Here is a 50962-nt window from a genome sequence, read left to right on the forward strand (position 1 = left end):
TTTAAACTTTTAAACCTTTAAACTTTTAAACAACAATCACACTAAAATGTCCACAAAAACAGACATATATGTTTATGCTCACTGGAAAGGCATGCAAGAACCTAAAATAATTGGTATTTTGTCTGCACAACAAGCCAAAGGCAAGAAAGCATTTAGCTTTGAGTACGACAAGGACTGGCTCAAATCAGATCAAAAATTTTTGCTCGACCCCGACATACAATTGTATGGTGGACCACAATATCCAAATCAAAAAGAAAACTTCGGAATTTTTCTCGACAGCATGCCCGATACTTGGGGACGCACACTAATGAAACGAAGAGAAGCACAACTGGCAAGAGAAAAGAATGTAAAGCCCAAAACGCTTTACGATATAGACTTTCTATTAGGTGTTTTTGATGAAAGCCGTATGGGGGCACTGCGTTTTAAAATAGACCCAGTAGGTGAATTTTTAGACAATAACAAAACAGCCTCCACACCTCCATGGACTTCAATTAGAGAGCTTCAAAATGCTGCCTTCATTTTTGAAAATGATATAGATAGTGAAGATGTCAACAGATACCTTTCAGTACTAATAACACCCGGTTCGTCATTAGGTGGAGCACGACCTAAAGCCAATATTCTAGACGCAGATAAAAGTCTTTGGATTGCCAAATTTCCATCCAAAACAGATACCATTGACAAAGCAGCTTGGGAATTTTTAGCCTATCAATTGGCAACTAAAGCTGGAATTGAAATGGCACCTTGTCGTATGGAAAGAATTTTAGGCAAACACCATACCTTTTTCACAAAACGTTTCGACCGTGAAAACGGAGAACGAATCCACTTTGCATCCGCAATGACAATAACCGGAAATAATGAAGATACCATTCGAGACAACCAAGCAAGCTACCTTGACATCGCAGAATTCATAAGTAATAACGGAGCAAACATAAAAGCCAACCTACACCAATTATGGCGAAGAATCATCTTCAACATAGCGATTTCCAACACCGATGATCATTTAAGAAATCATGGCTTTATACTAACCAAAGAAGGTTGGATTTTATCACCGGCTTATGACCTCAACCCCTCAATAGACAAAGACGGCTTAGCCTTAAACATTGACACCGATAACAATGCTTTGGATTTCGATTTAGCAAAAAGTGTAGGTGAATATTTCCGTTTAAACAAGAATCAAATGGAGGTAATTATACAAGAAGTCTTGGAAGTTACAACCAAATGGAAAACAATTGCAAATGAAATCGGAATTTCCCGAAGCGAACAAGAATTGATGGAAAAAGCATTTTATGCATAGAAATTAAAATGAAGTTTTATGAAGAATAATATTTTTTCAATAACAATATCTGTTTTCCCTGCCTTAAATGGAGATAGTTTATTAATCAGTTATGGTACAAATGAGAAAAAACATTTATTAATTGACTGTGGCTATGTTATAACTTACAATACTTACATAAAGAAAGAATTGATTGAAATAGCAGATAATGGAGAATGTTTAGAAAAATTAATAATAACTCATATTGATTCAGACCACATCTGGGGAGCAATGCCTTTTTTAAAAGACAATCAGGAAAAGTTTATTGAAATTAAAGAAGTTTGGCACAATACTTTCCGACACTTATTAAACGATACTGAAAAAGAAGAAAATAGTTCAAATAAGGAGGAAAAAATAATAAAGAATATTTTAAATAGAGGGTATTTCAATAACGAATTAAAAAATGGTGAAAACCAAATCAGTGCTGAACAAGGAACAACTTTAGGAGCCTTGATTTTAAAAGGAGATTATAGATGGAATAGTGATTTCAATCAAAAGGCCGTTTGTATAGAAAATAAACAGACGGTAAACGTTGATCTGGAATCTCAAATAATCCTCTTATCACCTGATAAAGAAAAGTTAGATAATCTAAAGACATTGTGGGAAAGTGAATTAACAAAATATGATTTGAAATATTCCAAAGAAGAAGAGAAATTATATGATGATGCATTTCAAATGCTTTTAACTTGGATAAAAGAAAGTCCAGTAAAAGGCTCTCAACCTATTTCTTCAAATAAAATACAAATGGAAGAATTATTATCGTTAGCTCCAGTTGAAGACAAAACACCCACTAATGGAAGTTCAATTGCTTTCATTTTAAAAATAAAAGAAAAAAAATTACTTTTTTTAGCTGACTCTCATCCCGGACTTATTTTAAAATCTCTTTTAGAATATCAACCTGAAGATGTAATAAATTTTTTATCGTGCCTATTTATTTGATAATTCAGGTAAAGAACAAATTTTAATTGCTGAGGTTTATAAAGGAAATATGGAGCTAAAAACAGATAAATTACCTAACTGGTTTATAAAATTTGTCTTGCCATATTACACTAACTAATCCCCCACTCTAGTCCGAATCCTTTCGGGTTGTTTCATATCATTCCAACCCCACCTTTATCATGCGGTGCAGTCTTTTGTCATACCGAGCCTGCCGAGGTATCTCCTACGAAATAGGCAGCAGCAACCAACCTCCACCACCACCTTAGTTTGTATTGCTTCCAAATTTGTTCAGAAAACAACCCCTTTTCAAGAAGCCGGTTCGAACAAATCCCGAACATATATCGAACAAAACCCTTCTAAATTTCAAAAAAATCATCAATCTTGTTCAAATACAACCAAAACCATCAAAGCTCGTCAAACAAAATTTCAAATTAAAGCAATCAAACAATTAACAATCCTTAAGGTATCAAAATGAAATTGCTAACTCATAAATTACATCTTAGCTTGAAACATGGATCGATATACCTAAATTATTCCCAAGACGTATTGTCCTTCCCTCAATTTTAGTAATTTTGACAAAAAAAAATTTACGCTTGAGAATCTTTTTATTTGTTCTTTTTATCACCTTCCCGTTTTTGCAGGCAAACGCCCAAAAGAACAAGGAAATCTTTGTGGAATACTCTGAATTTTTTGATGTAGATGAAAACCTCTATCCAGATGCTATTTTGCTGACCGGCAATGTGAGGGTTAGCCATGAAGGAGCCATTTTATATTGCAACAAGGCCTATTTATTTAAAAAAGAAAATTACCTCAAAGCATTTGGTGACGTTCGCATGGTTCAAGGCGATACGATAACGATGACAAGCACTTATGCTGAATATAATGGTGAAAACAAACAAGCCTATGCGTCCGGTAACGTTGTAATGACTTCACCCAGTTCTACTTTAAAATCGGAAATTTTAAATTTTGACAGGAATACACAGCAGGCTTTTTATAAAACCGGTGGCACAATTAATGACAAAGAAAACGTTTTGACGAGCCAAGCGGGCACGTATATGGTTCAGAAAAAAATGTATCAGTTCAGAAATGCGGTTACGATAACCAATCCAAAGTCGGTTATTAAGACCAATCATTTGGATTATTATGAAAATGTGGGGCATGCCTATCTTTTTGGAGCATCGACCATCACCAGTAAAGAGAATTTTATTTATACTGAGAAAGGTTTTTATGATACTAAAAAGAATTTAGCTCATTTTGTCAAAAACTCTTATATTAAATATAATAATCGATTAATTGAAGGAGATAGCTTGTATTATGATCGTAATCGTGAATTTGCCTCCGCTACCAGAAATGTAAAAGTAACCGATTCTATCAATAACAGTATTGTGAAAGGCCATTATGGTGAGGTTTATAAAGCAAAAGATTCCTTGATGATGACCAAAAGAGCGGTTGCCATGACTTTAGTAGAAAAAGACACGCTCTATATTCATGGAAAAAAATTAGTCGTAACCGGAAAACCGGAGGAACGAGTAATTCGAGGTTATACAAATGTACGCTTTTATAAAACCGATATGAGTGGGAAATGTGATTCACTCCATTCCTCTGAAAAAACCGGTTTGACAAAACTCATTGGCAATCCGGTGATGTGGAATTATGACAATCAAATGACCGGCGATATCATGCATTTGATTTCTAATAAAGAAACAGAAAAATTAGACTCCTTAAAAGTACTCAACAATACTTTTATTGCCTCAAAAGATACCATTGGTTCTGGCTACAATCAGGTAAAGGGACAAAATTTATATGGTAAATTTCGGGACAATAAACTCTATGAAGTAGATGTTGTTAAAAACACTGAAGTTGTTTATTATATGCGGAATGATGAACAGGAACTCATTGGCATTAACAAAAGTGCAAGCAGTAGCATCAACATGACTTTAGACGGTAATCAAATTGATACCATCACCTTTTTTACACAAGTAGATGGTGAAATATATCCTGAAAAAGATTTGCCTGAAAATGCAAGAAAACTACGTGGCTTTATATGGCGTGGCGAGGAGCGAATAAAATCAAAAGAAGACATTTTTCCTCCTGAAGAAAATGAATATGATGAAAAAATGAAACAGAAAACTAAAGTTGAAGCAGAAAAAGAAAATGTTCCAATGGATGTTCGCAAAGAATCATTAGAAGTTGAAGAAAAGAAAAAAGACAGTTAAAAAGTTGCGAGCTACGCGTTAGGGATTAAAGTTGGTTATATTCTTTTTTTCCATAACCCATTCACTTTTATGAAAGAAGATTTTCTAAAATACCAAGCACAAACCTCTCCCTACCCTCTTGCCATGGAAGTTTCCTATGCAAAAGGTTCTTATATTTTTGACACAAATGGAAAAAAATACTTAGATTTTGTAGCCGGCGTTTCAGCATGTAGTTTAGGACATCAACATCCGAGAGTAAATCAAGCCATTAAAGACCAATTGGACAAATATTCGCATGTTATGGTGTATGGCGAATATGCTCATCATCCTGCCGTTGAATTTTGTAAACTGTTGGCAGAAAATATGCCGGAACCGCTGAATAAAACCTATTTAGTAAACTCAGGAACCGAAGCTACAGAAGGAGCCTTGAAATTGGCTAGAAGAGTCACGGGACGCAGTCATTTGGTTTCTTGTCACAATGCTTATCACGGCAACACGATGGGCTCTATGAGTGTGATGGGATTTGAAGAACGAAAACAAGTATTTAGACCATTACTTCCCGATGTGGACTTCATAACGTTTAATAATGAAGAAGACATTCAAAAAATAACAACCAAAACAGCAGGCGTTATTTTGGAGAGCATTCAGGGAGGAGCCGGATTTATTCAACCGGAAAACGGCTTTTTACGAAAAATAAAAGAACGCTGTGATGAAGTGGGAGCACTTTTAATCATAGACGAAATACAACCCGGTTTCGGTAGAACCGGAAAATTATTCGGATTTGAAAACTATGAAGTCGTTCCTGATATCGTAATTATGGGTAAAGGAATGGGCGGCGGAATGCCCGTTGGTGCCTTTACATCAAAAGCAGAATACATGGATTTACTGAGTAATAATCCGAAATTAGGGCATATAACGACCTTTGGCGGACATCCTGTCATTGCGGCAGCTTGTTTAGCTACCTTGCGGGAGGTGACGGAAACCAACCTTATTCCGCAAACCTTAGTAAAAGAAAAACTGTTTCGTGAACTTTTGGTACACCCTTTGATACAAGAAATAAGAGGAAAAGGACTCATGTTAGCGGCAATGGTTGAAACACCCGAAATTACAAATGAAGTAATTTTCAAATGCCAAGACAAGGGATTAATTCTATTCTGGTTACTTTTTGAAGGTCGAGCCATTCGAATTACACCACCCTTAACCATTTCCGAAGAAGAAATAAAAGAAGGTTGTAAAATTATTTTGGAAGCATTGGATGAAGTTATGAAAGATAATAATAAGGACTAATCACTAAGGACTAAGCCCTAAAAGTTGTTAATTAAATTGTTTACAACAATTTGACATTAAAATAGAAAAAAGCTAATCCTTCGCTATTTTTATTGTAGGATAATTTTAAAAAATCGAGTATGCATTTAAGTCACGAAGAAGACGATTATAACATATCCTTATCGAAATTTGAATCGATGCTCAAAACCAATAAAGTTTTGTTTTTTGATTCAGAAGAGTTTGAAGAAATTATTCTTCATTACCTCGATATGGGAAAGGCATCTCTGGCTAAAAAAGCCCTGAAATTAGCTCTTGAACAACATCCGAAATCTACCGGTTTAAAATTGGTACAAATCGAAATGTTGATTTATGACGACAAACTCGAAATTGCCGAAAAAATGCTTAACGAGTTGTATGCAATTGAACCACACAATGAAGAAATATTCATTCAAAAAGCGAATATTTATTCCAAACGTGACCAACACGAAAAAGCCATTGAAGAGTTAGAAAAAGCATTAAACTTTACGGAAGATTTTGCTGATGTTTATAACTTGATGGGGATGGAATATCTCTTCATGGATAATTTAGAGTTAGCGAAATACAATTTTATAAAATGTTTGGAAGTTGACATCGAGGACCAATCAGCCCTGTATAATGTAGTTTATTGTTTTGAATTTTTAGACCAACAAAAGGAAGCTATTGACTATTTAGAAAATTATATTGAGAAAAATCCCTTCAGTGAAATTGCCTGGCATCAACAAGGCCGATTAAGTTACAGCATCAAAAAGTATGAAAATGCTTTGCGTTGTTTTGATTATGCCACCTTGATTGATGACGAATTTATTGGAGCCTTCATGGAAAAGGGTAAATCACTCGAAAAACTTAAACGATTTGAAGAAGCCATAGAAGCTTTTCAACGAACGATTGAATTAGAAGATCCAACCTCCTATGCTTTATTACGCATCGGGAAATGTTATGAAAAATTAGGTAACAAAGCTGAAGCCATCAAATATTACAACAAAACTGTTCATGAAGATCCTTTGTTAGACAAAGGTTGGATAGCAATTACCGATTTTTATATCCGTTTAAAAAATTATCAAAAAGCTTTATTTTATGTCAACAAAGCATTGGCCATTGATAATGAAAATCAGTTGTATTGGAAGCGTTATGCAACCATTAACCGCCAAATGAATTTTTATGAAGAAGCTGAATTTGGGTACCGAAAAGCAGTAGAATTTGGTGATTATCAATTAGACACTTGGTTGTTTTGGGTAGATATTTTGAAATTTTTAGGTGAATTTGACAGTGCTATTCAAACCTTAGTACAAGCAGCAGAATATTTCCCAGAGCAATATGAAGTAGAATATCGTTTAGCCGGAATCTATTATATGTTACAGCAAAACGAAAAAGGTAAAATTCATTTGAATAACGGATTGCGGCTAAATGCTAAAAACAGAACCGTTTTACAAGAATTATTTCCGGTAGTTTGGGATAGAAAAATTGTTCAAAATGTAATTACCAAACATTTAAAATCTTAGCATAATTTCCAACATACTTATAAAAATTTTCCCTAATTTGCGTTCCGTTTCCAAAAGCGGAACGCTTTTTTTTATGAGAAAAATTTTTCCTGATTACTTTCTAATTACTCTTAAAGGATTAGCCATGGGTGCTGCCGATGTTGTTCCCGGTGTTTCCGGCGGAACAATTGCTTTTATCTCTGGTATATATCAAGAATTGATTGATACAATTAACAAAGTAGATTTTACCTTTTTCCCCTCTTGGAAAAAAAACGGTTTTAAAATTGCTTGGCAACAAATCAATGGAAGTTTTTTATTGGCTTTACTTTCGGGCATTTTTATCAGTATACTTACTTTTTCAAAAATTATTACCCATTTGTTAGTCACACAACCGATTTTGGTGTGGTCATTTTTCTTTGGGTTAGTGATTGCGAGCATCTTTTTTGTAGGCAAACAAATTGATAAATTTTCTATAGGTTCAATTTCCTTTTTTATACTTGGTACTGTGCTTTCTTATTATATCACGATTGCAGAACCGGTGGCCTCACCTGATAGTTATCCGTATTTATTCTTATCGGGATTTATTGCAATTATTGCGATGATATTACCGGGAATCTCGGGAGCTTTTATTTTAGTATTAATGGGCTCCTATAGTGTTGTTATTGGAACCATTAATATTTTTAGAGAAGCCTTACTAACGTTTAATATAGAACTTTTAGTTCAGTCGATTCTAAAATTAGGAACCTTTGCTATCGGTGCAATTCTTGGACTGAAATTGTTTTCAAAAGTATTACATTGGATGTTTGATCATCATAGAAATACCACGATGGCATTGCTAACCGGATTTATGCTAGGCTCTTTAAACAAAGTCTGGCCATGGAAAAAAGTATTATCTAACCGAATCGACTCTCATGGAAACGAAGTGGCTTTTATGGAAAAAAGCATACTACCTCAAAATTTTGAAGGTGACAACCTATTATTGATTGCCATACTTTTGATGATTGCCGGATTTTTAACTATTTTTATCGTAGAAAAAGTAGGAGCAAAATTTTCGAAATAAGAAAAGATTTTGGCTGAAGAATGAACAAAAACAAATTAAATGGATTATCTTGATTTACTGATAAAATTTTTATCGCAGCCGGATCAAATTCTTTCAAAACTAATTGAAAAGTATGATAATTGGATTTATGCTATTTTATTTTTCCTGATCTTCGCCGAAACAGGGTTAATAGTGATGTCATTTTTAATGCCCTTTTTACCTGGTGATGCACTAATTTTTGCCATTGGAATGATTGCAGCACGGGGAGAATTAGACATTGTAATCATTGTTCCACTTTTAATTTTTGCAGCCTTATTGGGCGATAATTTAAATTATTATGTTGGCAAACGGTTTGGGACTTTTATTTTAAATAGTGAAAAGACATTTATTATCAGAAAAAGCCATATTCTTAGAGCCCAGGAATTTTTTGATAAGCATGGAAAAAACTCAATAATTATGGCTCGTTTTATTCCGGTAGTTCGAACTATAGTACCTTTTTTGAGTGGAGCAACAAATGTTCCGTATAATACTTTTTTAAAATTCAGTTTTATCGGAGCGTTTCTTTGGGTTGCCGCCATTAGTTTGTTAGGATATTTTTTAGGTCAAATAGATTATGTGAAGGAACATTTAGAGAAGTTCATTATCCTAATCATTATTGTGGCAAACATTCCATTAATCAAACAGTTTTTACCCCGAAAGAAAGTGAAAAATGAATAAATTATTTGGACTTATCGGAAAAAACATCAGTTATTCTTTTTCAAAAAAATACTTCACTGAAAAATTTGAAAAAGAACAACTGAACGACTGTTCCTATGAGAATTTTGATTTATCAGCGATTTCACAATTTCCAAAATTATTGAGAGAAAATCCAACTTTATTTGGATTAAACATCACCATTCCCTACAAAGAAAAAGTAATACCTTATTTAGACAACCTTTCTGAAAAAGCTCAGAAAATTGGAGCCGTTAATTGTATTAAATTTACTAAAAAAGGGAAACTAAAAGGATACAATACAGATTATTACGGATTTAAAAAATCAATCCTACCTTTGTTACAACCTCATCATCAAAAAGCACTAATCTTAGGTACAGGTGGAGCTTCAAAAGCAGTAGCCTTTGCGCTAGAAGAATTAGGTATTTTATACACCTTTGTTTCCAAAAGTAAAAAAGAAAATGCTTTAGATTACAAATACATCAATGCTACCACCTTTGATAATTATCAACTCATTATAAATTGTACTCCGCTAGGAACTCATCCCAACATAGAAGAATGTCCGCCAATTCCTTATGACTACTTCACCCCGGAACATATTGCTTATGATTTAATTTACAATCCGGAAGAAACACTTTTTTTAAAACAGGCTAAATCAAAAGGTGCTGTTACCAAAAACGGGCATGAAATGCTCGTTTTACAAGCTGAAAGAGGATGGAAAATTTGGAATAAAATATACAATTCCCTGCTTGATAAAACTGATTCCGTTGTTTAAATCGTTTTATGTGATTTAAAAAAAGTGATAAATACCCTGATTACTTTGAATTTTGACTAGTGTTTAGTATCTTTCGCCTCTATATTATGAACCTTACACATTTTTACAATGTTAGAAGAAAAGAATGATAACCTGTCGCCAATTGAAAATGAGACAGACGGAAACCAAGAAAACGTTTCACAAAACGATATTCAAGAAGTAATTGAAATTACCGATAACACTCAACCCGTTGTAGATGAGTCAGTTGAAACTGTTAAAGAAATGAATTCTGAAACTATAGTTAATGAGGTTACGGAAGCAATTGAAGCACCCGAATCAGTAGAACTTAATGAAGTTGTTCTTGAAGGGAATGAAGTCGTAGAAGAAGCGGTTGCAACAATTTCAGCTCAAGAACTTGCAGAAGATTCTCCAATGTCAGAAAATGGACATCAAATAGCTTTGAATGCTATTGATGAATCGAATGCAGAAGAAAGTGAAGATGAAACGTTGAAGGAACGCCACAATATACCGATGTTAGAATATGCCTCCCTATCGATGGAAGCATTAGTTGATGAATTGGAAAAACTGACAGAGGTTGAAAAAGTGATGTCCGTAAAAGAACATGTAGAAGAAATTAAAAAAGAATTTCTAGCAAAATACCATCATTTTATTGAAGAAAAGAGAGATGAATTTAAAGCTGAAAATCCTGATTCAAATGAAGATTTTGAGTATCATTTACCTTTAAAATCAAAATTTGATACCTTATACAAGCAATTAAAAGGGAAGCAAAATGCTCATTTTAAAAGCTTACAAAACAATTTAAGTGCCAATCTAGAACGTCGACTAGCCATTGTAGAGGAAATAAAAAACCTAATAAATCCTCAAGAAAACATTAAAGATACTTTAAAGCACTTTAATGAGTTGCGAGAAGAATGGCGTACAATTGGACCAATTCCAAGAGACAAATACAATCATGTTTGGAATAATTATCATTTCCATGTTGAAAACTTCTACGATTATTTACACCTAGACCGTGAAGCAAGAGACCAAGATTTCAAACACAATTTGGAGCTAAAACAAAAAATTATTGCCCGAGTTGAAGAATTGGTAAATGAAGTTGATATTACCAAAGCTTTTAGAGAACTTCAAGATTTACATCGCATTTGGAAAGAAGAAATAGGTCCGGTTGATCGTGAACACCGCGAAGAGATTTGGAATCAGTTTAGTGCCTTAACAAAACAAATGCACGATAAACGAGAAGGTTTATTTACTAATCAACGTGAAAAAGAAACTGCTAATTTAGAAAATAAAAAAGAAATCATTGCTGAAATTGAAAAGCTGGCTACAGAAGAAGTTACAGCACATTCTCAATGGCAAGGGTTAATTGAAAAGGTAGAAGCTTTACGCAATGCCTTCTTTTCTGCCGGTAAAGTTCCATCAGAAATAAATGAAGCTACTTGGGCTGAATTCAAAACAGCCGTTCGTAACTTTAATTCGCATAAAAATTCCTTTTACAAAGACATTAAAAAAGAACAAAATGACAACTTAAGCAAAAAAATGGCTTTAGTTGAAAAGGCAAAAACACTTAGTGTCAGTGAAGATTTTGCGGCCACAACACCATTAATGAAACAAATTCAGGAAGAGTGGAAACAAATTGGTCATGTGCCCAGAAAATATTCTGATAAGGTTTGGAAAGAATTTAAAGATGCCTGTAATCAATTTTTTGACCGAATGAAAGCTACACGTAATGAAGCTAATTCAGATGAAATTGAAGCATTTGATAAGAAAAAAGAATATTTAGAACAATTGAAGGAATTTCAATTGGTTGGCGATCATAAAACAGATTTAGACGCAATAAAAGCTCATATCGAACAATGGAAATCGTATGGAAAAGTACCTTTTTCAAGAAGACATATTGAAGGTAAATTCAACAAAATTCTCGATGCCTTATTTGAAAAACTTAGTATGAGTAAAAAAGAAAGCGACATGATGCGTTTTTCTAATAAGCTAGGCCAACTAGCCGGAGCAGATGATTCTCGTAAATTGGAAGGAGAAAAAATCTTCATCATGCGTAAAATTGACGAATTACAATCAGAAATCTTCCAATTAGAAAACAATATTCAATTCTTTACACATGCCAAAAAGGACAATCCTATGGTAAAAGAAGTTTTTAAAAATATTGAAAAACACAAGGACGAACTGAAAACATGGCGAGATAAACTAAAGCAATTGCGAAATATCTCTCATGAGTAAGATACTATAAAACAGAAAGCCGACCCATGTGTCGGTTTTTTTTTGTTATGACAATTATCATTTTTTTTTAAGGATTACTCAAATATCTTTGACCTATAATTCTTAGTAGAATTATACAAATCTATAAAGAAATTAGATGTATTGAAGTCAAAACTTTTTTACAGTTTAAAGAAATAATAAATGTCGCTAATTCAAAAATATAATGTCCCTGGTCCGCGATACACAAGTTATCCAACGGTTCCTTATTGGGATGAAAAAAACTTTTCACTCGAAAAATGGAAAGAAACATTGATTCATTCCTTTGCAGATAGCAATAGTTCAGAGGGTATTAGCTTATACATACACCTACCGTTTTGTGAAAGTTTATGCACTTTTTGCGGATGCAATAAACGCATCACAAAACGACACGATGTAGAGCATACCTATATTGAAGCTCTTTTAAAAGAATGGGAATTATACTGCGAGTTGTTACCCAAAAAACCAATCATCAAAGAAATCCATTTGGGTGGTGGAACCCCTACCTTCTTCGATCCTGAAAATCTGAAACGATTAATAAACGGATTATTTGAAACCGCAAAAAAACATGATGCATATGAATTTAGTTTTGAAGGTCATCCAAACAATACAACCCGTAAACATCTTCAAACATTATTTGATTTAGGTTTTCGAAGAGTTAGTTTTGGTGTTCAGGACTACTCAGAAACCGTTCAAAAAGCTATTCATAGAATCCAGTCATTTCACAATGTTGCCAAAGTAACTTTTTGGGCACGTGAAATTGGTTACACCTCTGTTGGTCATGATTTAATATTTGGTCTGCCTTTTCAAAAAATAGCAGAGGTTATCGATACCATTGATAAAACAAATTCCTTACAACCGGATCGATTAGCATTTTACAGTTATGCTCATGTGCCATGGATTAAAGGAAACGGCCAGCGTGGTTTTAATGATGAAGATTTACCGAAAGATGATGAAAAAAGATTGCTTTATGAAGTAGGTAAAAAACACCTTTCTAAAAAAGGTTATCATGAAATTGGAATGGATCACTTTGCTTTGGGTACAGACAGCATGTATCATTCATTTAAAGAAGGGAAAATACACAGAAATTTTATGGGTTATACCTCTTCAAAAACGCAAGTGATGATTGGATTAGGCGTCTCTTCTATTAGTGACAGCTGGTTCAGTTTTGCTCAGAATGTCAAAACGCTGGAAGAATATTATGATTTATTGGCACAAAATGAGTTGCCTGTATTTAGAGGACACATTTTGACTGCAGAAGATTTGATCATTCGGAAACATATTTTGAATTTAATGTGCCAATTTCACACCACTTGGGCCGAACATGCAACTTTCTTTTCAGAACTACCCGAAGTTATCGAACGATTACAGGAAATGAAAAATGATGGTTTGGTTCAAATAACTGAAAATGCCATTACAGTTACCGAAAAAGGAAAAGCATTTGTTCGCAATATTTGTATGGCATTTGATTTACGAATGAAACGCAATATTCCCGACACACAATTGTTTTCGATGACGGTTTAATCACTATTTTTTTAGTTTGATTATAGAAGAAATATAAAAACGCCCAAATTTTCATTTGGGCGTTTTGTTTAAAGAAATATATTCAACTAAAAACTATACTTCCACAGCTTCTTTTGCAAAATCAGCTATTAATTTATTTTGAATTTCATAAGGAACACTTTCATAATGATCAAATTCCATAGTAATTCTGGCACGACCTTGAGATAACGAACGTAAATCGTTTGTAAATTCATGCATTTCAGCAATAGGAATTTGGGCTTTGATAATCGTAAAATGGCCTTCGGCGTCCATTCCCTCCACCATTGAACGATGGGATTGGATGGTGCTCATAATCGCTCCGGTAATCTCCTCAGGAGCTGTGATAGTCACTTTATAAATAGGCTCTAAAAGTTTTGGGCTTGCATTGATGAAGTTTTCTTTAAACGCCATCATTCCTGCAATTTTAAAAGACAAATCATTGCTGTCTACCGGGTGCATTTTTCCGTCAAATACGATGACGCGAACATCTTGAACGTGTGAACCCGTGAGAGGACCTTGTTGCATTTTTTCCATAATTCCCTTCAGGATGGATGGGTGAAAACGAGCATCAATTGCACCTCCTACAATGCAATTATAGTACACAAGTTTGCCTCCCCATGGTAAATCAATTTCTTCTTTTCCACGGATAGAAACTCCGGTTGGTTCTGGCATACCGTCATACCAAGGCTCAATTTTCATGGCTATTTCACCAAATTGACCTGCTCCGCCCGATTGTTTTTTGTGCCGGTAAACGGTTTCGGCTTCGGTTTGAATGGTTTCGCGATAGGCAACTCTTGGCTTTTGGAAACGAACAGATAATTTTTGTGCATTTTCCAATTTCCATTTGATTACAGCTAAATGTAATTCACCTTGGCAATGAATCAACGTTTGGCGTAATTCGGCAGAAACTTCCACTCGGATAGAGGGATCTTCCTCGACCAATTGATGCAAAGCAGCGGATAATTTTTCTTCTTCTCCTTTTTTGGTTCCTTCAACCGCTATTGTATAGGTTGGATTAGGAAATTGAATCGGTACGATTTCTATCGGAAACCCTTTTTGATGTAGTGTGTTATTTGTATGTGTATTTTTTAGCTTTTGTGTAGCACCGATATCACCGGCAACCAGTTCATCCACAGGAATTCGCTTATTTCCCTCCATTTCAAATAACTGGGTTATTTTTTCCACTTGGCCGGTGTTTTCATTGGTCAACTCATCACCTACTTTGATTGTTCCCGAAAGAACTTTAAAGAAACTTAAATCACCAATATGCGGCTCAGTTACTGTTTTATAAACAAAAATAGCTTTGTTGCCCTTGTCGGAGCAAGTAATTTCTTGTCCGTCAATTGTTTTTTGTTTTGGCATTTCAAAGGCAGACGGACAAACATTATCAATAAATCCCATCAATCGTCCGGTACCCATATTTAATTTTGCAGAAAGACAAAAAACAGGAAATAGTTCATGTTTAATAAGTGAATGATGCAGACCTAGTTTCATTTCGTCCTCGTCTAATTTACCTTTATCGAAGTATTTTTCCATCAAATTTTCGTCGTTACCGGCAATGGTTTCAATTAATTCCTGATGCAAACGATTGGCTTTTTCTTTTTCTGAATCCGGTATAGCCATTTTTTCAGGTTTACCTCCATTTTTTGAATACTTATACATCACCATATTCAACACATCAATGACTGCATCAAATTGTACTCCTTGATTTACGGGATATTGAACAATTACCACTTGATTTCCAAAATGTTCTTTTGCTTCAGTAATGGTTCGATCAAAATCCGATTTATCGTTGTCTAAATGGTTGACTGATAAAATTACGGGGAGTTTGAAATCATTGGTATACTGCCAAATGATATCAGTGCCCACTTCAACGCCCATTTTGGAATTGAGCAACATCAAACCACAATCTGCCACTCGCATGGCAGAAATAATTTCGCCCGATAAATCATCATAACCGGGCGTGTCTAAAATATTAATTTTGTATCCTCTCCATTTGGAGTTCATCAACTTGGAGAAAAGTGTTTTTCCTTTTTCATGTTCCATATCAGAATAATCTCCAACCGTATTCTGATCTTCAACGGTACCGCGTCGGTTAATAATTCCAGCTTCAAAAAGCAACGATTCTGCCAAGGTGGTTTTTCCGCTACCCGTGTGTCCAAGCAATACCACATTTTTCACATGATTTATATCAAAATTTGTCATACTACAACTATTTAAAAATTATTATAGCATAAATTTCGAAATTTTTACGAAAAAAAAATATGATATTAATCAGTTTACTACTTTAATTTTAAGACAATAGAAATATAAAAGGCACTAATTTTTAAACCCTAAGGAGAAAATTAGTGCCTTCAAAAAAAAGAAAAAAAAGTAATTAATTATGACAAGCTGGATTTGCCTGAACAATTAAACTTGTGGTGTTTGGTGAAATATAGGGAATATCCAATCCCATACCTCGCATGATGAACAAAGCACCTATAACAATTACAAAAACAGGAATTAATTGTTGAATACGATTGCGAATAGGAACCGTAATAAAGTTTGAAATAAGCACCACAGCACTCATCATGGGAATCGTTCCAAGTCCAAACAAAACCATGTAAGCAACGCCTAAAAGTTCGCTTTGCATGGCAATGGCTCCAAAAAGTGCTGCATAAACCATTCCGCACGGCAAAAAGCCATTTAATAGTCCGATGGTAAATAATGCATCGGGTGATTTCCGTTTGAATTGTGCTCCTAAATGTGCTTTTACTTTTGAAATAAGCTTGTAAACCGGTTTCGAAAAATTATTATAGTTAGCTAAAATCTTTTCAGGTACCACCACAAGTACAATCATTAGAATTCCGACTGCAATTGAAAGCTGTTGCTGCAACCCGGCAAGAAAGAGGCCTTTTCCCAACATTCCAAAAAATAGTCCTAACATTCCGTAGGCTGTTAAGCGTCCCAAATGATACAACATGATTTGCAGTACTTTCTTGGTGGGATTATTATGATCAACAGGCAACATCATAGCAATTGGACCGCACATTCCAATGCAATGAAAACTGCTGATCAAGCCAAAAAGTACTGCAGTGTAAAGCATACGAGTTACGGGTTATTGGTTACTTTTATTATTTACCCTTTACTTTTAAAAATAAATTGTTTTTTTATTTAAAAATTCTTTTCCGTCGTAGGTCCAATCAATAGAAATGTCCCAACGACCGCCAACCAAAGTATTTTCAGGTATGAGCAAATGTGAACCGGATAGGGAAATCGGAACTTCAAAATCCAGCTTTTTGTTTGACGGTCGGTAAAGGGACACTTTTCCTTTAATTAATGAGCTATTTAAATCGGATGGAAATGTTATTTTAATTCCTTCCTCTAAAGTATTAATTTCAATTTTTTCAGACATATTACTTGCATTCTGCTCTTTTTCCATTTGATTTTCAAATTTGAGTTCTTGCTTGTAATATTCTTCTACTACTAGTTCATTGTCATATTTACTATCCGATTGTACTTTAAATACAAAGAATAGAATAAAGGTCATAAAAAGTCCAAATGCAATGACAATTCCTGTTCCCCAGTTTATTTTCATTTTTTATGTTTTTAATACATCGGACTAAAGTCCGATGAAAGTTAGCTAAAGCAACGATTATTAATTAAAGCTTCTTGGTCCCATGAAATTGGTTGTTGTAGTTTCAATTAATACATCACCCTCATACACTTCAATTTTCAATTTGATTTTATCGCCTTCAATATAGGCGGGATTTATTTCAATAAATAGTGTTCCTTTTGCAATAGCATCGGGTTTTACTTTTACTTGAGGATTTCCAACCAATATAATTTCACCTTTGGGATCCACTAATTTAAATGTTACTTCATTGAATTCCTTAGTTGTTTTATTTATGATTTTATACGTATAAACATTACTGATGTTTTCTCCTTTATGTTCAAACAATTGTCCAGGTAGTCTCAAAATAGTAGCTTCAACATCATTTCGCAAGAAAAGCATTCCTACTAACACTCCAATTAAAATGACTAAAACAGCGGTATAGCCTTTCATTCGGGTTGTGAATTGGAATTTTTCTTTTTTTACAATTTCGTCTTCACTTGCATACCGAATCAACCCTTTTGGTAAACCAACACTTTCCATAATCGTATCGCATTCATCCATACACGCGGTGCAATTAATGCATTCTAATTGCGTACCATTACGAATATCAATACCTGTAGGACACACATGCACACATAATTTACAATCAATGCAATCACCTTTTCCGGTAGCTGCTCTGTCTTCCTGTTTATTGAATTTTGCTCTTCCTAGCTCTTTTTCACCACGAACATGGTCGTATGCAACGTTGATTGACTTATTGTCTAATAAAACTCCTTGCATTCTTCCATACGGACAAGCAATGATACATACTTGTTCTCTAAACCATGCAAAAACAAAATAGAACACAGCGGTAAAGATTAATAAGGCTATTAACGTACTTGTATGAAGAGCGGGACCTTCTTTAATCATTAGCAACAATCGGTCGCTACTGACCAAATAGGCTAAAAATACATTTGCAATGATAAAAGAAATGATAAAAAACACCAACCACTTGGTTATTCTTTTACGAATCTTTTCGGCATTCCATTCTTGTTTTTGTAACCGAATTTGAGCTCCTCGATCACCATCAATCCAGAATTCAATTCTGCGAAAAACCATTTCCATAAAAATGGTTTGCGGACAAAACCAACCACAAAATATACGTCCGAAAACAACTGTAAACAAAGCCAAACCAACCACCCCAATGATCATGGAAATCACAAATAAGTGAAAATCCTGCGGCCAAAATGGAAAACTGAAAATATTGAAACGTCTTTCCAATACGTTGAACATCAAAAATTGATGTCCGTTAATTTTGATAAAGGGAGCTGTCAATAAAAAGACCAACAAAAAATAACTGACCAGCTTCCTTTTATCATAAAAAGGACCTTTTGGTTTCTTAGGAAAGATAAAGGCTCTTTTGCCTTCTTTATCAATGGTTCCGATTGTGTCTCTAAAACTGTCGTCGGGTAACTTGCTCATACCATTTTATTGAAAAATTTACAAATCCCACTTGAAACGGGATTTGTATGTATTATTTAATTGCAGTTTCTACTGTTTTTTTAGTAGAATCTGTAGCTGTGGAATCGGTAACAGTTGCTGGTTTGGGTGCATTTTCATCTACCCAAACATCGCCTTCCGGTGCTTTTGCATCTTTAGGATTCGTTCCTTGTAATGAAATTACATAACTAGCAATTTTTTGAATATCTGAAGGTTTAATTTCCTTTTTCCATGGCACCATTCCTTTTCCTTCACGTCCGCCTTCCATAATGGTATTGAATACGTTTTTGATTCCTCCACCTAAGATCCAATGATCATCCGTTAAATTTGGTCCGATAGAACCACCTCCATCCGTTTTGTGACAGGCGATACAAGTAGAAGTCTCATATAGTTTTTTACCTTCAGCTAAAGAACCTGCATCCGATAACAAGGTCACTTTCTCCTTGTTCATTAAATCAGGTGCTGTTAACTTATATTTTTCTATTTCAGCTCTTGCTGTGGCCATTTCAGTTTCAAATTCTTCGGCTTGCGTATAATCACTGAACACATGAAAACGTATTAAATAAATAAAAGCAAAGACAATTGTTATGTAGAACAAATAGACCCACCAAGGAGGTAAAACGTTGTCCAATTCTTTGATACCATCGTAATCATGATCGAGTAAAACATCATGTTCCTCCTCAACTCCTTTAGAACGCGTGAGTTTTTTGGAAATACTTTGATAGAATTTACTTTCAGCAAAAGGAATGGACTGAGCTTCTTCAAGTTGTTTTTTTTGTTCATCTGTCAATAAATGATAGGTAACATTATCAACAGCACTTACCACAATTTCAATGGCAATCAAGAGAAACAAAAAGACTATTAAAAAGAGCCCTACCATAGGAAATTTTATGAATGCAGGCTGTTCCCCTGAATCGATGAAATATTCCATTGCACCCAAAACGATGACAAAAATCAATGGAACTCTTACGTATGATGGAATTAATTTTTTCATTTTTTTATTATAATGAGGTTGTTACTAATTATCTTCTTTCAGTGGAATTTCACTCAATTCATTAATTTTATCTTTACTATAGGTGAAAACCCACACTAAAAGCAAAGCAAAAAAGATAAAGAATATGCTTAGTGAAATAATCGGGTAGATCTCTATCCCAGAGATGCTATCCATATGTCCTTTTACAAACTTTAACATACCTATTTATTTTGAGCAGTTTGTTTCACTTTTATATCGGTACCTAATCGCTGTAAGTAAGCTATTAATGCCACTATTTCTCTGTCTTTCATAGGAACGAATTCTTCTCCTTTAGTTGCAGCATTCTTTTTGCTTTCTTCATATGATTTTACAAAATCAGGATCAGAATACAAGTTTTTTTCTATTGCTGAAGCTTGTGCATCCATATTCTGACGGGCATTCTTGATATCCTCATCTGTATAAGGAACACCCAATGTTGCCATGACTTCCATTTTTTTCTCAATTAATGAGTGATCCATAGCTTCATTCTCATAGAGCCATTTATAACCCGGCATGATTGAACCCGGTGAAGTACTTTGCGGATCCCACATATGATTAAAATGCCAGTTGTCATTATATTTAGCACCCAACCTATGTAAATCCGGACCCGTACGTTTGGATCCCCATAAAAATGGATGATCGTACACATATTCACCTGCTTTGGAATATTCACCATAACGTTCTACTTCTGATCGGAACGGACGAATCATTTGCGAGTGACAACCCACACAACCTTCACGAATGTATAAGTCTCTTCCTTGCAATTCTAGCGGAGAATAAGGCTTAACTGCGGCAATTGTCGGAATATTTGATTTTACTACAATGGTTGGTATAATTTGAATTATTCCACCAATTAATATGGCAACCAATGATAACAACATAAATTGGATAGGTCTGCGTTCCAACCAAGCATGCCATTTTTCACCTTTTTGTCTTTTGTTACTAATATTCGATAAGGCTGGGGCCTCAGCTAATTCATCTTCTACAGCCGATCCCTGAGCTACTGTTCGAATAATGTTATAAACCAAGACTAATAAACCAATTACAAATAAAGTTCCTCCAATGGCTCTCATCCAATACATTGGCATGATTTGCGTCACTGTTTCAAGGAAGTTACCGTACATTAAAGTCCCGTCAGGGTTGAATTGTTTCCACATAGAAGCTTGGGTAAAACCGGCAACATATAATGGTAACGCATATAATACGATTCCTAAAGTTCCAATCCAGAAATGGAAATTGGCTAATTTTTCAGAATATAATTTGGTTTTGGTCATTCGAGGAATCAACCAATAAATCATACCAAAAGTCATGAAACCATTCCATGCTAAAGCACCCACGTGCACGTGTGCAATAATCCAATCGGTAAAGTGAGCGATAGCGTTTACATTTTTTAATGAAAGCATTGGGCCTTCAAAAGTTGCCATACCATAACCGGTAATAGCTACCACAAAAAATTTCAAAACAGCATCGGTACGCACTTTGTCCCAAACACCTCGAAGTGTTAAAAGTCCGTTAATCATACCACCCCAAGAAGGAGCAATCAACATAACAGAAAATACAACTCCTAAATTTTGTGCCCAATCAGGTAAAGCTGTATATAATAAATGGTGCGGACCCGCCCAAATATAAATAAATATTAACGACCAAAAGTGAATAATAGATAATCGGTAGGAATACACTGGACGATTGGCCACTTTTGGAACAAAATAGTACATCAAACCTAAAAAAGGAGTGGTTAAGAAGAATGCCACTGCATTGTGACCGTACCACCATTGTACCAGTGCATCTTGAACACCTGCATAAACAGAATAGCTTTTTAAAGCAGAAACAGGTAATTCTAAACTATTAAAAATATGAAGTACTGCAACGGTAACGAAAGTAGCGATGTAAAACCAAATGGCTACATAAATATGACGTTCTCTTCGTTTTACGATTGTCATAATCATGTTCAAACCGAATACTACCCAGATTAAAGCAATGGCAATATCAATGGGCCATTCTAACTCGGCATACTCTTTGGAAGAAGTATATCCTAAAGGTAAAGTGATTGCCGCTGCAACAATAATAAGCTGCCATCCCCAAAAGTTGATGTTACTCAATAAATCACTGTACATTCTGGTTTTGAGTAATCGCTGCATGGAATAATAAACACCAGCAAAAATGGCGTTTCCAACGAATGCGAAAATTACTGCATTGGTATGTAAAGGTCTTAATCTACCAAAACTCAACCAGGAAATTCCATCGGTCATGTTGGGAAATAAAAACATAAGAGCCAAAATGAGCCCTACTAACATTCCCACCACGCCAAAAAGGATACTGGCATAGAGGAACTTCTTTACAATTTTGTTGTCGTAATAAAATTGTTGCATCTCCATAATTATACTTGTTTTTCTTTAATTGTTTGTATTGGTTTTTTGTTTGGATTTTTCTTGAGTTCGTCATCAAAAAGCATTCTGACAGAGGGAGTATAATCGTCGTCGTACTGGCCACTTTTTACAGCCCGAATAAAGGCATACAAAAAGGAGACAGCCACAATAATACTTATTGAGATTAATATGTAAATAACACTCATACCTTAAAATTATGTTAACAAAATTAGATTTACTGTCTTTTATAAAAAATGATAATTGTCATGCTTTTAAAAATATTGTTGGTTTCAGGTTACGGTTTGCGGGCATAAATATTTGTCATGATTGTTACAAAACTTACAATTGTAATGGTGCTCAAAGGCATAATAATTGCAGCTACTAATGGCGACAAATTTCCCGTTACTGCATAAGTCAATCCAACAACATTGTAGGCTAAGGAAAGTGCGAAACTCATATAAATTGTTTTCATTGCATTTTTGGAATATTGCATAAAAAATGCAATTTTTTGAAATTGAGAAGCATCCAAAATTCCATCGCATGCAGGTGAAAAAACATTCACATTTTCTGAAATGGATATTCCCACATTACTTTGTGCCAATGCACCGGCATCATTTAAACCATCCCCAATCATTAGGACATTTTTACCTTGTTTTTGCAAGTTTTCAATAAAGGCTAATTTTTGTTCTGGCTTTTGGTGAAATACCAAAGTGGTTTTGGACGGCAACATCTTTTCTAATATTTTACGTTCGCCATCATTATCACCTGATAAAACAACCAACTCATATTTTTTTGACAACAGTTCAAACAATGATTCTAAACCCTTTCTATATTGATTATTAAACACAAAACTTCCTTTGTAAATACCATCTATTTCTACATGCACTTTGGTTTTTTTATGGGTGTTCTCAGTCATATGCTGCAAAAATTGGGAAGACCCTAGTTTTATCGTTCCTTCTGCGAATGTTACAGTGATGCCTTTTCCAATTAGTTCTTCAAAGTGTGTGGGAGCCATTTTGGTTTGCTGCGGAATAAAATCATATAATCTTCTACTCAGTGGATGATTGGAACCTCGCAATGCGTTGTATAACAACTTAAAATCTAAATCATTTAATGGAGTACCTTCATATGTGATGGCTGTTTTCTCATTGGTAGTGATGGTTCCGGTTTTGTCAAAAACAATTGTATCAACTTTTGCTAATTGCTCAATTACAATGGCATTTTTTAGATAAAACTTTCGCTTACCCAAAATTCGCAACACATTACCCAAGGTAAATGGAGCAGTTAAAGCCAAAGCACAAGGACAGGCAACTATTAATATTGCGGTAAACACATTAAAAGCAGTAGTGACATCAATAAAAACCCAATAAATAAATGAAATAATTGCCAATCCGAGCAAAGCAGGCGTAAAAAACCGACTGATTTTGTCTGTAATAGTTTTGTGCTTGATGTCCACCTTTTTCTGAAAAACGTCGTTGCTCCACAATTGCGTTAAATAACTTTGAGAGACTGAAAATAGGACTTCCATTTCAATCACTTTTCCTACTTGTTTTCCACCCGCAAATAGTTTATCACCTGATTTTTTTTCAATAGCAACAGCTTCACCCGTTACAAAACTATAATCAATTGAAGCCTTCTCCGAGATTAAAATCCCATCAACCGGAATCAATTCTTGGTTTCTGATTAAGAGTCGGTCGCCTTTTTCAATGTCATACACTTGCACGGAAGTTTCAGAACCATCGGCTACTATTTTAGTGATTGCAATCGGAAAGTATGATTTATAATCGCGTTCAAATGACAAAAAATCATAGGTTTTCTTTTGAAATAATTTTCCCAAAAGCATGAAAAAAATCAGACCGGTCATGCTATCAAAAAAACCTTGTCCGTAATCAAAAACAATGTCAACCGTACTTCGAATAAACATGACCACAATTCCTAAAGCAATCGGGATATCAATGTTGAGCATTCCTGACTTGATACTTTTATAAGCAGAAACATAGTAACCGCTTGCAGAATAAAAGAAAGCAGGTAGAGAAATCGCAAAAATCAACCACCGGAAAAATCCGCGGTATTGGTTGATCCAAAATTCTTCTACCTCAAAATATTCGGGAAAAGAAAGCAGCATAATGTTTCCAAAACAGAAAAAGGCGACTCCGATTTTATAGATCAAACTACGATCGATTACTTTCTTCCCTTCATCAAAATTATCCAAACTGATATAAGGTTCGTAACCAATGGAACAGAGTAGTTCAACAATCCTTTTGAGTGAAGCTTTTTCGGGGTTAAATGTTATCCGTACTTTCTTTTCAGGAAAATTAACTTGTGATGTTGTTATTCCTGCTTGTAGTTTCTGTAAATTTTCCAAAATCCAAATACATGAACTACAATGTATATGAGGAATGTAGAGTGAAACAATATGTGTTGTATCCTCTTTGAATTCGAGAAGTTTTGCAACAATTTCTTCATTGTCTAAAAAATCATATTTACCTTGAATGTCTAGTGGCGTGGCACCCGGAGCTGCCTGAAAATCATAATAACAGGTTAAATCATTTTGACTAAAAATTTCGTAAACCGTTTTACAACCGTTGCAACAAAAACTTTTTTCGTCATAAATAATCTCTTCTTTTTTGTTGATTTCAATACCACAATGGAAGCAATTTCCAATGCTCATAATTTGCTCATTTTACCTGCTACAAATATTATAAAAGGTTGAAATTAAAAATATGATAATTGTCATACATTCGTTATATTTGTTGGACCAATTAAACAAACACCATGAGCAAGTGTGAGCAGTGTATAGTAAGGGAATTTAGTACGCTAAAGGCTCTGAATAAAGATGAATTACTGAAAATGGCCAACTGCAAAACTTCCTACACGATCAAAAAAGGGGAGAATATTTTTGAAGAAGGCGAAGCAGTGAATGGCATTTATTGTATCAAAGATGGCGTGTGCAAACTTTCGAAATTGAGTGCCAACGGAAAAGACCAAATTGTAAAATTGGTTAAACCCGGAGAATTATTAGGACAACGGTCTATGATTAGTGATGAACCTGCCAATTTAAGTGCTGTGGCATTGGAAGATATGGAAGTTTGTTTTATCCCAAAAACAGAGGTACTAGGTTTTTTCAATAACAATAATCAGTTCTCCATGAATATGATGAAAACTATTTGTGGCGACTTGAAAGAGTCCGACGACCATATGGTTTCCATGGCTCAAAAAACGGTAAAAGAACGTTTGGCAGAAACATTACTCTATTTAGAAGATACGTTTGGAAAAAAAGAGGATGGTTCGCTTCATATTCAACTATCTAGAGAAGAATTGGCAGGAATGATTGGAACAGCCACTGAAAGTTGTATCCGATTACTTTCCGAATTCAATAAAAGTGGATTGATTGATTTGAATGGAAAAAAGATATCTATTATTGATCGAAGTAAATTAAAACGCCTGGCTGAATAGTATACAACTAAGCTTTTTTTTGAAAACTATATTCTTTCTCAACTAAAGCAATTCTAACGGTGTAATTCTCATACCAAAGGGATTTCCCTTTTCGTTGAGCATCTAAATGATCTAAGTTTTGTTTCCATTGTTTGATAGCTTCCAATGATTTCCAATAGGAAACGGTAATTCCTATATCACTTCTGGCTGATTCTACTCCCAGAAAACCCTCTTGTTGTTTAGCCAATTCAACCATCTTTATTGCCATTTCGCTATACGATTCATCTACTTCTGTTCGACTGGAAGTAAAAATTACTGCGTAGTAAGGTACATTCATTTGTAAAAAAATTTAGTTCTTATGGCAATTTTTTTGCTTCTTCCCAGAAGACATCCATTTCTGCTAAGGTCATTTCTGATAAGGGTTTGCCTAATTCTCCGGCTTTGCTTTCCAAATACATAAAACGTTTCATGAATTTTTTATTGGTACGTTCCAAAGCATCTTCGGGATTAATTTTCAAAAAGCGAGCGTAATTGATCATTGAAAACAGCACGTCACCAAATTCAGCCACCATTTTGTCATGGTTGCCAGATTTCACCTCTTCCTGCAATTCGGCTAATTCTTCCTCTACTTTGTCCCACACTTGATGCGATTCTTCCCAATCAAAACCTACACCTTTTACTTTATCTTGAATTCGGCTTGCTTTTACTAAAGCTGGTAAACTTTTGGGCACTCCTTCTAAAACTGATTTCTTACCCTCTTTCAATTTGAGTTTTTCCCAATTTTGTTTGACTTCTTCTTCATTTGCCACAACAACATCTCCATAGATATGTGGATGACGGTCAATCAACTTGTCACAAATACTATTAGCCACATCGGCAATATCAAAAGTATTGCTTTCGCTACCTATTTTAGCATAAAAAACAATGTGCAATAGCAAATCGCCCAACTCTTTTTTGATTTCTGGTAAATCGTTGTCTAAAATGGCGTCACCTAATTCGTAGGTCTCTTCTATGGTTAGATGGCGAAGACTTTCCAATGTTTGCTTTTTATCCCACGGACATTTTTCGCGTAAATCGTCCATAATATCCAGCAGTCGACCAAAAGCTTCGAGTTGTTTTGCTCTAGAATTCATTTGAGTTTGATTTGTGTAAAAATAAAAAATCCTACTCGAAAGCAGGATTTTTATATAGATTTTATTTTTTTATTATTCAGGCGTTTCTTCTTTCACTTCTTGCAATAAAGCTTCCATAGTTACTAATCCTTTTGGTTGTAACATATTATACCAATTGATAATTTTTTTAATATCCGAAGCATAAACTCTTTCTTCATCGTATTCCGGCAAAACTTCTCTAAAGTAGGAACTTAAAAAACTGTTATCTTCTTTATGAGATATCGATGGTCCATCGTTTTCCTTTGTAGCAATTGCTTTAAAAACTTCAGCTAATTTTATTTCTTCATTATACGTATAAACTGCAATTTCAGAAAGCAAACTCACATTACTTCGCATTCCGACCGTTATTTTTTTTCCGTCTAAGAAACTTTCAGCAACAAATCCCGTTCGGGTTTGTATTTTCAATTCAAATAAGCCCGGCTTTCCGGAAATGGCTAATATTTTTTGTAAAATCATTGGTTATGAATAAATTAAACTTTGTTTTTATCTTCCTTTTTTATTGAAAAATTTCATTTTATAGTCGGCTCTAATTTTACCTTCCATGATATTTTGCAATCTTTTTTTAATTAACGTCTTTTTCAAAGAAGAGATTTTATCTGTAAATAAAATTCCTTCAATATGATCATATTCATGTTGAATTACCCTTGCTATCAATCCCTCAAACACTTCTGTTTTACGAACAAAATCTTCTTCGCAATATTCAATTGTAATTTTTTCTTTTCGAAAAACATCTTCTCGAACGTCCGGAATACTCAAACAACCTTCGTTAAAAGCCCATTCATTACCTTCTTCTTTGATAATTTTAGCATTAATGAAGGTTTTTTTGAAGGATTTTAATTGGTTTTTTTCATCAGTTTTCAAATCATCATTTTCACTGAAAGGTTCAGTATCGATGATAAACATCCTGATTGATAATCCAATTTGAGGTGCCGCTAATCCAACTCCATAAGCATTGTACATTGTGGCATACATGTTTTCAATTAAAATATCCAAGTTTGGATTATCCGGTGAAATTTCAACGCCGACTTTTCTTAAAACCGGATCACCATATCCAATAATCGGTAATATCATTTTGTAGATTTAAAATTTTTAGATTTCATTTTTTGAAATCATTTTGCAAAAATAAACAAAAAATCAAATCTGTAAAGCGTTTGCCTCTATTTAGGACTTCTGATTTAAACATTTTTAAAAAATCAATTAGAGCATTAATTAATTATTCTATATTTGTTCCAATAGAATTTTAATATAAAACAAACAAATAGCTTATGAAAAATTATGTTTATCTAATTATTTTCATGTTTAGTATTAACACATTTGGGCAAGTTACTGAAGAAAAAGACCAAGTAATCATTGAAAAAGCTCTCTATTCAAAACAAGAAAAAGAGGATATGCTTGCTAAATACAAAACAGATGTAGATTTAATTGGTTTGACTCCGGAAGTAAAAGAAATTTATATGAATCTCATTACTTCTAATTTTCAAAAAATGATTATTTTGAATAAAGACAGAAATAATACTCAAAAAGAATTAAAACAACGTTTAAAAGTAGTCCTTGAAGATCAACGTGTTGAATTAAAAAAAATATTAACTTACGAAGAGATAAAAAGACACCAACAAATTTATAAACCAATTATTGAAAGTATTAGATTTCGAATTGATTCCTATAAATAAAAATTTAAATCATCTTTCTGGTTAAATAATCCTGAAGTAGAATGGTTGCAGCTATTTCATCAACTAAGCCTTTATTTTTACGTTGTTTTTTTGATAAACCGCTGTCAATCATCGTTTGAAAGGCCATTTTTGAAGTAAATCGTTCATCAACCCGAATGACTTTCATGCTTGGAAATTGTGTTTTAAAATCTGATACAAATTTTTCAATAATTGGTGTGCTTTCCGATGGTAAACCATTCACTTGTTTCGGTTCTCCAATTAGAATTTCAGTTACCTTTTCTTTTGAAAAATAATCTTTTAAAAAATTTATAACCAAATCTGAAGGAACAGTCGTTAATCCTGAAGCAATAATTTGCAATTCATCGGTAACAGCAATTCCGGTTCGTTTGATTCCGTAATCTATGGCGAGGATTCTAGGCATTTCTTTTTTTTCAAAGATACTATACAAAAAACAAAATCCTCTTTTGAGGATTCTGTTTTTATTATTTCATCGCTTCAAATCTTGCCAATGGAGCCATTCGAGCTTTGTTCAACGTCATTTGATTACCATTGATACTATAATTATCAACTGTTTCCAGCATCTTTACAAACTCTTGTTCAGTATCCATATCCGGGCAAGCCATCATAGTAGAAGCTCCTTTAGAAAATTTAATTCTAAAAAATTCTTCTTTCAATTCATATTGACCCATCAAGCTATTACAACCTGCAAAAGCGGAATAACGATTTTCTTTATTTAATTGCAAAAACATGTCATTTGCTGATTGATTTATATTTTTTAAAACACGTCCGTTTAATTCAACTAATCTCCATTTTGTTCCCACTACAGCATAAACCTCTTTTCCCACTTGTTTTTGAACAGAAGTTGAGGTTGGAGATTGATTAAAATTACTTTTTGTAGGCGGAGACGGTGGAGCAATTTCAACTGCGGTTTCATTCTGTTTTTCAAGAACATACTTAAACGCTAAATCCCCTGTAATTTTATTACCTTTTAAATCTAATTGGGTTAAATAATTCTCACCCACAAAATACTGAGAAGGTCCGTTTTCTATACCAGTTAAAACTATAGTATTTCCTTCTTTATTCCATGTATATGTCCCTTTTAGTTCATTTATTTTTGAGTCTTTTTTTCCCAAATAGTGTGTAGTCAAAACAAAATTAGATTCATCCCTCAAATTCAAAATTGTCTCAATTCCCTCACAATCGGCACAAGGAACAATTCCTTTATATAGCCCAATAAAATCAAGTGAATTCTTTGCATTGTGTTCATCGATTACAATTGTTTCTGTTGAATCTTTTAAAATTTCATTAGTTGCTTCTGTTTTGGTTTTTTTGGTACAACCCACACTAAAAAATAGGATTGCAATACAAGTGATGGAAGTAATTTTCATAACTATTGATTTTGATTATAACAAATTTAAAGCTTTTTGCTATCTAAAATCAATCTTGCAAAAATCAAACCACTTTTTCTTATCAAAAGATTTTATCTTTGCCCAAAATAAAAAAACATGACCGAATTAAAAAACACTATAGAAAAAGCTTGGGAAAACAGAGCTTTATTGCAAGAAGAAACTACAACTGCTGCCATTAGAGAAGTCATTGAATTATTAGACAACGGAAAACTTCGCGTAGCAGAACCAACTACAAATGGTTGGCAAGTGAACGAATGGGTTAAAAAAGCGGTAGTAATGTATTTCCCAATACAGAAGATGGAAACGTGGGAAGCCGGCATTTTTGAATACCACGATAAAATGTTATTAAAAAGCAATTATGCTGAAAAGGGAATTCGAGTAGTACCACCGGCAGTTGCTCGTTATGGAGCTTACATATCTAAAGGTGTAATTTTAATGCCTAGTTATGTGAATATTGGAGCGTATGTAGACGAAGGAACGATGGTTGACACTTGGGCGACAGTTGGAAGCTGTGCCCAAATTGGAAAAGACGTTCATTTAAGTGGCGGTGTTGGTATTGGTGGTGTTTTAGAACCTTTACAAGCAGCACCCGTTATCATTGAAGACGGAGCTTTCATTGGTTCGCGATGTATCGTAGTAGAAGGCGTTCGCGTTGAAAAAGAAGCCGTTTTAGGTGCCAATGTGGTATTGACAGCCTCTACAAAAATTATTGATGTAACGGGAAATGAGCCAATAGAATACAAAGGAATTGTACCTGCCAGATCCGTGGTAATTCCCGGAAGTTATACCAAAAAATTTACAGCAGGAGATTATCAAGTGCCTTGTGCTTTGATTATTGGTCAGCGCAAACCATCAACTGATTTAAAAACTTCGCTTAACGATGCGTTGAGGGAATATAATGTGGCTGTTTAGTCATTAAAACTCCCGTAATCCATGAAAATTTTAGTAATTCAACAAAAAATGATTGGCGATGTTTTGCTAAGTTCTATCTTGTGTAACACATTGAGAGAAGCCTATCCGGATGCTCGAATTGATTATCTAGTTCACGAAAACACAATTCCTGTTTTAGACAATAACCCAAATATAGATCGAATAATTCGTTTTACGGAAGAACATAAAAACAGTAAAAAAGCTTTTTTGAAATTAGGAAAAAAAATTAGAGCCGAAAAATATGACCTCCTCATTGATGCCTATTCAAAACTAGAAAGTTGGTTGCTGTCATCGATGAGTGGAGCAAAAAAGAAAATATCGTATAAAAAAATAGGTCGTAATTTTATTTATGATGTTAATGTTCCTTATTCTGCTAATCCAAAAACCAATTTAGGCTTAGCCATCGAGAGACGATTATCGTTGTTAGAACCATTACGCATTGAGTCATTTTATCAACCTATACCGAAACTTTTTTTAACCGAAAAAGAAATTCAAACAGCTAAAAATCTCTTTTCCGATTTTGGTGTCGATTCTTCAAAAAAGACAGTAATGATAAGCATAATCGGTAGCGAAGAAAAGAAAACCTATCCCCTCGTATTCATGTCGGAATTAGTTGATTTTATTGGAGAAAATTATGACGTTAACATTCTTTTTAATTATTTTCCAAAACAAATTGAACAAGCCAAAAAAATATACAATTCATGTTCTGAAAAAACAAAGAGTAAAATTTATTTTGAATTATTAGGACAAGATTTACGCTCATTCATCGGCATTATGAATGAATGTGATGTAATTATTGGTAACGATGGTGGAGCTATAAACATGGCAAAAGCATTGAACAAGCCTTCTTTTATTATTTTTTCACCTTGGATTGAAAAGAAAATGTGGGCAACTTTTGAAGATGGTAAAAATCATTGTTCGGTTCATTTAAAAGATTTTGAACCAGCTCTTTTTGATAACAAAACTGAAAAAGAATTAAAAAAAGAAGCCGAAAATTTTTATCATAAGTTTACACCAAAATTAATTATTCCCAAATTAAAAGCGTTTTCAGCTACTCATTTTGGTTAATTCCATTTGGGGTTTCAATGATTTTATGCTTGCGATTAAAGGCACGAATGGCTAGATTTTTATTCCACTCTTCTTGACTGAAATAACCTCTCGCATGATCTAAATGCAAGCAAATAGCACTGTATCGAATTTGTTTGGAAAGCATACCGTTGTTAAACATTCGTTCACCCAATTCTCTATCTAAACCACCATATTTCATCACTTCATTAAATCCGTTTACGGCGAGAATATCTTTTTTAAATCCGGATGAATTGTGTCCGTTCCATGAACGTTTGGTTGGTGTGAGCCAATTCATGAAACTGGCCAATAATGGATTGTGCGTTAATTTAGTTAATTTAAAATTGAATTTCAAACCTTGTTCTCTTAACCAAGAAATCTCAAAACAATCTTGTGAAACAATATCATTTTCAGAAATTGTATTAGAAATTGACATTGGAAGTTTAAAATAACCACCTGATAAGAAAAAGCCTTCTTCCTTATATTTTAAATGAGTATAGACAAAATCCTTTCTGGGAATACAATCACCATCTGTAAAAAGCAAATAATCCGAATTAGAGGCTAAAATCGCTTTATTCAAAATTTTTGGCTTTTGAAATCCGTTATCTTCTTGCCAAACATGAACGATAGGATGGTTAAATTTTGAGGAAAAACAAGCGATTACATCTTTTGTTTTTGGCGTTGAACCATCATCAGCTATCACAATTTCAAAATCAGATTCGGTTTGAACGCTGTAGCCGATTAAGACTTTACGCAACCATTCCTCTGCATTGTATGTCGTTATGATGACCGATAATTTCATTAATTCCTTTAAGAATGGAAATTTAGTGGTTTTTTCAGAATATCTATTTCCAAAAAAGAAATTTCTTTTTTAATCTTTTTTTTCTAAAAAAACGGCATTGAAATTCCGATGTATATTTCCACAAAGTTTCAAATATTAATTTTTCAGACTCACCGGACACTTTTGCATATTCATTACTCATCACCGCAATCATTTCCTGCTTTGGAGTCAGCCTACATAAGTTTTTCATTCGAAGTTCAAAAGACATTTTTTCATGAAAATTCATCCGATTTAAATCAACTAGATAAAAATCATACAAGCCTTGCTCATTTTTTTTGATAAGTGTATTTCCGGGAGAGTGGTCTTTAAATTCGATTCCTTTTTGATGCAATTGGTAACAAAATTGTGTAAACTGTCGCAATATAATTTCATTTTCCGGAAATTCGGGAATTTGAACTAACTCACGGAAGGTCAAATCACAATCTAAATGCTCACTCACGTAATAACTGTCTTTTAAACCAATAAAATCAAAATTTTCAAAATAAGCTATGGGTTGCGGTGTGCCGATTCCGTTTTCCATTAAATAAGTCGCATACTCAAACGATCTTCTCGCTTTAGTTTTTCTAAAATAACGATAAACTATTTTGTTGATAAAGTTGGGGATTTTGAAGGATTTGATATTGATTGTTTCACCTGTTTCCACCTTATGTTTAATTATTAAATTTCTTCCTTTTTGAAGAATTTCAATAGAATTTGTGTTAAAAATATCCTTAATATCGTTTAAATCCATAAATCATATTATTTATTTCGTAGTGAGTACTTGAATTTATCTTTTGATACTATTATTTTTAAAAAGATTAAATTCTTAAAATTAAATAATGTTTTAAAAAAATACTTAATAAATAAAAAAACCGAAAGAAAATAAAACCTTGTCTTTCCAAAGTTCTTTTTTAAAACATAAAAAAAGGAAATTAAAATCTCACTCTTCTTAGAAATCGAATTTTTTGTGCTTGCTCCTTGAAAATGAATAAAATATGAATTTGGATTATAAACAACTTGATATCCTTTTTGCTTTACTCTTTTACAAATGTCAATTTCTTCATAAAATAAAAATAAATTAGTATCAAATCCTCCCACTTCATAAAACACTTTACTATCAAAAAACATCAAACAGCCTTGCACTGCATCTACTTCAATTGGAACAATATATAAAACATTTCGTTTTGGTCTATTAAAAATATTTTCTAAAACCCATCGTCCAAGAATCAATTTTCTAATACCAATAAAATGATCAAAGCAGGCAAAGTCCTTTCCTTCGATATTTTTTGATAAACAAGTAGAAACACCCACCGATTTATTGTGCTCCATATAACCATAAAGCATCATAAAGGAATCTTCATGAAAAATTGTATCGTTGTTAACAAATGCTAAGTAATCACCTTTGGCTTTTTTTGCACCTAGCATATTTCCCCCTGAGAACCCTAAGTTAACATAAGACTCGATAAGAAAAACGTTATTATACGATCTTTTGTATAAATACTCTTTTAACACAATAATTTCATCAGAATTTGACTTATTGTCTACTATAAAAATTTCAAATGATAGTTTGTTACCAATTACTTTAATTATCGAATCTACCGCATCAATGGTATAAGAAGTTGAATTATAATTTATAAGTATAATTGAGAGTTGCATGTTTTTTTTAAATAGAATAGTAAATTGACTTCAATTTTTGAATCATATTTACAGTTGAAAATTTTTCTTTTATTTTGATAAAAGCATTATCAGTTAATTGCTTAACTAACTCTTTTGAATTGTAAACTTTTTCTAAATTATTTACATAACAATTTATATCATCAAAATCGCACAATAAACCTTCTTTATTATTTACAATAACTTCGGGAATACCCCCAGCGTTAGATGAAATAATTGGCAATTTATACTGAATAGCTTCCAACAAAGATACGCCTAATCCTTCTCGTACCGAAGTAAACAAAAAAGCATCACTATTCTCATAAAACACATTTACGTTCTTACTAAATCCTTTAAATTCAAATTTTTCATCTAGCCCCAATTTATTATGTTTAACAATCAATTCATTCGTCAATTTTCCATGACCAATTTGTATAAACTTAAAAGGTAACTTTCTAACATTAATGCATTCGTTTGCAATATCTAAAAGTGTAAATAAATTTTTATGCCTAGTGTGATTAGCCACATTTAAAATAGTAAAATAAATAGAAGTGTTTATTTTTTCTTTACTATTTATGCTTTTAATAGCATCATAAACGACAGAAATTGGAATAGATATAATTTTTCTTTCAATACTTTTTTTACTTGCCTCAGAAACACAAATTATATGTTTTATATTTTTATGATTGTATTTATAAAGACTATATTTCTTATTTTTTATAGGAAATATAGTTTTTTTATGCAAAATAACTTTTGTTTTTAACCTAAAAATATCTATAGCCAAAATAACTAAACTATGTGCGTCAGGATCATGAACATGAATTAAAGTAATATTGTTCTTTCTAACTGTATCAAAAATTGAATAAATAAAACGAGGATCAAGATTAACTTGTTTTTTTGAAGTAAAAACTTTAATATCAATTTTATTTTCAATAATTTTTTTACTAATCTCACTGTTTGAGGGGCATAATAAAAATTGGTTTATTTTGTCAACATCTTTAGCAATCTCATCTATAATTAACAAAAGTTGATTTTCACCACCGCCCCAATCTTGCTTCCCACAAACATGTAATAATTTCATTTTTATATTTACATTAGTCTACAAATATATAATAAATAGCTAAATTTGTTTTTCAATAGAGTAATCTTAACTGTAGCAATAAAGTAAATATTCTCTATTTTGAAATTATAATTACATTTTACTCTTTATGGATATTAGATTCAGGCATCATTATTTTCAAAAAATATTCACTTTTCTATTTGAAAAAAAAATCAAAAATTTTTATGACATCCCTATTATAATTAACAATTATAATAGGCTTACAACTCTAAAAAATCTTGTAGAAGATTTAAGAAAAAGAGGATACAAAAAAATTATAATTCTTGATAATTATTCAACACATCCTGAACTACACAATTACTATAATCAATTAAAAAGTGAAAGAATAGTGAAATTATATCTTTTTAATAAAAATTATGGTTCCAAATCTTTATGGAAAAGCGGAATTTTTTATAAATACATGTTTAGTAATTTTTGTTATACAGATTCAGACTTATTTATTCATCAAGATTGTCCGGATGATTTCATGAAAAAATTCAAAGAAATATTAGAAGAATATAAAAAATGTTATAAAGTTGGTTTTTCGTTAGTAATTGATGATCTTCCAGATCATTACAATCAAAAAGTCAATGTAATTAAATGGGAGAGTCAATTTTATGAAAATGAAATTGAAAAAGGTCTTTACTTGGCACCTATTGATACAACCTTTGCACTCTACAGACCATTTTCCAGAAGAGGAAATAGAGATGGATCAGATTTTATGATTAGACTAGGAAAACCATATTCATGCTTTCACATGCCATGGTACGCGAACTCAAATAATCTTGATAAGGAAGAACTATTCTATAAAAATAGTTTAATTAAAAAAACACATTGGTCTTCTAAATAAAATAATTACACTCAGAAAATGAAAGACATCAATACCGAAATCCATAATGCCTTAGAAGTCATCCAAAACGGTGGCATCATCCTCTACCCGACCGATACTGTCTGGGGAATTGGTTGCGATGCCACGAATCCGGAAGCCGTTAAAAAAATATATGCTCTGAAAAAAAGAGAAGAATCCAAAAGTATGATTGTATTGATGAATGGCGAAAAAATGATTTACAATGTTTTTGCAGCCATTCCAGAAGTAGCTTGGCAAATTCTCGATTTATCGGAGAAACCCACCACATTAATTTTAGATAAACCACGAAATGTAGCCCCAAATATTATTGCTGAAGATGACACACTTGCCATTCGAATTGTAAAAGAACCCTTCTGTTATAAATTAATGGAGCGAATGAAAAGACCTTTGGTTTCTACTTCGGCAAATATCTCCGGACAACCGACTCCAAAATCATTTAAAGAAATTAGTCCCGAAATTATTAAAGGTGTAGACTATGTTGTAAATTTGCACCGCGAAAAAATTTGCGATAAACCATCTACTATTATTAAATTGACGTTGGATAGTAAGGTTCAGATTATTCGGAAGTAAAATTATAAGCCACAAATAATTATATTTTTTAGCCGCTGATTGGCTGATTTTTTTAATTTTTTATAAACCAAAATAATTAATATATGCCTGAATATCTGTACGAAAATGAAAGTTATAAAATTATTGGAATTTTATATGAAGTTCATAAAAATCTTGGGAAAGGTTTTTCAGAAATAGTCTATAAAGACGCTTTAGAGTATGAATTCAATAAAAATAATATTCCTTTTGAAAGAGAAAAAGAATATAAAGTGAATTATAAAGACACAGTCTTAAAACACAAATTTTATGCTGATTTTGTGGTGTTTGATAAAATAATTTTAGAAATTAAATCTACCGATTCGTTTGTTAACAATCACTATGCACAATGTCTAAACTATTTAAAAGTTTCTAACAATAAACTAGCCTTATTAGTAAACTTTAACCAATCATCTGTTGAATACAAAAGAATAATAATTTCAAAATAAAATCAGTGAATCAGCGGCTAAAAAAAATGAATTACACCAAAGCCCTACATAATCCCGTCTTCAAAATTATCTCCACAGCAGCTCAACAGCTTGGCGTAGAAACCTTTGTTATTGGTGGATTTGTTCGTGATTTTTTGTTAGAAAGAGCCTTCAAAAAAGACATTGATATAGTGGCTGTTGGTAGCGGAATCGAATTGGCTCTAAAAGTTTCAGAATTACTTCCTAACAATCCAAAAGTACAGGTTTTTAAAACCTATGGAACAGCCATGCTTCGCTTTCAGGAAATTGACATCGAATTTGTGGGTGCACGAAAAGAAAGTTATCAAACTGAAAGCAGAAATCCAATCGTTGAAAATGGCACGTTGAAAGATGACCAAGACCGACGTGATTTTACCATCAATGCCCTAGCTTTTTCTTTAAATCAGGAAAATTATGGTGAATTGGTTGACCCTTTTAATGGTATCGTAGATTTAGAAAATAAAATTATTCGAACTCCTTTAGATTCCGACATTACTTATTCGGATGATCCTCTGCGAATGATGCGAGCGATTCGTTTTGCCTCGCAATTGGATTTTACGATTGAGGAAAAATCATTTCAGGCAATTTCTCGAAATAAAAATAGGATATCAATTATTTCCGGTGAACGGATTGTGGATGAATTGAATAAAATATTATTAACTGAAAAACCTTCGGTGGGATTTATTTTGTTATATCAAAGCGGTTTACTCGATTTGATCTTGCCGGAATTGACCGCATTAAATCAAGTAGAAGAAATGGAAGGTCATACCCATAAAAACAACTTTTATCACACCTTGGAAGTAGTAGATAATATTTGTCCTAATACCCAAGATGTCTGGCTGCGTTGGTCGGCTTTGCTACACGATATTGGAAAAGCACCTACCAAAAAATTCAACAAAAAACAAGGTTGGACGTTTCACGGACATGAATTTTTAGGAGGAAAAATGGTCAAACAACTATTTGAACGCTTGCATATGCCTTTAAATCACAAACTGAAATATGTTTCCAAATTGGTGATGATGAGTTCAAGACCGATTGTATTATCACAAGAAATTGTGACCGATTCTGCCGTTAGACGTTTGCTAATTGATGCCGGTAAGGACATTGAAGATTTAATGACCTTGTGTGAAGCTGATATTACAACTAAAAACCCCACTAAATTTAAAAAATACCATAACAATTTTAAAATCGTTCGGCAAAAAATTGTGGAAGTGGAAGAACGCGATCATGTGCGAAACTTTCAACCTCCCATTTCAGGAGAAGAAATTATGTCTATTTTCAATTTAAAACCGTCCAGAGAAATTGGTGTTTTAAAAGAAGCTATTAAAGAAGCTATTTTGGAAGGCGAAATTTCGAATGATTATGAAGCTGCCTTTAATTTTATGATTAAAAGAGCAGTGAAATTAGGCTTACAACCTATCGAAAAATAAGCATAAGATTAACTTTTGTTTATTCATGTGATTTTTTAAAAGCAACGTATTTTTGCACTAATTATAAATGCAATGAAAACTAACAAACCTGTTATTATTTGGTTACTTTCCGGATGTGCTTTATTATTTATAATGGTAGTCGTTGGAGGAATTACCCGATTAACAAACTCAGGATTATCAATGACTGATTGGCATTTGGTAACCGATACCTTCCCTCCTTTATCGGAAGAAAAATGGGTCGATGCTTTTGAAGAATACAAAAAATTTCCTGAATACCAAAAAATCAACATACACAATGATTTTACACTTGACGATTATAAGTTCATTTATTTTTGGGAATGGTTTCACCGCTTTATTGGTCGAATAATTGGTTTAGTTTTTATCATTCCATTTGGGTATTTTTTGATTAAGAAAAAGTTAGACACTTCAACCATTAAAAAATGCATCATTCTACTTTTCATGGGTGGATTTCAAGGATTTTTGGGTTGGTTTATGGTTAAAAGTGGCTTGATTGACAACCCGGATGTAAGTCATTTTCGATTGGCTTTGCACTTAACTTTTGCATTCATCACATTTGCCTATACGCTATGGGTTGCCTTAGATTTAATTTATCCTGCCAAAAACAACGTAATTCTACCACTGAGAAAATTAGCCCGAATTGCGATGGTTGTTTTAATTATCCAAATCATTTATGGTGGATTTGTGGCCGGATTAAATGCAGGATTAATTCACAACCATTGGCCACTAATGAGTGAAGGAAAATTAATTCACGAAACCGTATGGATGGAACAACCCACACTTTTTAAGAACTTAACTGAAGGTAAAAGTGGTGTTCAATTTATTCACAGAACATTAGCTTATGTTGTTGTTGGATTAATGATTTTATTGTATTTCAGAAGTAAAAAATATTCACTTTCTACCAATCAAATCAAAGGATTAAATACGTTAGTAATATTTGTTTTTATCCAATTTCTATTGGGTATTTTTACCTTGTTGCTTCATGTTCCTTTATGGTTAGGATTGGTGCATCAAGTAATGGCATTCTTTTTATTGAGTGCGATGACATTTACATTGCATCGTTTCAGTAAATAAAATTTATAATTGACTATATTGTCGCAGTTTCGTTAGAATTATTTAAATGTCTAAACTTGCCGTTCAGGATAAATTTTTAGATTTATCAGATTATGGAAGATCTTTTGGAAAATTTTTTGCTTTACAATTAAAAAATACCTCCTTCACGCCTATTCATGTAACACTCCTATTCGGATTCACCGGAATAGTAGCTATTTATAGTATTTTGGAAGGTTATTATTATTGGTCCGCATTTTTTATCCTTCTTAAATCAGGAATTGATGCTGCCGATGGAGAGTTAGCCCGATTAAAAAAAACACCTTCCTATTCAGGTAGATATTTAGACAGTATTTTTGATATTTTCTTAAATTTTGGTTTTTTGACTGCCATTTGTTATGTTTCAAATACGACCGTTTGGTTATCCTTTTTAGCTTTTTTGTCTATTCAATTACAAGGTACATTATACAATTATTACTATGTGATTTTAAGAACAAAATCAGTTGGAGGTGATGCAACGAGTAAAATTTTTGAATACAAATCACCCAAAGCATTGCCTGGTGAAAAGCAAGAAGTAGTCAACTTTTTATTTAAAATTTATAGCATTGTATATGGCGGATTTGATAAAATCATTCATTTTTTAGACAAAGAAGCCTACAAAGTAAAAACCTTTCCAAACTGGTTTATGACTCTTCTTTCTGCTTATGGATTAGGTTTTCAATTATTAATCATTGCTATAATGTTACCCATAGGATGGATAGAATACATTGTACCTTTTTTTGTTATTTACACTGTTTTTACTTTTGTATTAATTGGTATTCGTAAAAAATATATTGCATAAAAAATCCCTAAACTCTCACAATTTAGGGATAATTTTCTAAAGTTTAAAAATTTAAAAAGCGGTACTCAAAGTAAGTGTTAAACCGGTACTTTCAGGAACAAAACGACAAACACCGCCTACACAAACTAATCCGCCACGTTGTCTTCCATAATTCACACCTATTCGGGTTGAATTAATTCGATAAGCACCTCCCACATTAAAATAATGGTTTCGTTTATCCGGATTATCGTTACCATAATTAATAATATCCCAAATATAGAAGGAATATGTATCATTGATGTCTAACTCTAATGTACCTCCAGCCCAATTTTTAAAATCAGCATCAGCCCACATATGTTCTGCCTCAAAACGAATCGATTTAGTTTCGGCAAAATTATAAATGGCTTCTCCGGTAATAATATTTGTGTTTACGTCCGAACTGGCATCTTCAATCCAAGGTTTGTTATAATATTGGTTTACATAATTAAATCCTGTGTGCCATTTTTCGGAAAGCTTCTTTTTAACTTCTAAATTATAATCAGAAAAATACTTAGTTCCTACGCCAAAAAAATTAGTTTCATAATTGCTTGGCGTTAATTGATATTCTCCGGGTAAATTATACCATTGCGACATGTTGAAAGCAATCTTAGTTCCATATTTTCCGCCTAATTTAGTGTCTTTTGCAAACACATAAAAAACATCAATTTGTCCACCAGTTTCACCCGCTTTTAAAATGGTTGGCGACTTGAAATCAACACCAACTTGAGCTTGGTAAACATAAATATTGGCCAAATTTGAATGTTGTTGTTTGGTTAAAGCCGGTGTAAAATTTAAAACTTTATCGTTAAAATTTAAACTTGTATTTTCACCGGAAACGGTTGGAACCCTTTCAGATAAAAACAACATATTTTCAGATCTTCTCAAAGTTGCATCTATACCTAAGCCCTGCTTCGAATAGCCTAAATTAAGAAGAATTGCATTACCGGGTTTGATAAAATCGTTATCTATTATATTACTAACGCGATTCAAAACGGCATCTTCCGATTTGTAGTTGTATTCAACTGACGAGTAAAATGAATTGATTGAATAATTTACTCTACCCGAAAAAGCATTAGTTAAAGCTTCAAAATTTGGTTCAGGTATATCTTCTATTGATTCATATCGACCCACGTAACTTAAACCAAATGAAAGATCAGATTTTTCTAATTTTAAGGCTTCACTCAACTGAAAATCGGAATCAAAACCATAAATTTTACCATCTGAAACATCAAACCCTGAACGTTGCTGACCAAACAAAGCGGTTAATTTTACATTAGAAGAAGGTCTGAAAATAAATCTTCCGCCACGCAAGGCAGTATTGATACCTAATGCTCTGTCTTCCCAGGCACGAAGTAACATTCCACTTCCAAACTGCTCATAGAAATAACCTGCGGTGACATCTACTTTTTCAGTTTTGTAATTTAAAAAATAAGTTCCTAATCCTATTCCGCTGAATTCCGGATTATAATTAAGAAGAGCTTCCTTTAAATAACCTTCTACTTGAACACCGGCAGTCCAATTATTATATTGATAATTGGCAAAAAGATAACTATTGGATCGAACAGGGTCTTCCGGTTGAATGGTTCCAATTTCTTTATCATTCATATACCATTGGGCATTCGATTCAAATCCGCCGTAAACCCTACCGTAATCTTTCTTAGTAATACTATCTTTTTCTTGAGAAAACAAAATTGAAAAACTCAACAAAAAACTTGTTACAATAATCTTTTTAAACTGCATTATTTAAGTTCCTTAAGTTTATTATACAATTCCATTTCTGCGCCTTGACTGTAACCATTATGTACATAAACAATTTTTTGGTTTTTTACCACAATTGTATAAGGAACATTGGCTATACCTAAAGCCCTTTTTAAATCCTGATTGGTATCTAAAAGAATAGTATAGGTCCAATTCTTGCCATTTAGTAATGGCTTTACCCTTTTTTGTGTTCGCGTGTCATCAATGGAAACAGCAATTAATTCCATGTTTAATTCTGCTGACCATGTTGCATAATATTCATTGATTGCGTCTAATTCATTCAAACATGGTGCACACCATGTGGCCCAAAATGCAAATACGTATAATTTATCTTTTTCATTAAAATCATTTTTAACATTAAATGATTTATTGGAGTCAGATGTTAAAGTAACGTTAGGCATTTGTTTTTGAGAAAATGCATTAATAACATTAAAAAATAAAAACGTAAACAAGATAATTTTTTTCATGAAGAAATTAAATTTAAATTTTAGTCTTTTATACAATTTCAGCTATTCTTATTTTGAATACTGATTTTTAATAATTAGGCAATAATAAAAAAAAATACCCTCCAAATAAGCAATACTGAAAATTATTTTAAAAAAAAGTTACTAAGAAGTTATTTTTATTTTAAAAAAAGTATATTTTTGGCAAAACTATAATTTCAGCTAAACAATTAATTAACAAACCACTAAAGAATGAAAAAAACATTACTTACCGCTATTTTGCTGACCTTTGGTTTTGCAAATGCTCAAACTTTTGTAAACACCAACCCTGAAAACAAAAAAGTTATTTTAGAAGAATTCACTGGTGTGAATTGTGTTTATTGCCCGCAAGGACATACAATTGCTAACAATATTAAAAATGCCAACCCAAATAATGTATTTTTGATAAATATCCATCAAGGGAGTTTTTCAACACCCGGAGCTGGCCAACCAGACTTTAGAACAACTTTTGGAAATGGAATTGCAGGTCAAACCGGATTAACTGGTTATCCAGCCGGAACAGTTAATAGAAGTGTATTTGCAGGACTAGGAATGGCTACCGGAGCTACAGCAATGGGTAGAGGAAATTGGACAAATGCTTCTAACCAAACTCTAAATCAAAGTTCTTATGTGAATGTTGGTGTTCAGGGTGTTATTGATGCACAATCAAGACAATTAACTGTAACTGTTGAAGTTTACTATACAGGCAACAGCCCTGTAAGCACTAACAAACTAAATATTGCACTTTTACAAAATAATACATTAGGACCACAAACAGGTGGTAACATGGGGAATAATTATAACCACATGCATCGCTTGGTACATATGATAACAGGACAATGGGGAACTGATATCACTACAACAACAAACGGATCATTCTACACACAAACATTCAATTACACTATTCCGGCAGCATACAACAACATTCCAGCAGAAATTGGTGAAATGGAATTAGTAGCTTTCGTAACAGAGACACAACAAAAAATTATCAGCGGTAATGGTGGAAAACCAACCTTTACCGGATTAGCTAATAATGACGCAAAAGTAAAAAGTATTGAAACTATTGGGACACAATGTACAAATTCAATTGGTCCAAAAGTGACTATTCAAAATAATGGACAAACACCTTTAACCAGTTTATCTATTGATTATGCAATTAATTCAGGGGCTCCTCAAAACTATGTTTGGACTGGAAACCTTGCTTCATTGACTAGTGCAATAGTTCAATTACCTGCCGTTAGCTATACTCTTTTGCCAACTAACACAGTAAATGTAACAATTCCAAATGATGACGATGTTTCAAATAATAATGGTTCAATTAATTTCAACAAAGCAGTTGAAACACAATTTACAAATATCACTGTAAAAATTTCAACAGATCAATACGGTAGCGAAACAACATGGAATATAAAAAATTCTGCCGGAACAACTGTAGCTCAAGGTGGTCCTTATACTGATGCAGGAGGTGCTGGAGTTTTTCCAAAACCGGATGTAAATTTAACTTTAGCAAATGACTGTTATACTTTTTCAATTATTGATTCTTATGGAGATGGAATGTGTTGTGCATATGGAAATGGAAGTTACCAAGTTTTAGCAAATGGTGTATTAATCCCGGGTATGAACGGAGGTAATTTTGGAAGCGGTGAAAGCAAAAAATATGGTGTTAATACCAATTTGAGTGTTTCTGCTTTCGATGCAAATGCAATTAAATTTTACCCAAATCCAACCAATGGAATGATAACTATTTCTCTACCTGAAATGGCAAAAGTTTCAATCACCGATTTAAGTGGTAAATTAATTTCGACTTCAATGCTTGAAGCTGGTGATTCTACTTTAAATCTAAGCGATTTATCATCAGGAATATACCTTATCAATTTTATAGGTGACAATTTTGTTAAAACTGACAAAATCATTTTAAAATAATTTAATTGGGTGTTTAATCGAGATTCTTTTAAACACCCTTTTAAAAATTTTTAAATAAACAATAATAAATACGTTATGAAAAAAATTACCTACTCAATATTCTTTAGTTTTCTTTTCTTGACTTCATTTGCCCAAGTTGAGTTTAAAAAATCTGATGGAACCATTATCACTGATGGAATGGTTATTCCTTTTGGAACCACCGGGTCTTCCGCTTACCTTAACTTTAGAGTTAAAAACGTTTCATCTACTCCACTAGACATAAAAATTAAATGTATTGGTTTGGTTAATACAACCGGGGCTAATTTTGAATTATGCTATGGTGGATCTTGCTTTGACAGTGTTACTTTAAACGGTATTTATCCTGATTACGAAAATATCTTGGCTCCTGGTCAAAGTAATCCTTCGCAAGGAGATCATTTTGTGAATTTTAATCCAGGTTCAGGTGGTATAATGGACTTAGTGTTTTCAGTATATGCCTTAGGTTTTGAATCAAGTGCAATTACTTTTACTTACCGATATGATCCAGCCTTAAGTTTAATAAATCTTGAAGACTTATCAAGTTTAGGTATTGATGTTAAAAACACGGTTGTTTCTGACGAATTTTCGTTTACAGCAGCTAATAAAGGAAACGTAACATTATTCAATTTAAACGGTCAATTAATTAAAGATTTAAATTTTTCTGAAGGATCTCAAAATATCAATCTAAGCAATTTAAATACTTCTATTTACATTGCACGTTTTACAAACTCTGAAGGAGTTTCTTCAAATGTAAAAATATTCAAACAATAATAGCATGAATAAATTTGGTGTCTTAGGGATATTACTTATAATTTTCAGTTTTTTTTCTTGTAGTACCGATTACAAAATTTTGGAATCGGTTGAATCTATTGGTTTAACTACTGATAATTCAATTAAGGTAATTGGAGAGACTATTACATTTACTGTTACAACCAATTCAGGGGAAATTATAACTGAAGATGCTACTATTCTTGTGAATAATACTCCGATTGATGGAAATACTTTTACCACTACGGAAATTGGCACCTATACTGTTCAAGCTAAATATTACGGTGTACTTTCTGAGCCAATTTCAGTAAGATTTCATGATGGTTCTGAAATTAATTTTGTGAAAAGAGTTTTAATAGAAGATTATACCGGAACATGGTGTGGCAATTGCCCAAGAGTATCACATGCAATTGAACTAGCTCGTGCTCAATCAGAATTTATTGTACCCGTTGGTATTCATCGTTCCAGTTCAAATCCTGCTGATGCGGCTTATGATCCTTATAATTATGATACAAGTTCTTTAGAGTCAGTTTTAAACATGGCGGGTTACCCAAAAGCTCTTTTAAACAGAATGACACGCTGGCAGCCACTTGAACAAAACAACATTACTCAAGTAATTAATTTAACACAAGGTGATAATCCAAAATTAGGTTTATCAATGTCAAACCAAGTTAGTTCAACAAATATTACCCTTGACGTAAATATAAAATTTAGCAAAGATTTTGAAAATCTGAAATTAGTGGTGTATGTCTTAGAAAATGATTTAATTTACGACCAAGTAAACTATACCGCTTTTTACGGTGGGTTGCCTTATATAAATGATTTTGAGCACGAACACGTTTTAAAATCATGTTTGACTCCTCTTTTTGGTGAGCCAATTGCTTCAGAAGAAACTAAAGTAGGAAAAACATACAAAAAATCGTTTTCTGTCCCAATTCCTGCAAATATTGCTAATAGTAATAACATTGAATTTGTTGCTTTTGTAACTGGTGCCGATAACAAAGCTATTAATGTGCGAAAAGCAAACAGAAATGAAACTCAGGAATTTGAAGAATTCTAAATTATAAGTACCAAATGTTTACAAAAAAGACTGTCAAAATTGACAGTCTTTTTTTTACCCCAACCATTCCTTAAAATCGTTTACGCGTTCGCGACTGACAATTACCTCGTCCTCTTTATAAGATGGTAAAATTACTTTTAATCTTGAGTTACTGTAAACCAGAATATCTTTAATTGATTTTAATGGAATGATGAACTTTCGGCTTACCCTGAAAAAATGTTCTGGATTCAATTCCGTTTCTACATGATCTAACGTACCATCGATTAAATAGTCGCGATTATCGAGGGTGTGTAAATAAGTCCCTTTATTTTCGCTATAAATACACTCCACCTCGTCTAACGGAATCATTTTAAGGCGTTCCCCAATTTTGATGGTAAATCGCTGTTTAAATGTTCTTTCAATCGGATTCACTAACATTCGCTTAATGGCTTCAAAATCTAAGGAAGAAATAATGCTTTTTTGAAATCGATTTTTGAATTTTGTAATTGCAATTGATAAATCGTCTTCATCAATCGGTTTTAGCAAATAATCAATACTGTTTAATTTGAAGGCTCGCAACGCATATTCATCAAAAGCAGTCGTGAAAATAACTGCACTTTTGATTTCGATTTGTTCAAAAATTTCAAAAGACAACCCATCAGATAATTGAATATCTAAAAAAATCAAATCCGGATGAGCATTGTTCTGAAACCACTCCAACGATTCTTCCACAGAATGTAAAAGTGTATCCACCTGTAAACCTACTTTTTCTAATTTACGTTGCAACAAACGTGCGGCCGGTTTTTCGTCTTCGATAATGATGATTTTCATGCTAGTATGTGGTTATGAATTATGGGTAAAAGCTGAACACTTAAAACTGATTACTGACAACTATTCCCACTTACTATTCTTCTCTTTATCCATTAGTTCCTTAATTTTTCGTTCTTCCCAATTATTACCTAAAAACCATTGTGGAACAAAAACTGAGAATCCGTGGGCCACTAAGCCAATTCCCCAGAACAAGAGTGTCGTAAAATTTTTGTACTGAAAATACGATTCTCCCGGATCTAAATTTTGATAATTCACAATTATAATCATTAAATTGATGATTACATACACAATAGCATGTGTGTAAAATCCTTTAATTTTTTTTACTCGTTTAAGAGCCTCTTGGTATTTTATTTCGTCTTGAGAATTCATAATTGATACTTTTTAATTACTATTTATTCTTGTTTTTTTCCTCTTCCATAAATTGTTTGATCTTTCGATGTTCCCAATCACTACTAAACATAGTATCGGTGCCAAAAACACCTATTCCGTGAAACAGTACTCCTATTCCCCACCCTATCATCGGATAAAAAAACCAATAATGTTCGGGTGTATACTTTATGTTTATAAATGCAGTAACCGGAATCACAAATACGTAGGCAATTAAGTGACTATAAAAGCCTTTTATTTCCTGAACTTTTTTACTTGCTTTTTGATATCTTTCGTATTCTTCGTTAGTTTCCATAAATGATACTTTTAATTCCATGTGTTTTTCTGTTTGTCCTCTTTCTCTAAAATTTCCTGAATTTTACGTTCTTCCCAGGATTTTCCGTAACCAAAAGTTTCTAATGCATGGAAAGTCAAGCCCATTCCCCAACCTAACATTGGGAACCAAAACCACTGAAATTTAGATGTATTCAAATTCACGATAATTAAAACTGGAATTACCACGCAGTAGGAAATTAAATTCCCGTAAAAACCTTTGAGTTTTTCTACTCGATCTTTGGCTCTTAAGTAAGCCGTGTTCTCGTTGTATTTCATTTGTGTTTCCATAATTGAAATTTGTTTTGTTAATATAGGTAGTACTATTTTAAATGATTTTTCTGATTCTTCTACCAACACTTTTCGCTGAGTAATGATGGCATATCGATTGACAATATTCTGCAACCCAACTCCTTTTCTGTCTGAGAGAATTTCCTTCTTTTGCAAATTATTTTCAACAACCAATTGGTTATTCTCTGTATAAATTTTTATATGCAACGGTTTACTCTCGCTTACCACGTTGTGTTTGATGCAGTTTTCTAATAATAATTGTAACGAGAGCGGAACCACTTTTGCTTCATCATTAGCAAATCCTTCAGGCAATTCGTAAGTGATACTATTTTCAAAACGCATTTTCAATAAGTTCATATACGTTTTGGCAAAAGCCAATTCTTCTGCAACCGGAACCAACTCCTTATCCTTTTGCTCCAAAACATAGCGGTATATTTTAGATAAGGAAGTGGTAAACTTTTGAGCATTTTCCGGATTTTCTTCAATTAACGAACTCAAAACATTCAAACTATTGAACAAAAAATGCGGATCGATTTGATTTTTTAAACTTTCAAATTGTGCCGATGCTGTTCCGGCAATTACTTTTTGTTCTTTTACTTTATGCTCCTGATAGGCTTTGTAAAAATAAAAAGCATGTATCCCTAAAGTAACAATAAAAGTAAGCACGATGGAAATTAAGTAATTTGCAGGTCGTTCCGCTACCAAAAATGCCTCCCATGATTTGCCTTCAATTATAACATCTTCAAAGATTCGCAATAAAAAAATCACCAAAATTGAAAATATAAATGATGCAAAAGCTCCAATAAAAAGACGTTTGCGAGAAAAACGTTCCTCTTTAAAATAATGGTCCAACTGCATGAAAAGAAAAGCATTGGCATAATATAAAGAATATCCATAAAGAATGGTAAAACCAAAACTTATTGCTAATTCACTATTCCAAGCTACTTGTCCGCCTGTAACTAATTTTAAAAGTATCAGCACAACAAATATGCCTACTACAATTGCGGTTGCTCGTGGAAATTCTTTAATTAATTTGTTCATGTTCGTTAATATTTACAAGCGTCTCGTGCTTCCTTTGCTCGCTCTAATCCCCAATTTGGGTGAAAAGCAGTCTCAGGTTTAAAAGTAGCAAAAAGTTCGATTGATTTCGCAATTTGTGCACAGATTGGTTGAGTATCTGTTCCGAAAAATTGAGCAGAACCCATTTCAAATTCAGCTTTTCCAAAAACCACGCGTGGATTGGTTGGGGCAATCACCTCTGCCTTTCCATATAGTTCCATTACTTTTCCGGACAATTTCATGCCGTTGGTCATTGGGTCATATGCAATCCAAGCGGTGTGAATCATGGCTTGCATAACTAATAACTCGGCGTTGTTCGGTTGCTGTGCTATTTCTACATCCAAAGCTGTTTGTGCTTTTGTCAATAAAGTATTCATTTGATCTTTGTCTTTGGTTTCAAAAGCTGCAGAAGTATTTACAAATGCTACATAGTAATTGGGCAACCAATTGTTTTTTTCTGCAGAAGCGATGCGTGCAAACAGGTCAGATGCTTCGGTGTTTTTTCCTTCTCCCCACAGAGCGAAGGCTTTACTCATTCCTTGTTCGTACTGACTTTGGGAAAATAATTGTGTGGTAACTAATAAAACGATGGTAACGATAATTTTTGTCATGATGTAAATGTTTAAAAGTTTACTATTGTTTAACTCTTTTGATGAAACAAATTTCAGTTGAAAAAAGTGGTTTTGAAAAGGAGTTTGACTGAGTTGTTGATTTTTGGTGATGAATTGTTATTTCTGAGGCCCTGAGGTTCTGAGGTACTTAGTTGCTAAGGCATCTGATAATAATGAGTGACCTTTTCAACCTTAGAGCCTTAGTAACTTAGAACCTTAGCACCTATAGATTATCCAACTGATTCGATTTCTTATCATCACTAATGGTCCAAAAGAACCCGATAAAGAAAAATCTATCAGCGGGCTGACCAATGGCTCTTCGTTGAAAATCGCCATTCATATCAGGGGTGTTTGCATATTGATATCCAAATTCGTTTTCAGTTCCTAAGATATTCGAAACAGAGAAATACAGTATCTTTTGTTGCGAAATCAAATAAGCCCAATTGAAACTTAGATTTTGAAACGGTTTGGTCATCCCATTCATAAATTCTGCCTCATTTGGATTATTGTAAGGACGACCTGAATTTACAGTATATGAAAATCCGATTTGCGATTTCCAATCTTCAATCCAATGTTTTGTAACAATAGAAAGCGTATGGTCTGCAATAAAACTGGGTTGTGCCGCTGTCTGAAAATTGCGGTACAATCGTTCTGAATCAATGAACGAATAGGAAACCCAATATTCGGTATTTTTAAATGTTTTATTATCTCTCCAGAAAATGTCAAGTCCTTGAGCAAAACCGGTTCCGTTTGAATTGTAATCCGAATCAAACTGCGGTTGTTGGGAATCAAACGTTACCAAATCATCATACGATTTATAATAAGCCTCGGCACGAAACGTACGCCCTTCTTTATTGTATTGATAATTCAAAATGAAGTGGGATGCTTTTTCCGATTTAAAATTGGCTTCGTATTTAATATATTCCTGTCTTGGTGTTTGCACAAAATCGCCATAGGC

At 33.2% G+C, this 50962-nt stretch carries 49 protein-coding genes; 23 read left to right on the forward strand and 26 right to left on the reverse strand.

Features of this window, described 5'->3' with window-relative positions:
- The first annotated feature begins 46 nt into the window (after positions 1-46).
- The 10 genes from ACIQ2Z_RS04945 to hemN all read left to right on the forward strand — a co-directional run bounded on the left by ACIQ2Z_RS04945 (position 47) and on the right by hemN (position 13525).
- Entirely contained in the window at positions 47-1294 is a 1248-nt protein-coding gene (locus ACIQ2Z_RS04945) for a type II toxin-antitoxin system HipA family toxin (RefSeq protein WP_396183045.1), read from the forward strand.
- An 18-nt stretch (positions 1295-1312) separates the two neighbouring features.
- The gene (locus ACIQ2Z_RS04950) at positions 1313-2251 is read left to right on the forward strand and encodes an MBL fold metallo-hydrolase (protein ID WP_396183046.1); all 939 of its coding nucleotides are present in this window, start codon (positions 1313-1315) and stop codon (positions 2249-2251) included.
- A 593-nt stretch (positions 2252-2844) separates the two neighbouring features.
- On the forward strand, positions 2845-4467 hold the full coding sequence (locus ACIQ2Z_RS04955) for an OstA-like protein (protein WP_396183047.1): 1623 nt from the start codon (positions 2845-2847) through the stop codon (positions 4465-4467).
- 69 nt (positions 4468-4536) lie between these two features.
- Positions 4537-5733 (forward strand): aspartate aminotransferase family protein, encoded by a 1197-nt coding sequence (locus tag ACIQ2Z_RS04960; protein WP_396183048.1) that lies wholly within the window; start codon positions 4537-4539, stop codon positions 5731-5733.
- Between the two features lie 119 nt (positions 5734-5852).
- The gene (locus ACIQ2Z_RS04965; RefSeq protein WP_396183049.1) at positions 5853-7250 is read left to right on the forward strand and encodes a tetratricopeptide repeat protein; all 1398 of its coding nucleotides are present in this window, start codon (positions 5853-5855) and stop codon (positions 7248-7250) included.
- Between the two features lie 73 nt (positions 7251-7323).
- On the forward strand, positions 7324-8289 hold the full coding sequence (locus ACIQ2Z_RS04970) for a DUF368 domain-containing protein (protein WP_396183050.1): 966 nt from the start codon (positions 7324-7326) through the stop codon (positions 8287-8289).
- Positions 8290-8328: 39 nt separating this feature from the next.
- Complete coding sequence (locus ACIQ2Z_RS04975; protein WP_396183051.1) at positions 8329-8985, forward strand: DedA family protein; 657 nt, start codon at positions 8329-8331, stop codon at positions 8983-8985.
- Positions 8978-9754, forward strand: coding sequence for a shikimate dehydrogenase family protein (locus ACIQ2Z_RS04980; protein WP_396183052.1), 777 nt, complete (start codon positions 8978-8980; stop codon positions 9752-9754). The genes ACIQ2Z_RS04975 and ACIQ2Z_RS04980 overlap by 8 nt, the downstream gene beginning before the upstream one ends.
- A gap of 108 nt (positions 9755-9862) precedes the next feature.
- Positions 9863-11986: a DUF349 domain-containing protein gene (locus ACIQ2Z_RS04985; protein WP_396183053.1), complete on the forward strand. Its 2124-nt coding sequence runs from the start codon at positions 9863-9865 to the stop codon at positions 11984-11986.
- Between the two features lie 180 nt (positions 11987-12166).
- Entirely contained in the window at positions 12167-13525 is a 1359-nt protein-coding gene (hemN, locus tag ACIQ2Z_RS04990) for an oxygen-independent coproporphyrinogen III oxidase (RefSeq protein ID WP_396183054.1), read from the forward strand.
- Between the two features lie 93 nt (positions 13526-13618).
- Here hemN and ACIQ2Z_RS04995 read toward each other — a convergent pair whose 3' ends face one another.
- The 8 genes from ACIQ2Z_RS04995 to ACIQ2Z_RS05030 form a co-directional block, all read right to left on the reverse strand.
- Complete coding sequence (locus tag ACIQ2Z_RS04995) at positions 13619-15748, reverse strand: elongation factor G (RefSeq protein ID WP_396183055.1); 2130 nt, start codon at positions 15746-15748, stop codon at positions 13619-13621.
- A gap of 172 nt (positions 15749-15920) precedes the next feature.
- On the reverse strand, positions 15921-16628 hold the full coding sequence (locus ACIQ2Z_RS05000) for a sulfite exporter TauE/SafE family protein (protein ID WP_396183056.1): 708 nt from the start codon (positions 16626-16628) through the stop codon (positions 15921-15923).
- Between the two features lie 45 nt (positions 16629-16673).
- Positions 16674-17120 (reverse strand): FixH family protein, encoded by a 447-nt coding sequence (locus ACIQ2Z_RS05005; RefSeq protein ID WP_396183057.1) that lies wholly within the window; start codon positions 17118-17120, stop codon positions 16674-16676.
- A gap of 60 nt (positions 17121-17180) precedes the next feature.
- Entirely contained in the window at positions 17181-18599 is a 1419-nt protein-coding gene (ccoG, locus tag ACIQ2Z_RS05010) for a cytochrome c oxidase accessory protein CcoG (RefSeq protein WP_396183058.1), read from the reverse strand.
- A 52-nt stretch (positions 18600-18651) separates the two neighbouring features.
- Positions 18652-19611, reverse strand: coding sequence for a cbb3-type cytochrome c oxidase N-terminal domain-containing protein (locus ACIQ2Z_RS05015; protein ID WP_396183059.1), 960 nt, complete (start codon positions 19609-19611; stop codon positions 18652-18654).
- Between the two features lie 200 nt (positions 19612-19811).
- Positions 19812-22004, reverse strand: coding sequence for a cytochrome-c oxidase, cbb3-type subunit I (gene ccoN / locus ACIQ2Z_RS05020; protein WP_396183060.1), 2193 nt, complete (start codon positions 22002-22004; stop codon positions 19812-19814).
- Positions 22005-22006: 2 nt separating this feature from the next.
- Positions 22007-22201 carry a cbb3-type cytochrome oxidase assembly protein CcoS gene (gene ccoS / locus ACIQ2Z_RS05025; protein WP_396183061.1) on the reverse strand — a complete coding sequence of 65 codons (195 nt, stop codon included), beginning with the start codon at positions 22199-22201 and terminating at the stop codon, positions 22007-22009.
- Between the two features lie 89 nt (positions 22202-22290).
- Positions 22291-24666, reverse strand: coding sequence for a heavy metal translocating P-type ATPase (locus ACIQ2Z_RS05030; protein ID WP_396183062.1), 2376 nt, complete (start codon positions 24664-24666; stop codon positions 22291-22293).
- Between the two features lie 104 nt (positions 24667-24770).
- On the opposite strand from ACIQ2Z_RS05030, the gene ACIQ2Z_RS05035 reads away from it, so the two are divergent.
- Positions 24771-25451, forward strand: coding sequence for a Crp/Fnr family transcriptional regulator (locus ACIQ2Z_RS05035; protein WP_396174506.1), 681 nt, complete (start codon positions 24771-24773; stop codon positions 25449-25451).
- Positions 25452-25458: 7 nt separating this feature from the next.
- Here the strand turns inward: ACIQ2Z_RS05035 and ACIQ2Z_RS05040 are convergent, their stop codons facing one another.
- The 4 genes from ACIQ2Z_RS05040 to def form a co-directional block, all read right to left on the reverse strand.
- Positions 25459-25767 (reverse strand): antibiotic biosynthesis monooxygenase family protein, encoded by a 309-nt coding sequence (locus ACIQ2Z_RS05040; RefSeq protein ID WP_396183063.1) that lies wholly within the window; start codon positions 25765-25767, stop codon positions 25459-25461.
- A gap of 19 nt (positions 25768-25786) precedes the next feature.
- Positions 25787-26563, reverse strand: coding sequence for a nucleoside triphosphate pyrophosphohydrolase (gene mazG, locus ACIQ2Z_RS05045; protein ID WP_396183064.1), 777 nt, complete (start codon positions 26561-26563; stop codon positions 25787-25789).
- A 72-nt stretch (positions 26564-26635) separates the two neighbouring features.
- On the reverse strand, positions 26636-27058 hold the full coding sequence (locus ACIQ2Z_RS05050) for a DUF5606 domain-containing protein (RefSeq protein WP_396183065.1): 423 nt from the start codon (positions 27056-27058) through the stop codon (positions 26636-26638).
- Positions 27059-27085: 27 nt separating this feature from the next.
- Positions 27086-27673 (reverse strand): peptide deformylase, encoded by a 588-nt coding sequence (def, locus tag ACIQ2Z_RS05055; protein ID WP_396183066.1) that lies wholly within the window; start codon positions 27671-27673, stop codon positions 27086-27088.
- A gap of 194 nt (positions 27674-27867) precedes the next feature.
- Here def and ACIQ2Z_RS05060 point away from each other — a divergent pair, with 194 nt between their 5' ends.
- The gene (locus ACIQ2Z_RS05060) at positions 27868-28272 is read left to right on the forward strand and encodes a hypothetical protein (protein ID WP_396183067.1); all 405 of its coding nucleotides are present in this window, start codon (positions 27868-27870) and stop codon (positions 28270-28272) included.
- Positions 28273-28276: 4 nt separating this feature from the next.
- On the opposite strand, the gene ruvX is transcribed toward ACIQ2Z_RS05060, so the two are convergent.
- Both ruvX and ACIQ2Z_RS05070 read right to left on the reverse strand, forming a co-directional pair.
- Positions 28277-28693 (reverse strand): Holliday junction resolvase RuvX, encoded by a 417-nt coding sequence (gene ruvX, locus ACIQ2Z_RS05065; RefSeq protein ID WP_396183068.1) that lies wholly within the window; start codon positions 28691-28693, stop codon positions 28277-28279.
- Between the two features lie 61 nt (positions 28694-28754).
- Positions 28755-29660 (reverse strand): copper resistance protein NlpE N-terminal domain-containing protein, encoded by a 906-nt coding sequence (locus tag ACIQ2Z_RS05070; RefSeq protein WP_396183069.1) that lies wholly within the window; start codon positions 29658-29660, stop codon positions 28755-28757.
- Between the two features lie 117 nt (positions 29661-29777).
- Between ACIQ2Z_RS05070 and ACIQ2Z_RS05075 the strand changes: the two genes are divergently transcribed.
- Both ACIQ2Z_RS05075 and ACIQ2Z_RS05080 read left to right on the forward strand, forming a co-directional pair.
- Positions 29778-30593 (forward strand): 2,3,4,5-tetrahydropyridine-2,6-dicarboxylate N-succinyltransferase, encoded by an 816-nt coding sequence (locus ACIQ2Z_RS05075; RefSeq protein ID WP_396183070.1) that lies wholly within the window; start codon positions 29778-29780, stop codon positions 30591-30593.
- Between the two features lie 21 nt (positions 30594-30614).
- Positions 30615-31679, forward strand: a complete 1065-nt coding sequence (locus ACIQ2Z_RS05080) for a glycosyltransferase family 9 protein (RefSeq protein ID WP_396183071.1) — start codon at positions 30615-30617, stop codon at positions 31677-31679.
- Here the strand turns inward: ACIQ2Z_RS05080 and ACIQ2Z_RS05085 are convergent.
- Genes ACIQ2Z_RS05085 through ACIQ2Z_RS05100 form a run of 4 tightly spaced genes read right to left on the reverse strand, consistent with a single transcriptional unit; the run spans position 31663 to position 35230 of the window.
- Positions 31663-32478 carry a glycosyltransferase family 2 protein gene (locus ACIQ2Z_RS05085; protein WP_396183072.1) on the reverse strand — a complete coding sequence of 272 codons (816 nt, stop codon included), beginning with the start codon at positions 32476-32478 and terminating at the stop codon, positions 31663-31665. The two genes, ACIQ2Z_RS05080 and ACIQ2Z_RS05085, sit on opposite strands and share 17 nt — an antisense overlap.
- 43 nt (positions 32479-32521) lie before the next feature.
- Positions 32522-33247, reverse strand: coding sequence for a lipopolysaccharide kinase InaA family protein (locus tag ACIQ2Z_RS05090; RefSeq protein WP_396183073.1), 726 nt, complete (start codon positions 33245-33247; stop codon positions 32522-32524).
- A gap of 8 nt (positions 33248-33255) precedes the next feature.
- Complete coding sequence (locus ACIQ2Z_RS05095; RefSeq protein WP_396183074.1) at positions 33256-34152, reverse strand: glycosyltransferase family 2 protein; 897 nt, start codon at positions 34150-34152, stop codon at positions 33256-33258.
- A gap of 7 nt (positions 34153-34159) precedes the next feature.
- Positions 34160-35230: a glycosyltransferase family 4 protein gene (locus ACIQ2Z_RS05100; RefSeq protein WP_396183075.1), complete on the reverse strand. Its 1071-nt coding sequence runs from the start codon at positions 35228-35230 to the stop codon at positions 34160-34162.
- A gap of 127 nt (positions 35231-35357) precedes the next feature.
- Between ACIQ2Z_RS05100 and ACIQ2Z_RS05105 the strand changes: the two genes are divergently transcribed.
- From ACIQ2Z_RS05105 to ACIQ2Z_RS05130, 6 genes are all read left to right on the forward strand, one after another.
- Positions 35358-36098 (forward strand): glycosyltransferase family 2 protein, encoded by a 741-nt coding sequence (locus tag ACIQ2Z_RS05105; protein WP_396183076.1) that lies wholly within the window; start codon positions 35358-35360, stop codon positions 36096-36098.
- Between the two features lie 18 nt (positions 36099-36116).
- Positions 36117-36686, forward strand: a complete 570-nt coding sequence (locus ACIQ2Z_RS05110) for an L-threonylcarbamoyladenylate synthase (protein WP_396183077.1) — start codon at positions 36117-36119, stop codon at positions 36684-36686.
- An 83-nt stretch (positions 36687-36769) separates the two neighbouring features.
- Positions 36770-37150 carry a GxxExxY protein gene (locus ACIQ2Z_RS05115; protein WP_396183078.1) on the forward strand — a complete coding sequence of 127 codons (381 nt, stop codon included), beginning with the start codon at positions 36770-36772 and terminating at the stop codon, positions 37148-37150.
- Positions 37151-37176: 26 nt separating this feature from the next.
- Positions 37177-38598: a CCA tRNA nucleotidyltransferase gene (locus ACIQ2Z_RS05120; protein WP_396183079.1), complete on the forward strand. Its 1422-nt coding sequence runs from the start codon at positions 37177-37179 to the stop codon at positions 38596-38598.
- A gap of 72 nt (positions 38599-38670) precedes the next feature.
- Entirely contained in the window at positions 38671-39690 is a 1020-nt protein-coding gene (locus ACIQ2Z_RS05125; RefSeq protein WP_396183080.1) for a COX15/CtaA family protein, read from the forward strand.
- 46 nt (positions 39691-39736) lie between these two features.
- On the forward strand, positions 39737-40507 hold the full coding sequence (locus ACIQ2Z_RS05130; protein WP_396183081.1) for a CDP-alcohol phosphatidyltransferase family protein: 771 nt from the start codon (positions 39737-39739) through the stop codon (positions 40505-40507).
- Between the two features lie 51 nt (positions 40508-40558).
- Here ACIQ2Z_RS05130 and ACIQ2Z_RS05135 read toward each other — a convergent pair whose 3' ends face one another.
- Both ACIQ2Z_RS05135 and ACIQ2Z_RS05140 read right to left on the reverse strand, forming a co-directional pair.
- Positions 40559-42265 carry a DUF6029 family protein gene (locus ACIQ2Z_RS05135; RefSeq protein WP_396183082.1) on the reverse strand — a complete coding sequence of 569 codons (1707 nt, stop codon included), beginning with the start codon at positions 42263-42265 and terminating at the stop codon, positions 40559-40561.
- Entirely contained in the window at positions 42265-42750 is a 486-nt protein-coding gene (locus tag ACIQ2Z_RS05140; protein WP_396183083.1) for a TlpA family protein disulfide reductase, read from the reverse strand. The genes ACIQ2Z_RS05135 and ACIQ2Z_RS05140 overlap by 1 nt, the downstream gene beginning before the upstream one ends.
- A gap of 228 nt (positions 42751-42978) precedes the next feature.
- On the opposite strand from ACIQ2Z_RS05140, the gene ACIQ2Z_RS05145 reads away from it, so the two are divergent.
- From ACIQ2Z_RS05145 to ACIQ2Z_RS05155, 3 genes are all read left to right on the forward strand, one after another.
- Entirely contained in the window at positions 42979-44688 is a 1710-nt protein-coding gene (locus ACIQ2Z_RS05145; RefSeq protein WP_396183084.1) for an Omp28-related outer membrane protein, read from the forward strand.
- A gap of 75 nt (positions 44689-44763) precedes the next feature.
- The gene (locus ACIQ2Z_RS05150) at positions 44764-45477 is read left to right on the forward strand and encodes a T9SS type A sorting domain-containing protein (protein WP_396183085.1); all 714 of its coding nucleotides are present in this window, start codon (positions 44764-44766) and stop codon (positions 45475-45477) included.
- A gap of 4 nt (positions 45478-45481) precedes the next feature.
- The gene (locus ACIQ2Z_RS05155) at positions 45482-46534 is read left to right on the forward strand and encodes an Omp28-related outer membrane protein (RefSeq protein WP_396183086.1); all 1053 of its coding nucleotides are present in this window, start codon (positions 45482-45484) and stop codon (positions 46532-46534) included.
- 54 nt (positions 46535-46588) lie between these two features.
- On the opposite strand, the gene ACIQ2Z_RS05160 is transcribed toward ACIQ2Z_RS05155, so the two are convergent.
- The 6 genes from ACIQ2Z_RS05160 to ACIQ2Z_RS05185 form a co-directional block, all read right to left on the reverse strand.
- A complete protein-coding gene (locus tag ACIQ2Z_RS05160; protein WP_396183087.1) occupies positions 46589-47344 on the reverse strand; it encodes a LytR/AlgR family response regulator transcription factor in 756 nt (251 codons plus the stop codon).
- A 60-nt stretch (positions 47345-47404) separates the two neighbouring features.
- On the reverse strand, positions 47405-47713 hold the full coding sequence (locus tag ACIQ2Z_RS05165; RefSeq protein ID WP_396174894.1) for a 2TM domain-containing protein: 309 nt from the start codon (positions 47711-47713) through the stop codon (positions 47405-47407).
- A 19-nt stretch (positions 47714-47732) separates the two neighbouring features.
- A complete protein-coding gene (locus ACIQ2Z_RS05170) occupies positions 47733-48047 on the reverse strand; it encodes a 2TM domain-containing protein (protein WP_396174892.1) in 315 nt (104 codons plus the stop codon).
- The gene (locus ACIQ2Z_RS05175; protein ID WP_396183088.1) at positions 48038-49375 is read right to left on the reverse strand and encodes a 2TM domain-containing protein; all 1338 of its coding nucleotides are present in this window, start codon (positions 49373-49375) and stop codon (positions 48038-48040) included. Before ACIQ2Z_RS05175 ends, ACIQ2Z_RS05170 begins: the two co-directional genes overlap by 10 nt.
- Positions 49376-49380: 5 nt before the next feature.
- Positions 49381-50004, reverse strand: coding sequence for a hypothetical protein (locus ACIQ2Z_RS05180; protein ID WP_396183089.1), 624 nt, complete (start codon positions 50002-50004; stop codon positions 49381-49383).
- Between the two features lie 223 nt (positions 50005-50227).
- A partial coding sequence (locus ACIQ2Z_RS05185) for a TonB-dependent receptor domain-containing protein (RefSeq protein ID WP_396183090.1) occupies positions 50228-50962 on the reverse strand: 735 nt, incomplete at its 5' end.

Origin of the sequence: Flavobacterium sp., assembly GCF_044361015.1 — a bacterium.
Taxonomy (GTDB): domain Bacteria; phylum Bacteroidota; class Bacteroidia; order Flavobacteriales; family Flavobacteriaceae; genus Flavobacterium.

Bases quoted from the DNA above. Each gene is read 5' to 3' on its own strand.
- ACIQ2Z_RS04945 (WP_396183045.1), top strand. From the start codon at position 47: ATGTCCACAAAAACAGACATATATGTTTATGCTCACTGGAAAGGCATG.
- ACIQ2Z_RS04950 (WP_396183046.1), top strand. From the start codon at position 1,313: ATGAAGAATAATATTTTTTCAATAACAATATCTGTTTTCCCTGCCTTA.
- ACIQ2Z_RS04960 (WP_396183048.1), top strand. From the start codon at position 4,537: ATGAAAGAAGATTTTCTAAAATACCAAGCACAAACCTCTCCCTACCCT.
- ACIQ2Z_RS04965 (WP_396183049.1), top strand. From the start codon at position 5,853: ATGCATTTAAGTCACGAAGAAGACGATTATAACATATCCTTATCGAAA.
- ACIQ2Z_RS04970 (WP_396183050.1), top strand. From the start codon at position 7,324: ATGAGAAAAATTTTTCCTGATTACTTTCTAATTACTCTTAAAGGATTA.
- ACIQ2Z_RS04975 (WP_396183051.1), top strand. From the start codon at position 8,329: ATGGATTATCTTGATTTACTGATAAAATTTTTATCGCAGCCGGATCAA.
- ACIQ2Z_RS04980 (WP_396183052.1), top strand. From the start codon at position 8,978: ATGAATAAATTATTTGGACTTATCGGAAAAAACATCAGTTATTCTTTT.
- ACIQ2Z_RS04985 (WP_396183053.1), top strand. From the start codon at position 9,863: ATGTTAGAAGAAAAGAATGATAACCTGTCGCCAATTGAAAATGAGACA.
- hemN (WP_396183054.1), top strand. From the start codon at position 12,167: ATGTCGCTAATTCAAAAATATAATGTCCCTGGTCCGCGATACACAAGT.
- ACIQ2Z_RS04995 (WP_396183055.1), bottom strand. From the start codon at position 15,748: ATGACAAATTTTGATATAAATCATGTGAAAAATGTGGTATTGCTTGGA.
- ACIQ2Z_RS05000 (WP_396183056.1), bottom strand. From the start codon at position 16,628: ATGCTTTACACTGCAGTACTTTTTGGCTTGATCAGCAGTTTTCATTGC.
- ACIQ2Z_RS05005 (WP_396183057.1), bottom strand. From the start codon at position 17,120: ATGAAAATAAACTGGGGAACAGGAATTGTCATTGCATTTGGACTTTTT.
- ccoG (WP_396183058.1), bottom strand. From the start codon at position 18,599: ATGAGCAAGTTACCCGACGACAGTTTTAGAGACACAATCGGAACCATT.
- ACIQ2Z_RS05015 (WP_396183059.1), bottom strand. From the start codon at position 19,611: ATGAAAAAATTAATTCCATCATACGTAAGAGTTCCATTGATTTTTGTC.
- ccoN (WP_396183060.1), bottom strand. From the start codon at position 22,004: ATGGAGATGCAACAATTTTATTACGACAACAAAATTGTAAAGAAGTTC.
- ccoS (WP_396183061.1), bottom strand. From the start codon at position 22,201: ATGAGTGTTATTTACATATTAATCTCAATAAGTATTATTGTGGCTGTC.
- ACIQ2Z_RS05030 (WP_396183062.1), bottom strand. From the start codon at position 24,666: ATGAGCATTGGAAATTGCTTCCATTGTGGTATTGAAATCAACAAAAAA.
- ACIQ2Z_RS05035 (WP_396174506.1), top strand. From the start codon at position 24,771: ATGAGCAAGTGTGAGCAGTGTATAGTAAGGGAATTTAGTACGCTAAAG.
- ACIQ2Z_RS05040 (WP_396183063.1), bottom strand. From the start codon at position 25,767: ATGAATGTACCTTACTACGCAGTAATTTTTACTTCCAGTCGAACAGAA.
- mazG (WP_396183064.1), bottom strand. From the start codon at position 26,563: ATGAATTCTAGAGCAAAACAACTCGAAGCTTTTGGTCGACTGCTGGAT.
- ACIQ2Z_RS05050 (WP_396183065.1), bottom strand. From the start codon at position 27,058: ATGATTTTACAAAAAATATTAGCCATTTCCGGAAAGCCGGGCTTATTT.
- def (WP_396183066.1), bottom strand. From the start codon at position 27,673: ATGATATTACCGATTATTGGATATGGTGATCCGGTTTTAAGAAAAGTC.
- ACIQ2Z_RS05060 (WP_396183067.1), top strand. From the start codon at position 27,868: ATGAAAAATTATGTTTATCTAATTATTTTCATGTTTAGTATTAACACA.
- ruvX (WP_396183068.1), bottom strand. From the start codon at position 28,693: ATGCCTAGAATCCTCGCCATAGATTACGGAATCAAACGAACCGGAATT.
- ACIQ2Z_RS05070 (WP_396183069.1), bottom strand. From the start codon at position 29,660: ATGAAAATTACTTCCATCACTTGTATTGCAATCCTATTTTTTAGTGTG.
- ACIQ2Z_RS05075 (WP_396183070.1), top strand. From the start codon at position 29,778: ATGACCGAATTAAAAAACACTATAGAAAAAGCTTGGGAAAACAGAGCT.
- ACIQ2Z_RS05080 (WP_396183071.1), top strand. From the start codon at position 30,615: ATGAAAATTTTAGTAATTCAACAAAAAATGATTGGCGATGTTTTGCTA.
- ACIQ2Z_RS05085 (WP_396183072.1), bottom strand. From the start codon at position 32,478: ATGAAATTATCGGTCATCATAACGACATACAATGCAGAGGAATGGTTG.
- ACIQ2Z_RS05090 (WP_396183073.1), bottom strand. From the start codon at position 33,247: ATGGATTTAAACGATATTAAGGATATTTTTAACACAAATTCTATTGAA.
- ACIQ2Z_RS05095 (WP_396183074.1), bottom strand. From the start codon at position 34,152: ATGCAACTCTCAATTATACTTATAAATTATAATTCAACTTCTTATACC.
- ACIQ2Z_RS05100 (WP_396183075.1), bottom strand. From the start codon at position 35,230: ATGAAATTATTACATGTTTGTGGGAAGCAAGATTGGGGCGGTGGTGAA.
- ACIQ2Z_RS05105 (WP_396183076.1), top strand. From the start codon at position 35,358: ATGGATATTAGATTCAGGCATCATTATTTTCAAAAAATATTCACTTTT.
- ACIQ2Z_RS05110 (WP_396183077.1), top strand. From the start codon at position 36,117: ATGAAAGACATCAATACCGAAATCCATAATGCCTTAGAAGTCATCCAA.
- ACIQ2Z_RS05115 (WP_396183078.1), top strand. From the start codon at position 36,770: ATGCCTGAATATCTGTACGAAAATGAAAGTTATAAAATTATTGGAATT.
- ACIQ2Z_RS05120 (WP_396183079.1), top strand. From the start codon at position 37,177: ATGAATTACACCAAAGCCCTACATAATCCCGTCTTCAAAATTATCTCC.
- ACIQ2Z_RS05125 (WP_396183080.1), top strand. From the start codon at position 38,671: ATGAAAACTAACAAACCTGTTATTATTTGGTTACTTTCCGGATGTGCT.
- ACIQ2Z_RS05130 (WP_396183081.1), top strand. From the start codon at position 39,737: ATGTCTAAACTTGCCGTTCAGGATAAATTTTTAGATTTATCAGATTAT.
- ACIQ2Z_RS05135 (WP_396183082.1), bottom strand. From the start codon at position 42,265: ATGCAGTTTAAAAAGATTATTGTAACAAGTTTTTTGTTGAGTTTTTCA.
- ACIQ2Z_RS05140 (WP_396183083.1), bottom strand. From the start codon at position 42,750: ATGAAAAAAATTATCTTGTTTACGTTTTTATTTTTTAATGTTATTAAT.
- ACIQ2Z_RS05145 (WP_396183084.1), top strand. From the start codon at position 42,979: ATGAAAAAAACATTACTTACCGCTATTTTGCTGACCTTTGGTTTTGCA.
- ACIQ2Z_RS05150 (WP_396183085.1), top strand. From the start codon at position 44,764: ATGAAAAAAATTACCTACTCAATATTCTTTAGTTTTCTTTTCTTGACT.
- ACIQ2Z_RS05155 (WP_396183086.1), top strand. From the start codon at position 45,482: ATGAATAAATTTGGTGTCTTAGGGATATTACTTATAATTTTCAGTTTT.
- ACIQ2Z_RS05160 (WP_396183087.1), bottom strand. From the start codon at position 47,344: ATGAAAATCATCATTATCGAAGACGAAAAACCGGCCGCACGTTTGTTG.
- ACIQ2Z_RS05165 (WP_396174894.1), bottom strand. From the start codon at position 47,713: ATGAATTCTCAAGACGAAATAAAATACCAAGAGGCTCTTAAACGAGTA.
- ACIQ2Z_RS05170 (WP_396174892.1), bottom strand. From the start codon at position 48,047: ATGGAATTAAAAGTATCATTTATGGAAACTAACGAAGAATACGAAAGA.
- ACIQ2Z_RS05175 (WP_396183088.1), bottom strand. From the start codon at position 49,375: ATGAACAAATTAATTAAAGAATTTCCACGAGCAACCGCAATTGTAGTA.
- ACIQ2Z_RS05180 (WP_396183089.1), bottom strand. From the start codon at position 50,004: ATGACAAAAATTATCGTTACCATCGTTTTATTAGTTACCACACAATTA.